51 protein-coding genes and 3 tRNA genes (2 of these 54 running past the window's edge) are annotated in these 56,985 nt (G+C 63.8%); 32 read left to right on the top strand and 22 right to left on the bottom strand.

From position 1 onward, the window contains the following. On the top strand, positions 1-577 hold the 3' portion of the coding sequence (locus tag U9J33_RS10490) for an energy transducer TonB (protein WP_324695045.1). The gene continues 131 nt to the left of window position 1, outside the view; the window shows 577 of its 708 coding nt (coding positions 132-708); the start codon falls outside the window, past its left edge; its stop codon occupies positions 575-577. A gap of 212 nt (positions 578-789) precedes the next feature. Here U9J33_RS10490 and U9J33_RS10485 read toward each other — a convergent pair whose 3' ends face one another. Then, positions 790-1,536, bottom strand: a complete 747-nt coding sequence (locus tag U9J33_RS10485) for an SDR family NAD(P)-dependent oxidoreductase (protein ID WP_292636457.1) — start codon at positions 1,534-1,536, stop codon at positions 790-792. After that, entirely contained in the window at positions 1,536-1,922 is a 387-nt protein-coding gene (locus tag U9J33_RS10480; protein ID WP_324695041.1) for a DoxX family protein, read from the bottom strand. Before U9J33_RS10480 ends, U9J33_RS10485 begins: the two co-directional genes overlap by 1 nt. A 218-nt stretch (positions 1,923-2,140) precedes the next feature. On the opposite strand from U9J33_RS10480, the gene U9J33_RS10475 reads away from it, so the two are divergent. Further along, a complete protein-coding gene (locus U9J33_RS10475) occupies positions 2,141-2,503 on the top strand; it encodes a helix-turn-helix domain-containing protein (RefSeq protein WP_324695039.1) in 363 nt (120 codons plus the stop codon). Positions 2,504-2,558: 55 nt separating this feature from the next. On the opposite strand, the gene U9J33_RS10470 is transcribed toward U9J33_RS10475, so the two are convergent. Next, on the bottom strand, positions 2,559-3,644 hold the full coding sequence (locus tag U9J33_RS10470; RefSeq protein WP_324695037.1) for an alpha/beta hydrolase: 1,086 nt from the start codon (positions 3,642-3,644) through the stop codon (positions 2,559-2,561). 58 nt (positions 3,645-3,702) lie between these two features. Then, positions 3,703-4,896, bottom strand: a complete 1,194-nt coding sequence (locus U9J33_RS10465; RefSeq protein WP_324695035.1) for an MFS transporter — start codon at positions 4,894-4,896, stop codon at positions 3,703-3,705. Between the two features lie 130 nt (positions 4,897-5,026). Here U9J33_RS10465 and U9J33_RS10460 point away from each other — a divergent pair, with 130 nt between their 5' ends. The 4 genes from U9J33_RS10460 (at position 5,027) to U9J33_RS10445 (ending at position 8,394) form a co-directional block, all read left to right on the top strand. Beyond that, positions 5,027-5,914 (top strand): LysR family transcriptional regulator, encoded by an 888-nt coding sequence (locus U9J33_RS10460; protein ID WP_054438862.1) that lies wholly within the window; start codon positions 5,027-5,029, stop codon positions 5,912-5,914. A gap of 305 nt (positions 5,915-6,219) precedes the next feature. After that, the gene (locus U9J33_RS10455; RefSeq protein ID WP_324699037.1) at positions 6,220-7,065 is read left to right on the top strand and encodes a MoxR family ATPase; all 846 of its coding nucleotides are present in this window, start codon (positions 6,220-6,222) and stop codon (positions 7,063-7,065) included. Positions 7,066-7,075: 10 nt separating this feature from the next. Beyond that, entirely contained in the window at positions 7,076-7,516 is a 441-nt protein-coding gene (locus U9J33_RS10450) for a GFA family protein (protein ID WP_132468787.1), read from the top strand. A 29-nt stretch (positions 7,517-7,545) separates the two neighbouring features. Further along, positions 7,546-8,394 (top strand): DUF817 domain-containing protein, encoded by an 849-nt coding sequence (locus U9J33_RS10445; protein WP_324695031.1) that lies wholly within the window; start codon positions 7,546-7,548, stop codon positions 8,392-8,394. On the opposite strand, the gene U9J33_RS10440 is transcribed toward U9J33_RS10445, so the two are convergent. Next, positions 8,382-9,377, bottom strand: a complete 996-nt coding sequence (locus tag U9J33_RS10440) for an aspartyl/asparaginyl beta-hydroxylase domain-containing protein (RefSeq protein ID WP_324695029.1) — start codon at positions 9,375-9,377, stop codon at positions 8,382-8,384. The two genes, U9J33_RS10445 and U9J33_RS10440, sit on opposite strands and share 13 nt — an antisense overlap. A 265-nt stretch (positions 9,378-9,642) precedes the next feature. On the opposite strand from U9J33_RS10440, the gene U9J33_RS10435 reads away from it, so the two are divergent. After that, entirely contained in the window at positions 9,643-10,824 is a 1,182-nt protein-coding gene (locus U9J33_RS10435; protein WP_324695027.1) for a vWA domain-containing protein, read from the top strand. A gap of 235 nt (positions 10,825-11,059) precedes the next feature. Beyond that, the gene (locus tag U9J33_RS10430; protein ID WP_324695025.1) at positions 11,060-11,620 is read left to right on the top strand and encodes an outer membrane beta-barrel protein; all 561 of its coding nucleotides are present in this window, start codon (positions 11,060-11,062) and stop codon (positions 11,618-11,620) included. A 49-nt stretch (positions 11,621-11,669) separates the two neighbouring features. Here U9J33_RS10430 and U9J33_RS10425 read toward each other — a convergent pair whose 3' ends face one another. Then, positions 11,670-12,869: a DUF1343 domain-containing protein gene (locus U9J33_RS10425; RefSeq protein ID WP_324695023.1), complete on the bottom strand. Its 1,200-nt coding sequence runs from the start codon at positions 12,867-12,869 to the stop codon at positions 11,670-11,672. Next, on the bottom strand, positions 12,866-13,402 hold the full coding sequence (locus U9J33_RS10420) for a DOMON-like domain-containing protein (RefSeq protein ID WP_185997447.1): 537 nt from the start codon (positions 13,400-13,402) through the stop codon (positions 12,866-12,868). The genes U9J33_RS10425 and U9J33_RS10420 overlap by 4 nt, the downstream gene beginning before the upstream one ends. A 150-nt stretch (positions 13,403-13,552) precedes the next feature. Here U9J33_RS10420 and tyrS point away from each other — a divergent pair, with 150 nt between their 5' ends. From tyrS to U9J33_RS10390, 6 genes are all read left to right on the top strand, one after another. Beyond that, entirely contained in the window at positions 13,553-14,782 is a 1,230-nt protein-coding gene (gene tyrS, locus U9J33_RS10415) for a tyrosine--tRNA ligase (RefSeq protein ID WP_185997448.1), read from the top strand. 193 nt (positions 14,783-14,975) lie between these two features. Further along, positions 14,976-15,314: a PilZ domain-containing protein gene (locus U9J33_RS10410; RefSeq protein ID WP_324695020.1), complete on the top strand. Its 339-nt coding sequence runs from the start codon at positions 14,976-14,978 to the stop codon at positions 15,312-15,314. 146 nt (positions 15,315-15,460) lie between these two features. Further along, the gene (locus tag U9J33_RS10405; protein WP_324695019.1) at positions 15,461-17,581 is read left to right on the top strand and encodes a TonB-dependent receptor; all 2,121 of its coding nucleotides are present in this window, start codon (positions 15,461-15,463) and stop codon (positions 17,579-17,581) included. Between the two features lie 63 nt (positions 17,582-17,644). Next, positions 17,645-18,961, top strand: coding sequence for an MFS transporter (locus tag U9J33_RS10400; RefSeq protein ID WP_054438843.1), 1,317 nt, complete (start codon positions 17,645-17,647; stop codon positions 18,959-18,961). Beyond that, on the top strand, positions 18,958-19,875 hold the full coding sequence (gene cysK, locus U9J33_RS10395; RefSeq protein ID WP_185997451.1) for a cysteine synthase A: 918 nt from the start codon (positions 18,958-18,960) through the stop codon (positions 19,873-19,875). The genes U9J33_RS10400 and cysK overlap by 4 nt, the downstream gene beginning before the upstream one ends. A gap of 2 nt (positions 19,876-19,877) precedes the next feature. Beyond that, positions 19,878-20,597 carry a dienelactone hydrolase family protein gene (locus tag U9J33_RS10390; protein ID WP_324695016.1) on the top strand — a complete coding sequence of 240 codons (720 nt, stop codon included), beginning with the start codon at positions 19,878-19,880 and terminating at the stop codon, positions 20,595-20,597. Positions 20,598-20,653: 56 nt separating this feature from the next. On the opposite strand, the gene U9J33_RS10385 is transcribed toward U9J33_RS10390, so the two are convergent. From U9J33_RS10385 to U9J33_RS10375, 3 genes are all read right to left on the bottom strand, one after another. Further along, on the bottom strand, positions 20,654-20,929 hold the full coding sequence (locus U9J33_RS10385; RefSeq protein ID WP_324695014.1) for a hypothetical protein: 276 nt from the start codon (positions 20,927-20,929) through the stop codon (positions 20,654-20,656). Between the two features lie 411 nt (positions 20,930-21,340). Further along, complete coding sequence (gene hisI, locus U9J33_RS10380) at positions 21,341-21,718, bottom strand: phosphoribosyl-AMP cyclohydrolase (RefSeq protein ID WP_054438839.1); 378 nt, start codon at positions 21,716-21,718, stop codon at positions 21,341-21,343. A gap of 335 nt (positions 21,719-22,053) precedes the next feature. Next, complete coding sequence (locus U9J33_RS10375; RefSeq protein WP_324695010.1) at positions 22,054-22,833, bottom strand: ComF family protein; 780 nt, start codon at positions 22,831-22,833, stop codon at positions 22,054-22,056. Positions 22,834-22,939: 106 nt separating this feature from the next. Between U9J33_RS10375 and U9J33_RS10370 the strand changes: the two genes are divergently transcribed. Next, positions 22,940-23,698 (top strand): class I SAM-dependent methyltransferase, encoded by a 759-nt coding sequence (locus tag U9J33_RS10370; protein WP_185997456.1) that lies wholly within the window; start codon positions 22,940-22,942, stop codon positions 23,696-23,698. 51 nt (positions 23,699-23,749) lie between these two features. Here the strand turns inward: U9J33_RS10370 and ppdK are convergent, their stop codons facing one another. The 3 genes from ppdK to U9J33_RS10355 all read right to left on the bottom strand — a co-directional run bounded on the left by ppdK (position 23,750) and on the right by U9J33_RS10355 (position 29,584). Then, a complete protein-coding gene (gene ppdK, locus U9J33_RS10365; RefSeq protein ID WP_132468784.1) occupies positions 23,750-26,413 on the bottom strand; it encodes a pyruvate, phosphate dikinase in 2,664 nt (887 codons plus the stop codon). A gap of 60 nt (positions 26,414-26,473) precedes the next feature. Next, on the bottom strand, positions 26,474-28,558 hold the full coding sequence (gene glyS / locus U9J33_RS10360; protein WP_324695006.1) for a glycine--tRNA ligase subunit beta: 2,085 nt from the start codon (positions 28,556-28,558) through the stop codon (positions 26,474-26,476). Positions 28,559-28,678: 120 nt separating this feature from the next. Next, the gene (locus tag U9J33_RS10355; protein WP_132468782.1) at positions 28,679-29,584 is read right to left on the bottom strand and encodes a glycine--tRNA ligase subunit alpha; all 906 of its coding nucleotides are present in this window, start codon (positions 29,582-29,584) and stop codon (positions 28,679-28,681) included. Between the two features lie 179 nt (positions 29,585-29,763). Here U9J33_RS10355 and U9J33_RS10350 point away from each other — a divergent pair, with 179 nt between their 5' ends. From U9J33_RS10350 to U9J33_RS10330, 5 genes are all read left to right on the top strand, one after another. Then, on the top strand, positions 29,764-30,723 hold the full coding sequence (locus tag U9J33_RS10350; RefSeq protein ID WP_324695003.1) for a TraB/GumN family protein: 960 nt from the start codon (positions 29,764-29,766) through the stop codon (positions 30,721-30,723). Positions 30,724-30,726: 3 nt separating this feature from the next. Then, entirely contained in the window at positions 30,727-31,581 is an 855-nt protein-coding gene (locus tag U9J33_RS10345; protein ID WP_324695002.1) for a TraB/GumN family protein, read from the top strand. 151 nt (positions 31,582-31,732) lie between these two features. Continuing rightward, the gene (locus U9J33_RS10340) at positions 31,733-32,344 is read left to right on the top strand and encodes a 50S ribosomal protein L25/general stress protein Ctc (RefSeq protein ID WP_054438835.1); all 612 of its coding nucleotides are present in this window, start codon (positions 31,733-31,735) and stop codon (positions 32,342-32,344) included. A gap of 87 nt (positions 32,345-32,431) precedes the next feature. Next, complete coding sequence (gene pth / locus U9J33_RS10335; protein WP_324694998.1) at positions 32,432-33,001, top strand: aminoacyl-tRNA hydrolase; 570 nt, start codon at positions 32,432-32,434, stop codon at positions 32,999-33,001. 182 nt (positions 33,002-33,183) lie between these two features. After that, entirely contained in the window at positions 33,184-33,567 is a 384-nt protein-coding gene (locus U9J33_RS10330; RefSeq protein WP_324694995.1) for a PEP-CTERM sorting domain-containing protein, read from the top strand. A gap of 51 nt (positions 33,568-33,618) precedes the next feature. On the opposite strand, the gene U9J33_RS10325 is transcribed toward U9J33_RS10330, so the two are convergent. Then, complete coding sequence (locus tag U9J33_RS10325) at positions 33,619-35,148, bottom strand: tetratricopeptide repeat protein (protein WP_324694993.1); 1,530 nt, start codon at positions 35,146-35,148, stop codon at positions 33,619-33,621. 140 nt (positions 35,149-35,288) lie between these two features. Here U9J33_RS10325 and ychF point away from each other — a divergent pair, with 140 nt between their 5' ends. Next, complete coding sequence (gene ychF / locus U9J33_RS10320; RefSeq protein ID WP_132468778.1) at positions 35,289-36,389, top strand: redox-regulated ATPase YchF; 1,101 nt, start codon at positions 35,289-35,291, stop codon at positions 36,387-36,389. A 22-nt stretch (positions 36,390-36,411) separates the two neighbouring features. On the opposite strand, the gene U9J33_RS10315 is transcribed toward ychF, so the two are convergent. Continuing rightward, positions 36,412-36,828 carry a MerR family transcriptional regulator gene (locus tag U9J33_RS10315; protein WP_132468777.1) on the bottom strand — a complete coding sequence of 139 codons (417 nt, stop codon included), beginning with the start codon at positions 36,826-36,828 and terminating at the stop codon, positions 36,412-36,414. A 41-nt stretch (positions 36,829-36,869) separates the two neighbouring features. Here U9J33_RS10315 and U9J33_RS10310 point away from each other — a divergent pair, with 41 nt between their 5' ends. Both U9J33_RS10310 and U9J33_RS10305 read left to right on the top strand, forming a co-directional pair. Continuing rightward, positions 36,870-37,649 carry a MauE/DoxX family redox-associated membrane protein gene (locus U9J33_RS10310; RefSeq protein ID WP_054435669.1) on the top strand — a complete coding sequence of 260 codons (780 nt, stop codon included), beginning with the start codon at positions 36,870-36,872 and terminating at the stop codon, positions 37,647-37,649. A gap of 42 nt (positions 37,650-37,691) precedes the next feature. Continuing rightward, on the top strand, positions 37,692-38,942 hold the full coding sequence (locus U9J33_RS10305; RefSeq protein WP_324694988.1) for an ectonucleotide pyrophosphatase/phosphodiesterase: 1,251 nt from the start codon (positions 37,692-37,694) through the stop codon (positions 38,940-38,942). A gap of 4 nt (positions 38,943-38,946) precedes the next feature. Here the strand turns inward: U9J33_RS10305 and U9J33_RS10300 are convergent, their stop codons facing one another. Together U9J33_RS10300 and mutL are read right to left on the bottom strand one after the other, a co-directional pair. Next, complete coding sequence (locus U9J33_RS10300) at positions 38,947-39,441, bottom strand: hypothetical protein (protein WP_324694987.1); 495 nt, start codon at positions 39,439-39,441, stop codon at positions 38,947-38,949. Then, the gene (mutL, locus tag U9J33_RS10295; RefSeq protein WP_324694985.1) at positions 39,438-41,264 is read right to left on the bottom strand and encodes a DNA mismatch repair endonuclease MutL; all 1,827 of its coding nucleotides are present in this window, start codon (positions 41,262-41,264) and stop codon (positions 39,438-39,440) included. The genes U9J33_RS10300 and mutL overlap by 4 nt, the downstream gene beginning before the upstream one ends. Positions 41,265-41,525: 261 nt before the next feature. Here mutL and U9J33_RS10290 point away from each other — a divergent pair, with 261 nt between their 5' ends. The 8 genes from U9J33_RS10290 to U9J33_RS10255 all read left to right on the top strand — a co-directional run bounded on the left by U9J33_RS10290 (position 41,526) and on the right by U9J33_RS10255 (position 47,752). After that, positions 41,526-42,572 (top strand): rod shape-determining protein, encoded by a 1,047-nt coding sequence (locus U9J33_RS10290; RefSeq protein ID WP_132468775.1) that lies wholly within the window; start codon positions 41,526-41,528, stop codon positions 42,570-42,572. Between the two features lie 135 nt (positions 42,573-42,707). After that, complete coding sequence (gene mreC, locus U9J33_RS10285; RefSeq protein ID WP_324694982.1) at positions 42,708-43,595, top strand: rod shape-determining protein MreC; 888 nt, start codon at positions 42,708-42,710, stop codon at positions 43,593-43,595. Beyond that, on the top strand, positions 43,595-44,137 hold the full coding sequence (locus U9J33_RS10280; protein ID WP_054435676.1) for a hypothetical protein: 543 nt from the start codon (positions 43,595-43,597) through the stop codon (positions 44,135-44,137). The genes mreC and U9J33_RS10280 overlap by 1 nt, the downstream gene beginning before the upstream one ends. Further along, entirely contained in the window at positions 44,134-46,248 is a 2,115-nt protein-coding gene (gene mrdA, locus U9J33_RS10275) for a penicillin-binding protein 2 (protein WP_054435678.1), read from the top strand. The genes U9J33_RS10280 and mrdA overlap by 4 nt, the downstream gene beginning before the upstream one ends. After that, positions 46,248-47,360: a rod shape-determining protein RodA gene (gene rodA / locus U9J33_RS10270; protein WP_185998785.1), complete on the top strand. Its 1,113-nt coding sequence runs from the start codon at positions 46,248-46,250 to the stop codon at positions 47,358-47,360. The genes mrdA and rodA overlap by 1 nt, the downstream gene beginning before the upstream one ends. Before the next feature lie 111 nt (positions 47,361-47,471). Next, positions 47,472-47,547 (top strand) — tRNA-Lys (locus U9J33_RS10265). Positions 47,548-47,572: 25 nt separating this feature from the next. Beyond that, a tRNA-Lys gene (locus U9J33_RS10260) sits at positions 47,573-47,648 on the top strand. Positions 47,649-47,676: 28 nt separating this feature from the next. Continuing rightward, a tRNA-Lys gene (locus U9J33_RS10255) sits at positions 47,677-47,752 on the top strand. Positions 47,753-47,840: 88 nt separating this feature from the next. On the opposite strand, the gene U9J33_RS10250 is transcribed toward U9J33_RS10255, so the two are convergent. The 4 genes from U9J33_RS10250 to U9J33_RS10235 form a co-directional block, all read right to left on the bottom strand. Further along, positions 47,841-48,095 (bottom strand): hypothetical protein, encoded by a 255-nt coding sequence (locus U9J33_RS10250; protein ID WP_324694980.1) that lies wholly within the window; start codon positions 48,093-48,095, stop codon positions 47,841-47,843. Positions 48,096-48,372: 277 nt separating this feature from the next. Continuing rightward, positions 48,373-48,714 carry a PilZ domain-containing protein gene (locus U9J33_RS10245; protein WP_324699035.1) on the bottom strand — a complete coding sequence of 114 codons (342 nt, stop codon included), beginning with the start codon at positions 48,712-48,714 and terminating at the stop codon, positions 48,373-48,375. A 255-nt stretch (positions 48,715-48,969) separates the two neighbouring features. Then, positions 48,970-53,226 carry a translocation/assembly module TamB domain-containing protein gene (locus U9J33_RS10240; protein WP_324694978.1) on the bottom strand — a complete coding sequence of 1,419 codons (4,257 nt, stop codon included), beginning with the start codon at positions 53,224-53,226 and terminating at the stop codon, positions 48,970-48,972. Further along, positions 53,226-55,538 carry an autotransporter assembly complex protein TamA gene (locus tag U9J33_RS10235; RefSeq protein ID WP_324699034.1) on the bottom strand — a complete coding sequence of 771 codons (2,313 nt, stop codon included), beginning with the start codon at positions 55,536-55,538 and terminating at the stop codon, positions 53,226-53,228. Before U9J33_RS10235 ends, U9J33_RS10240 begins: the two co-directional genes overlap by 1 nt. Before the next feature lie 137 nt (positions 55,539-55,675). On the opposite strand from U9J33_RS10235, the gene U9J33_RS10230 reads away from it, so the two are divergent. Beyond that, positions 55,676-56,725: a YihY/virulence factor BrkB family protein gene (locus U9J33_RS10230; RefSeq protein WP_324694976.1), complete on the top strand. Its 1,050-nt coding sequence runs from the start codon at positions 55,676-55,678 to the stop codon at positions 56,723-56,725. Positions 56,726-56,737: 12 nt separating this feature from the next. Here the strand turns inward: U9J33_RS10230 and U9J33_RS10225 are convergent, their stop codons facing one another. Next, positions 56,738-56,985: the end of a kinase gene (locus tag U9J33_RS10225; RefSeq protein ID WP_324694974.1), read on the bottom strand. The gene runs 532 nt beyond the window's last position; the window shows 248 of its 780 coding nt (coding positions 533-780); its start codon lies beyond the right edge, outside the window; the stop codon is at positions 56,738-56,740.

Here is a 56,985-nt window from a genome sequence, read left to right as displayed (position 1 = left end):
CGAGCCCCCCAGGGCTTCGGCCGCGCTGATGGTCGAGCAAGTGCCGCTTGCCTCGCCCGAGGAAACCCCGCCCAAGGATAAGGAAGCGCCGCGGCCTGTCGAAAAGCAGGAGCCCGCGCCGCCACCGCCGAAGGTTGAACCGCGCGAACCCGTGGCGATCGCCCTGTCCCCGCTTCAGACTCCGGCTACGGTCACACCGCCAAAGCCCTCTGACCCGGCTCCCCCGCGGCCCGAAACTGCCGCGCCCGAGACCGTCCCGGCACCGCCCGCTCCCCAGGTCTCGAGCAATGCCGCAGATCGCTGGGAAGGACGGGTTCTTGCACGGCTCAACAAGTATCGGCGCTATCCCTCTGGAGCCCATGCCCGCCGTCAGCAGGGCGTTCCCTATATCCGTTTCACGATGGACCGGGACGGGCGTGTGCTGTCGACCAGCCTCGAGCGCTCCTGCGGTTTCCCTGAACTCGATCGCGAAGCGCTGACACTGGCGAAACGTGCCCAGCCATTGCCCCGGCCGCCGGAAGACAAACCCGGTGATACGCTGGAACTGGTCGTTCCGGTCGAATTCTTCATTCGTTGAAGGTGAAACGGCTATCCCATAAACCGGAGCGACGAGTTGCTGCCGTGGAACGGGAAGCCTACGGAAAAGCCGCCGGCATCCGCGTGGGAAGTGGAAATCCGCGCCTGAATGACCGACAAGGGTCACATCCAGCCTCGGGGCTCCCGCAAAAAGCCACCCCAACTCGTCGTGGCGGGAAGGAGCACTCATAGAAAAGTGCTCCATTTCACCGCTTAGCGCGCAGTATCGATGATCATTCCGCCGTCGGGCGTGAGGCTGTAGCCGGTCAGGAACCGGGCATCCTTGCTGGCGAGGAACAGCACCACCGGGGCAATGTCCTCTTCAGGCGAACCGAACCGCGCAAGCGCGCTATCGGGCGCAGGCGCATTCGCTTCCGCCGCACCCCAGGTGTCGGCCACGGGCAGGACATTGTTGACGGTGATGTTGTCCGGCCCCCATTCGCGCGCCGCTGTACGCGTGAGCGCCCGCGTGGCTTCCTTGGCCATGTTGTACGGTCCATAGGGCGACATCCCGAGCGTGGCCGCGGGCGATCCGAAATTGATGACCCGGCCTTCGCCGCTGGCCTTGAGATAGGGATAGCAGGCCTGCATCGCCCGCAGGCTGGCGATCGGGCCGGTATCGAAGTTGCGTTGAAGCTGCTCGACCGAAAGATCGTTGATCGGCGACATGACCACTCCGGGATCGAAGGCATTGTTCACGAGGATGTCGATCCGTCCCCAGGCGGCGACCACCGTGTCGACTGCGGCCCTGATCTGATCCGGGTCGCTGACGTCGGTCGGCACGCCCAGTGCGGTTCCACCGGCGGCCTCGATGTCCGCGACGACCGCATCGACATTCGCGGGCGTGATCGAGAGGACCGCGACTTTCGCGCCCTCTGCGGCGAATAGCCTGGCGGTAGCGCGGCCGATACCGCGGCCTGCGCCGGTGATGATGGCGACCTTTCCGTCAAGACGACCCATTATGAATTCCTTTCGATATGTGTTGACTGGTGCACGCCGAAAGCCGGCGCGTAAGGCGATGGGATGTCGCGTGCGGCGTTCTGCGTGGCGAACGACGCGGCCAGAAGCACCAGCGCCACAGCCGCAGGCATGGCGCCCTTCGGCTTGCCCACGCCGAGATGGGCCATCCCGGAGAGCACGAGGTGATAGAAGATGCCGGCATAGGCGAGGTCGCTGAGTGCCCCGCTAACGCGGGACAGGATCGCTACAGGTCCAACGATCTTCACCGCGATCATGAAAGTCAGCAAATAGGGCGCCGGATAATTCAATTCGACGAGGGCTGACCTGACCCAGTCTTTCCTGGTGGCGTAGAAGAAAGCGGACGTGAGATAGAGCAGGACAAGCAATCCCGTGCTGATCCAATATGTGTAGATTGCGGACATAACACTCCCCCCGCCGCCAATGCAGGCGACGATCCGGTTGATTGACGTTCGGCGGACTTGAGGATTCCCAACAGCGACCTGAACCTGTATCGAAATGTCATCTAGGATGAGATGCTACAAGTAGGATGAATTCGTGACACTAAGTATGGAAAATCATACTAATAGCTGACGATGGCTTCACCATGCAGGACGAGATGCGCCGCGCCTTCGCGATGCTCTCGGGCAAATGGAAACTGGAGATCATGTGGCTGCTGCATCAGCGGGTGCATCGGTTCGGGGAGTTGCGAAAGGGCATCCCGGGCATCACGCAGCACATGCTCACCGCCCAGCTTCGCGAACTGGAGGCAGATGGCCTGGTCTCGCGCACCGTCTTCGCGGAAGTGCCGCCGCGCGTCGAATATGAGATGACGACCAAGGCGCGCGGGCTTGGCCCCACCATGGAGGCGCTGACGGCGTGGTGGGAAGAGTATGGAAAGACCTTGCCGGAAAAGCCTGCCGCACGAGGACGGAAGAAGTCGCCGAACGACAGGTCGGGGTCCGCTTAGGCCAAGGCGGCCGCGCCCGACCATTCGTCGCGCGCGGCCGCGTGTCCTCATCCGGTCAGGCGCCGAGATGCTCCTGGAAGAAGCTGGTCAGCTTGTCGAACGGTATGATGTCTACCTGGTCGTAGAGGTCGGTGTGGGTGGCACCCGGAATGATCATCAGTTCTTTGGGCTCAGCCGCTGACGCAAAGGCCGTCTCGCTGAAATAGCGGGAATGAGCCTTCTCGCCATGGATAAGCAGGATCGGCCGGGGTGAGATTTCAGCAATATAAGTGAGGATCGGCAGGTTCATGAACGACAGGGGCGTAGTGAGAGACCATGCCGCGTTCGAGTTGATGGCCCGGGGATGGAACCCGCGCTTCGTCTTGTAATAAGCCGCATATTCCACGACGAACAGCGGCTCACCGCCCTTCAGTTCCAACGATACGGGGCCATAAGCAGGGCTGCCCTCTTCGGCGTCCGTCCAGCGCTGGCGGCTCAGTTGCTCAAGCGTCTCCGTGCGCTGCTGCGGGGTCACACTGTCGTTATAGCCCTTCGACATGACACGGGTCATGTCGTACATGGTGCTGGCGACGACGGCCTTGATCCGCTTGTCGATCGCCGCGGTGCTGAGCGCCATACCGCCCCAGCCGCAGATACCGATGACGCCGATCCGCTCGCGATCGATTTCCGGCCGCAGCCCGATGAAATCGACGGCCGCGCTGAAATCCTCGGTGTTGATATCCGGGGACGCGACGTTACGCGGCTCGCCGCCACTTTCGCCGGTATAGGAGGGATCGAACGCCAGCGTTGCGAACCCGCGTTCCGCCAGGGCCTGCGCATAGAGGCCCGAGGATTGCTCCTTCACGGCGCCGAACGGGCCGCTGACCACGATTGCGGCCAGTTTGGCGGTTGGATTCTTCGGCAGATACATATCGGCGGCGAGCGTAATGCCGTAGCGGTTTTTGAACGTGACCTTCTGGTGGTCAAGCTTGGCGCTTTTCGGGAAGGTCTTGTCCCATTCGTTTGTCATAGTCTGAGCCTTTGCGTTGGAGGAGGCGATGATTGAAGCCGCACCGAATGCGGCGATGCCTGCACCCGTCAGTTTCAGAAGTTCACGCCGATGAAGGCCGGGGGCTGGCGCATTCGTCTCAGGGGTACTCATGGGCATCTCCAATCGTGCGACTTGTGGAGGTTCGTTATTTGCGGGAGAGGAGCGGTAGCTACGCGCGGGCGGGCTTCAGCAGCCGCTGGCCGCTGCCGATGAGAGCAAGCGCGAGACCGGCAAGAATCACGCTGCCGGTAAAAGTCGCAACGATCGTCAGACCGTCCAGTAGCAGGCCGCCGACAACCGCGCCGAGCAGTATCGAGGCCTGGATCGCGGCGACCATCAGGCTGCCTGCAGCTTCCGGCGCATCATCCACATTCTGAGACATCCATGTCATCCAGATCACCGACATGGCGGTGTTCATGACACCCCAAAGTGCAAGGAAGATGCTGGCAGCCACTACCCAGTGGCCGAGCAGCAGCAGTCCCGCCGTGCAACCGCCCATCAGGAGAGCCGGCAACTTCAAGAGGGGGGCGACATTGCCGGTCAGGAAGCGCCCGGCCGCCCAGGTGCCGATAAACCCGGCACAGCCCAGGATCAGCAAAAGGATCGACAGGGCCGAGAGGCCCACGCCCGTCACCTGTTCCAGAAAAGGCCGAAGATAGGTGAACATCGTGAAGGCCGAACCCCAGGTCAGCATCGCCGCAATCAGGCCGCGCAGGAAGTGGGGCCGCTTGAGCAGGCCGAACATCGACCTGAAGTCCTGGGGCTGGCTCGCGGGAAGCGAGGGCAGAGCTACCAGATGCCAGAAGAGATTGACCGCGACGATGGGCGTCAGCGCCCAGAACACCGCGCGCCAGCCGAAAATGCCGCCCAGATAGCTGCCGATCGGCGCGGCAAAGGCTGCGGCTATGGCCTGTCCGCCGTACATCAGGGCCAGCGCGCGCGGCACGTCGGCCTCGGGCACCAGGCGCATGATCACGGCGGTGGCCAATGCCCAGAAGCCTCCGATACAGACGCCGAGCAGGGTGCGGCCGATCATGAGCATTGCGAAATTTGGCGCCGCCGCGACCAGGATGAGCGAAATCAGCATCAGGGCGGTCATCGCGACCAGAACCGATTTCCGGTTTACCGTACCGGCGGCAGTGGTGATGAGCATGCTGGACAACACCGCAAACAGTCCGCTGATCGAAATGGCCTGTCCGGTCTGGCCGCTGGATGCGTGAAGCCCTTCCGCCATCGGCGTAAGCAAGCTGACCGGCATGAATTCCGAAGCGATCAGCATCGCCACGCACAGCGCCATGGACAGTACTGCACCCCAGGCGCCGACGGGCCTACTCCGGGCATCGGATGTGGTCGCGACCACCATTAAACAGACTCCTGCTTCGATCTACAGAGCCAATCTAGCCATCAAGCGATCATGCGATTAGACATGCAAATTCGCATGAACTTATCGACACAGCCGAATAATCACCTGGCGCGACAGTGGAAGGGCACCTGTGGCCAAGACCGACCTCAACCAACTTGCCTGGTTTCAGGCCGTCGCCGAAGAACACAGCTTCACGCGGGCAGCGGCGAAACTGGGCATTTCACAATCGACGCTGAGCCATGCGATCAGGCAGCTCGAAGAGCGTATGGGGATAAGGCTGCTGTCGCGTACGACGCGCAGTGTCGCGACAACCATCGCCGGAGAGCGGCTGCTCCAGACCATCGCCCCGCGAATTGGCGAGATCGAGGATGAGATCGCCGCGTTGATGACGTTCCGGGACAAGCCGTCCGGCTCGATCCGGCTAACCCTGTCCGACCATGCGCTGGAGAGCGTCGTCTGGCCGAAGCTCAAACCGGTTCTCAGCGCCTATCCCGACATCAGCGTCGAACTGATCCTCGACAGCACTTTCCGCAACATCGTCGAAGAGGGTTTCGATGCAGGCGTCCGGCTTGGAGAGGCGGTTGAAAAGGACATGATCGCCGTCCGCATCGGTCCGGACTGGCGTCTGGTTGCGGTGGCGTCACCCTCTTATCTTGACGCGCATGGTGCACCGGAACATCCGCACGAACTTGTGGGGCATGTCTGCATCAATATGCGGCATGAAAGCGCCGGGGGGCTTTATGCCTGGGAATTCGAAAAAGACGGTCAGGCGCTACGCGTCAGGGTGAGCGGGCAAGTGACCTTCAACAATTCCTACGCGATGATCGACGCGGCGGTAAGCGGCTACGGCATCGCCTACGTCCCGGAGAACATCGTGGAGCAGCATGTCGCGTCAGGCGCGCTGGTTCAGATCCTGGACGATTGGTCGCCCCTGTTCGACGGTTACTTCCTCTACTATCCGAGCCGGCGTCAGAACCTGCCCGCATTCAAGATCGTCGTCGATGCCTTACGAATATAAGGGTTTCCCTGTAAGCCACGCCAACGCACCAACCAAACGCCCCCGCGCTTCCCGCGCCGGTATCCTAAATGCTCTTGCGCATTTACGCCCCGCCAGTGCACACCCTCGGCAAGTTTCGCCCGCGCGGCGCGGGTTGCAAGCGGGGCCTTTTTGAGCGCTTTTTTGCCATATTGTCCACGTCAAGTCGTCAAAGATGCGTCAAACATGCGCATCTGCACAGGCTCAGACAGCAGTGGACGAACTTGGCGGAAAAGCAGGGTTTTTGCGGATAAGGACGGATAGGCGTGGACGATAATTCCGGCAGTTTGCAGCGTTTTGAAGGCACCAGCAGCTACGTCGCGACCGATGACCTGAAAGTCGCGGTGAACGCCGCCGTCCTGCTGCGCCGTCCCCTTCTGGTGAAGGGCGAACCGGGCACCGGCAAGACGGTGCTGGCGGAGCAGATCGCCGCCTCCCTCGATGCCCCGCTCATCACCTGGAACGTCAAGTCCACCACCAAGGCCCATCAGGGCCTCTACGAGTACGACGCCGTGGCCCGCCTGCGCGACGGTCAGCTCGGCGATGCGCGCGTCCATGACATCAACAATTATATCCGCAAGGGCAAGCTGTGGGAGGCGTTCACCTCGCCGCGCCTGCCTGTCCTCCTGATCGACGAGATCGACAAGGCCGATATCGAGTTTCCGAACGATCTCCTCGCCGAACTCGATCGAATGGCTTTCGACGTTTACGAGACCGGCGAACGCGTGGCGGCAAAGGACCGCCCCATCGTGGTCATCACCTCGAACAACGAGAAGGACCTGCCCGACGCGTTCCTGCGCCGCTGTTTCTTCTACTACATCCGCTTTCCCGACCGCGAGACGATGCAGGCCATCGTCGATGTCCACTTCCCCGGCATTCAGAAGACCCTCGTCACCCGCGCGATGGAAATCTTCTACGAACTGCGCGAGGTTCCCGGCCTCAAGAAGAAGCCTTCCACCAGCGAGCTGCTGGACTGGCTGAAGCTCCTGCTCAGCGAGGACATGCCGCTCGACGTCCTTCAGAACCAGGACCCGACGAAGGCGATCCCGCCTCTGCACGGAGCCTTGCTCAAGAACGAACAGGACGTCATGCTCTTCGAACGGCTCGCTTTCATGGCGCGCCGGGGAAATTGAGAAGAACGCCATGACCGCCCCCTATCCCGGCCGCTGCGCATGTGGCGCCGTCACGCTCGAAGTAACAGGCGAACCGATCGGCACGCGCCAGTGCTGGTGCCGCCAGTGCCAGCAGATCGCCTCCGGTGGGCCGACCAACAACGCCATCTTCAAGGTCGAGGATGTCGCGATCGAAGGCGAACTCGCCCACTCGGCGTGGACGGCGGCAAGCGGCAATACCCTTGCCTTTCACTTCTGTCCGAAGTGCGGCACGCAGGTCTATGCGCAAAGCTCGGCGCGCCCGCACCTCGCAACCGTGCGCCTCGGCGCTCTCGATGCGGGCCATGGCCTGCACCCGGAAACCGTGATCTGGACGGAAGACGCGCCCGAATGGGCCAGCTTCGACAAGGCTCTGGAAAGCTGGCCCCGCCAGCCGCCCGCTCCCGCGTCTCCGGCGCCGACAGGCTCCTGATCGAGCTGCCGGGCCGAACATATCCTGTCATGCAGACCCGTTTTGCCGCCATCCGGCAGCAACTAGAGGATTTTACACCCGCAGCCGGATGGCAGTCTTGGCTGTATGAATTCCTGCTGTTCGGGTTCAAGCAAGGCTGGGCCTGCCTCTATGGCGGCGTCTTGCTGGCGCTGCTGGTAGCCACTCACCTGTTCTACCCAGCCGATGCAGCGCTGGCCCGCTACGACTTCCTGACGCTGGCCGCACTGGCAATCCAGGTGGCCATGCTCGCCTTGCGGCTGGAGACCTACGACGAGGCGAAAGTGATCCTCGCCTTCCACGTCGTGGGCACGGTGATGGAGCTGTTCAAGACCGCTTACGGATCCTGGCAATATCCTGAGGCAAGCCTGCTGCGGATCGGCGGCGTGCCGCTGTTTTCCGGCTTCATGTATGCCGCCGTGGGCAGCTATATCGCCCGCGTCTGGCGGATCTTCGACTTTCGCTTCACCCGCTACCCGCCCATCCCCGCCACATGGCTCCTGGCGATCGCCGTCTATGTGAACTTCTTCGCCCACCACTGGCTGCGCGACATCCGGATCGGACTGTTCGCGGCGCTGGCCGTCCTTTTCGCGCGCACTCGCATCCGCTTCCGGGTCTGGCGTGCGGACCGCTGGATGCCGCTCTTGCTGGGATGGCTGCTGGTCAGCCTGTTCATCTGGTTCGCCGAAAACCTCGGCACGTTCTCGCGCGCCTGGATCTACCCGGACCAGCAGTCCGGCTGGACACTGGTGCATCCGGCGAAGCTGGGGGCATGGTATCTCCTGATGTACATCTCGTTCGTACTGGTGGCCGCCGTCCACGGTATCCGCCGCCGAACCGAAGCGGCTTACGCGTCGTAAGCGGAAATGTACTCGAACATCACGGTAAGCGCGGCGCGATCTTCCGCGCTGATCTCGGGCCGCCAGACTTCGAACAGAAGGACGACGCGGTCCTGCGAACCATCGTTCCAGGCCTCATGCTCCATGCTGTCATCGAAGATGAGCAACTTTCCCTCTTCCCACTGACGCGTCTCGTTACCCACGCGGAACCGGCACCCCGCCGGAACGACGAGCGGCAAGTGACAGATCAGTCGCGTGTTCAGGAAGCCGGTATGGGCCGGAATATGCATGCCGGGCTGAAGGCGGGAAAACAGCGCCATCGGCGAGCGCCCCGTGACACGCGGGATGGGCGCATGTTCCAGCGCCGCCATCGTCCGGGGGCAACGTTCTGCTCGCCCGGCAACTGCTTCGCCGCCCCGCCACAGGTACCAGGCCCCCCACCGCGGATCTCCAACCATGGAATTCTGCTTGGCGGGCCGTCCCGGTTCGGATTCCACGTAGGGACGAAATGCACCGTCCTGCGCGAGTACGGCGAGCAGCTCTTCCCGGATCGCTTCCGTTTCCGCCTCTACGGCAGAAACCCAATCGAACTGCTCGCGTTCGTAATACTGGATTTGCGGCAGGCCCGGAAAATAGAAGCTTTGCGGCTGCTGGACGAAAACTTCCCGCTTGCCGGTCAGAATGTCCAGCGCCTCGGCGATCCGCGGACTTATCGAGACGCCGCCGATATCGTTGGCAAGGCGAGCGCGCAGTTCGTCTTCGTAGCGCGCGGAAAACGCCGCGATCTGTCGCTGCGCCTGCCCCAGTGCCGCTTGCAATGCAGGCGGCACCGACGAGAGACGCGAAGCGGCGTCCAGTGCGGCCTTGTAGAACGCGATCGCGGCGCGGCTGTCTCCGAGCCGGGTCCGCGAATCGCCCTTCAGGAGCAACGCGCCGATGTTGCGGGGATCGGCGGCGAGAACTCTTTCAAGCACCGCCTCGGCACCAGCCGGGTCCGAGGCCATGAGATGTGCCTGCGCAATCGAGAGCAACGGTGGGTCGGGTAGCGTGGCCAATGGTTCCAGAGCGGCCAGGGCGGCCCTGCCATCCCCGCGTTGCAAGGCCCTGACGGCGTCTTCGCGATATCGAGCGACCTGATTCGATGTAAGCTGCACCCCGCGTTTATAGCCGCCCGTTCGAACGTCACAATCGCACTGCCGGTTCTTCGAGCGCGAAGATTGACGAGGCGGGAGGGCGCGACCAGAAGTCACGGGGAATGGAGATGCTGCCGTGCTGCTGAATTTCGTCGACGAGCTGCGCGCCGCCGGTATTCCGGCCTCGCTCAAGGAGCATCTCGTGCTTCTCGAAGCGCTCGACCGCGGGGTGATCGAACAGACGCCGGAAGCCTTCTACTACCTCAGTCGCGCCATTTTCGTGAAGGACGAAGGCCTGCTCGACCGGTTCGACCAGGTGTTCCAGAAGGTCTTCAAGGGCGTTCTCACCGATTACGGCCAGCAGCCGGTCGAAATGCCCGAGGACTGGCTGAAAAAAGTCGCCGAGCGCTATTTCTCGCAGGAGGAAATGCAGCAGATCAGGTCGCTCGGTTCCTGGGACGAGATCATGGAGACGCTGAAGAAGCGTCTGGCTGAGCAGGAAAAACGTCACTCGGGCGGGAACAAGTGGGTGGGAACCAACGGCACTTCGCCCTTCGGCCATGCCGGCTACAACCCCGAGGGCATCCGCGTCGGCGGCGAAGGCGCGCACGGCCGTGCCATCAAGGTCTGGGAAAAGCGCGAGTTCGCCAATCTCGACAACACCCGCGATCTCGGCACCCGCAACATCAAGGTTGCCCTGCGGCGCCTGCGCCGTTTTGCACGCGAAGGTGCGGCCGAGGAACTCGACCTCGAAGGCACCATCCGGGGCACGGCGAAGCAGGGCTGGCTTGACGTGGTCATGCGGCCGGAACGGCACAATGCCGTGAAAGTGCTGCTGTTCCTCGATGTCGGCGGATCGATGGACCCGTACATCCAGCTCATGGAGGAACTGTTCAGCGCGGCCAGCGCCGAGTTCAAGAACATGGAGTTCTTCTACTTCCACAACTGCATCTACGAAGGCCTGTGGAAGGACAATCGCCGCCGCTGGTCCCAGCGCACGCCCACCTGGGACGTGCTTCACAAGTACGGGCACGACTACAAGGTGATCTTCGTGGGCGACGCCGCGATGAGCCCTTACGAGATCAGCCACCCTGGCGGTTCGGTGGAGCACATGAACGACGAAGCGGGGGCGGTGTGGCTGGGCCGTATCGCCCGGACCTATCCGGCAACGGTCTGGCTCAACCCCACGCCCGAGCAGCAGTGGGCCTACTCCAGTTCGACCCGGATGATCCGCGAACTGGTTGGCGGGGCCATGTTCCCGCTGACGCTCGACGGTCTGGACGGCGCCATGCGCGAACTCAGCCGAAAGAAAGCCTGACGCGGCATTGCCCGCATGAATAGAACGGGCAGAGGCAAATATCGCTGCGATTGTTGCACGACTGCATCACCATCCCAAAAACAACATGCCCGTCGCAATTCATGAAATTGTCGATTGAAAGCCGCCACGAGAGCCGCTAGCTGCGCGCTCGCTTCGGGCGCATAAAAATAAAGGTATTACAGTTCTTTAATCGGTAATTTGGCGAAGCGGGTGCGCTTCTCCAAAGGGGGAAATTATGAATTTTTATAAGTACGGCCTCGTGGCCGCAGCTCTGCTTGCCCAGCCCGCTCTGGCCGACGAGACCAAGCTCTCCGGTCTTCGCGCGGAAGCGCGCGTCGGTTGGGAAACGCCCACCGTCAGCGACGGCGACGTTTACAAGCTGGGCCAGTCTGTCTCGTTTGGCGGCGAGATCGGCTACGACCTTCCGGTCAGCACGAAAGTCACCGTGGGGCCTTACGTCAATTACGAATACGCCCGCTCGAAGGAATGCGACAGCGGCCTCTGCCTCGGTTCGGCCGGCAACTTCGCAGCCGGCGGCCGCATCGGCCTGAACCTGGGCACCCGTTCGCAGCTTTACGCCAAGGTCGGCTACGACCGCATGAAGCTCAAGGCGACCTTCGACGGTGACTCCGACTCCGAAACGCTTGACGGCATCCAGGGCGCGATCGGCTTCGACTACAATCTTTCCGCCGCCACTTATGTCGGCGTCGAATTCAACTATGCCGATCTCGGCAGCTTTGAAGGCGTGAACTTCCAGCGCCGCCAGGTCGCCCTGACCGGTGGCATGCGCTTCTAAGCAGCGCACCAATGGAGAGGGCTCCCGCTCGGGAGCCCTCGATCCTGTTTCAGCGATAGATCAGCAGGTCGGCGATCTCTTGGCGCCATGCCGCCTCGTCCGCTCCCGCGATCGCTTCGAGATCGGCCGGAACCGAGGCCGGATCCTCCACCCATTCACGCAGTGCCGGGCCGCCGTTGATAACGTCGATGGCCAGGCGATCGAATTCGTATTCGTAAGGAAAGTCGCGCCAGATCGCGTAGTCCGGATAGAGGTTCCGGATCGCCTTGAAGGCCAGCGCCTGCAGGCGCCAGGGCCGGAAGGCATGGTGATCGTAGAACGTGCCCTCGGCATGGATCATCAGTCCGCTGCACAGGGTTCCGGCATGTTTGTGGAACGTCGGTTCGAACCAGCATTCCCGCAGCGCGCAGCCGGCCAGCCATTCGGGCGCGATACGCTCCATTTCGGCAAGAACGGCCCTGGCATCGACGTCCGGCGCGCCGAACAGCACTTCGAGCGGGCGCGTGGTCCCGCGTCCCTCCGAGAGCAGTGCGCCTTCCAGCATTACCGTGCCCGCATAGGCGCGCGCCATGTTGAGATTGGCCGCGTTCGGGCTCGGGTTGATCCAGATCCGGTCCTGCGGCCAGCCGAAGCCCGGACCTTCCGGTTCCCAGCCATCCATGGCGATCACGCGGTAGTCCACGTCGAGACCGAAGCGGCGCACGAACCAGTGCCCCATCTCGCCCAGCGTCAATCCGTGACGCATCGGCATAGGACCGGCGCCGACGAAGCTCTCCTGCCCAGCTAGCAGGATCGTGCCCTCCACCGGGCGCCCCGCCGGGTTGGGCCGGTCAAGCACCCAGACGGCCTTGCCCTGCTCCTGCGCCGCTTCGAGCAGATAGAGCAGTGTCGTCACGAAAGTGTAGATGCGGCAGCCGAGGTCCTGGAGGTCGAACAGGAACACGTCCGCACTCGCCATCATCTCCTCGGTCGGCCGGCGTACTTCACCGTAGAGGCTGTAGACCGGGATACCGTAAGTCGGGTCGAGCTCGTTCGCCGTCTCGACCATGTTGTCCTGCTTGTCGCCCTTGAGCCCGTGCTGCGGCCCGAACGCGCTCGTCACGTTGACGCCGGCGGCGATCAGCGCGTCGAGCGAATGAACCAGATCCTCGGTTACCGAGGCGGGATGGGCCACGAGGGCGACACGGCGTCCTTCGAGAGCAGCGCGCAGTTCAGGGTCCGCCAGCAGGCGATCGATGCCGAATTTCATGAGGCGGTGGGTGCCGCAAGCTCAAGCGTGAAGCAAGACGGATCGTGGAAGTCGGGCGCATCTGCCTTGTGGGCAAGTGCCCAGTAGCTTTTCACGCCGCCCTCCTCCTCGATCACCGCCGTGAAGCCGCAGCGCAGCGGGCCTTCCGGAAGGCCGCCCGCCGGAATGGCGGCGTCGAACACGGCGATGTCGGAACCCTTGCGCATCGCGCATTCCGGCTCGCGGGGCATCGGCCTTTCGGCCATCCCCTCGCGGCGACCCGAGAAATCGTAAACGTTCCAGCGCTCCGACGGCGAAAGATTGAACTCGGTATAGCCCGCGGCTTGCGCGGGTTGCAGGAACAGTTCGAAGCAGGTGGTGCGCCAGAGTTCGTCCGCCCTGCCCTTGCCCGCGAAGGAGGGCACCACGAGCTTGCCGGCGCCGAGGATGCGCCAGCGAACCCGCAGCCAGGCGGTGTCGAAGCCGATTACGCGGGTTTCGATGGAACGGACGAGGGTGGAGGGGTGCGCCGGGTGGCGGGTCAGGTCGGCCATGCCTGTTCGGGTAGAAGGTGAGCCGGGGGGCTGGCAATGCGGATTCGGCCGGATGCCCGCGGCAGGGCGACCAACCGCTTCATCTTGGGCGCCGTGCGTGCTACGCGCGCCGCTCTAGATCCATCCAAGCCAAAGAAGCACTGGGCCATCATGACCTACAATTCCTCCCTGCTCCGCCTCCTCGACGAGCGCGGCTACATCCACCAGATGACGGACGCGGAGGGCCTCGATGCCCTGGCGGCGAAGCAGGTCGTGCCCGGATATATCGGCTTCGACGCCACCGCCGCGTCGCTCCACATCGGCAGCCTCGTGCAGATCATGATGCTGCGCCGCCTCCAGCAGGCCGGCCACAAGCCGATCGTGCTCATGGGCGGCGGCACCACCCGTATCGGCGATCCCACCGGCCGCGACGAAAGCCGCAAGATGCTGAGCGACGAGGCGATCGAGACCAATATCAAGGGCATCTTCTCGATCTTCTCGCGCCTGCTGAAGTTCGGAGACGGGCCGACCGACGCGGTCATGGTCAACAACCACGACTGGCTCGGGCAGCTCGGCTATATCCAGCTGCTTCAGGAAGTCGGCACGCATTTCACCGTAAATCGCATGCTTTCGTTCGACTCGGTGCGCCTGCGCCTTGAACGCGAGCAGCCTATGACTTTTCTCGAATTCAACTACATGATCCTGCAGGGTTACGATTTCCGCCACCTTTCCAGGGAAATGGGGGTGGCGTTGCAGATGGGCGGCTCCGATCAGTGGGGCAACATCATCAACGGCATCGAACTGACCCGCCGAATGGATTCCAGGGAAGTCTTCGGGATCACCACGCCGCTGCTCACCACAGCCGACGGCGCCAAGATGGGCAAGTCGGCGGCCGGTGCGGTCTGGCTCAACGAGGACATGCTGCCCTCCTACGACTTCTGGCAATACTGGCGTAACTGCGACGACCGCGACGTCGGCAAGTTCCTGCGCCTGTTCACCGACCTGCCGCTGGACGAGATTGCACGCCTCGAAACGCTCGAAGGCGCCGCGATCAACGATGCCAAGGTCGTCCTCGCCAACGAAGTGACCAGGCTGTGCCGCGGCGAGGACGCAGCCGTCACCGCCGAAGCGACCGCCAAGGCCACTTTCGCGGGCGGCGGGCTCGGACAGGATCTCCCCACGCTCGAAGTGACGGGCGAGGGCGTGCGCCTTGGTTCGGCGCTGACCGACCTCGGCTTCACCGCCTCCAACGGCGAGGCCAAGCGCAAGATCGGCGAAGGCGCGGTGAAGCTGGACGACGTGACGATGGACGATCCGGGATATCTGATCGCGATCCCCGCCGGCGAAACCCGCAAACTCAGCCTCGGCAAGAAGAAGCACGCCGTGCTCAAGGGCGCCTGAACCACCGTTCCACAGCCCTTACGCAGTTCTACTCACAAGAATGCCCCGGTTCCCCTAACCGGGGCATTTTAACGTATATGCGGCACGTTCGACCGCCGCATACCGCGCAAAAGTGAACAGGTTTACCGTTTCTTTGCCATTTCGATGCACCGTTGTCGCTCACAGTCACAACACCATCATGAGGCATTTAGAGATGACTGCAGGAGCGCAGCTCACTGTAACCGACAAGCGTCGCGCGGCACGGCACCCCGTCGATTACAAGGTGATTGCTGAACATCGCCAGCTCGGCGACCTCCATCTGCACATCGTCAATCTCTCTGCGCAGGGCTTCATGGCGCAAGGCGAACAACCGCTCGAACGCGGCGAACGCCTGGTCATGCGCCTCCCGGTGATCGGCCGGATCGAGGCCCATCTGATCTGGGCTCACGAAGGCCGCGCCGGCTTCCAGTTCGAGCGCATCATCCGCATCGACGACTTCCTGAAGCTCGTTGATACGGTTCAGCCGAACCCGCGCCTGCGCCCGCGCCGCTAAGGCTTGGCTGCCGGCGCCGCGATCAAGGGCGCCATTTATCCGGGAATTTCAGAACGAAACTCCATTCATCGCGCGTATGAAACGCCTTGTCGTCGCGAAACATTTCAGCATTGATATGTTATATCCTCGCAATTAGCCGGTTGAGCATGACGCTCCCAACCGCCCGAATCGCCCTGCTGGTGACTGCCAGCGCCCTCTCCTCGACGCTCGCCGTCATGCCCGGCACCGCTGCGGCACAGACCGGCTCACCCGCGCCGAGCGCGGCGGCCGACACGGACGGGCATCCGCAGGAAAACGGCCCGGAAATCATCGTCACCGGCCGCCTGATCTCCGGCAATGCCGATCCCATCGCCGCGCCGGTCGTGCTCTCGGGCGAGGCGCTGACCCGTGACCTCAAGCCGCAGATCGGCGAAATGCTTGCCAGCCTTCCGGGCGTTTCCAGCACCGGCTTCGCGCCCGGCGTGTCGCGCCCGGTCTTGCGCGGCTTTGACGGCCCGCGCGTGCAGGTGCTGCTGGACGGCATCGGCTCGCTCGACGCATCTTCCGTCTCGGCAGACCACGCCGTGTCACTCGACACGCTCAACGTGGACCGGATCGAGGTCCTGCACGGCCCGCGCGTGCTGCTCTATGCCAGCGATCCTTCGGGCGGCGTCGTCAATGCCGTGGACAATCGCATCCCGCGCAAAGTGCCGGACAAGGCCTTCAGCCTCGATGCTCTGGGCTCGTTCGGAACGGCCGCGAACATGGTCAACGGCGGCGTTGCCACCGATATCCGGCTCGCCAGCCGCCTCGTGGCGCACTTCGACGCTTCCTATTACCACAGCGACGACCTCCACGTCGGCGGCTACGTCCTGTCGCCGGAACTGCGCGCGCAGGCCCTGACGCAGGCTGGCGATCTTGCCGATGCAGGCGATCTCACCGGCGCGGCCACGCTGACCCAGCAGGCCAACCAGCGCGGCAAGATCGCCAACAGCGGCACCGAAGGCTGGACGCTGGGCGGCGGTCTCGCATTCATCGACGACGGCGGCGACATCGGCATCTCGGTGCAGCGCCTCGCCAACGACTACGGCATTCCCCCGCGTCCCTCGGCCGATCCCGAAGCAACCAGTATCTCGCTGCGCCAGACCCGCGTGGACCTTCGCGCCGGGCTGAACCTCGAAGGCTTCCTCAAGCGCCTCGAACTGCGCGGCGCCTATGGCGACTACGAGCACGCCGAGATCGAGGATGGCAACATCGGCACCCAGTTCCACAACAAGGCTGTGGAAGTGCGCGTCCAGGCGGACCAGGCAAAGCGCGGCATCTGGAGCGGCTCCAGCGGCATCCAGTATTCGTCCGCCCGGCTCGACATCAGCGGCGACGAGATGCTGCTGCCCGACAACAACACCGACCGCTTCGCCGTCTTCACGCTGCAGCACCTCGAAGTGGGCCAGTTCGACCTCGAAGGCGCGCTGCGTTACGAAAACACGCGCATCCGCACGATCCCGGCCGACGAGAAGCGCAATTTCGACCAGTATTCGGGCGTCGCCGGTATCGCCTGGCACCCGATCGACCATGTCACCCTTTCGGTGAACTATTCGCACGGCGAACGCGCGCCCTCGGCCGAAGAACTCTTCGTCGACGGCCTGCACGACGCCACCCAGTCCTACGAACGCGGCAATCCTGACTTCAAGGTCGAGCGCAGCAACGGCATCGAGGCTGGCATGCGCTATAACGGCGGCGACGTGGCGGGATCGGTTACCGTGTTCGGCACCAACTTCTCGAACTTCATCACTGCCGTGCCAACCGGCGAAGTGATCGAGGACTTCCCGGTCTACCAGTATCTTCAGGCCAGCGCCCGCTTCCGCGGTATCGAGGCCGAGGGCGGTGTAACGTTCGCGCACTGGGGCGGCGACAAGTCGATCAAGGCCGATGGCGGCGTCGATTATACCCGCGCGCGCCTGGTCGACATGGGCCCCGTGCCGCGCATCCCGCCGCTGCGCGCGCGCGGCGGCCTTGAGTTCGACTCCTCCGCCTTCACCCTTCGCGGCGAAGTCGAATGGAACGCGAAGCAGGACCGCGTGACCGAAAACGAAAACCCGACGAACGCCTTCACGCTGGTGAACGCCAGCGCGACCTGGCGTCCGTTCGGCGAACAGGGCCCGCTCTCGCTCATCCTCGCCGCGGACAACCTGCTCGACGTCACCGGGCGCCTCGCCGCTTCCGAAACGCGCGACTTCGTGCCCATCGCCGGACGCGACGTGCGTATCACCGCGCGCTTTACTTATTGATCCAAAACATAACCTATCGTTCCGCATGAGCGGCATGTCTTGGCAATGCTTTGACATGCTGCCATGCAGCGATCCGTGAGCACGATCCAGCCCCCCAGCCCGTCCGCCCCGAGTTCCGGGCCGGAACCTTCCTCGCCCCTGCGCATCGCCGATTATCGCAAATTCTGGCTCGCCCGCTTTGCGGTCGTCTTCGCCTCTACCGGCATGGTCGTCATCATCGGCTACCAGCTCTACGACGTGGCCCGCACCGACTACGGCATGTCGATCGCGGAAGCCTCGTTCCAGCTCGGCCTGCTGGGCTTTGCACAGTTCCTTCCGATCTTCCTGCTGACCCCGGTGGCAGGCGTCATTGCCGACCGATTCGACCGGCGGAAGGTTGCGGGTCTCGCCATGGCGGTCGACATCCTCGTCGCCATCGGCCTGGCCCTCGTCACCGAACTCGATCTGCGCAGCCTGCCGGTCCTTTACGTCTTCGCCGCGCTCCACGGCATTGCGCGTGTCTTCGTCAGCCCGTCGATGACCGCGATCGCGCCGAACATCGTTCCCACCAGCCTCATTCCCCGCGCGATCGCCTTCAACTCGATCGCCATCGAGGCCGGAACGATCATCGGCCCGGCCGCCTTCGGCTTCCTCTTCGCGCGCCACCACGCAACGCCGTACTGGATCGCTGCCGCGCTCATGGCGGTGGCCGCCTTCAGCATCACCAGCATCCGCAATCTGCCGCCGGTTCCCAAGGATGCGCGCCGGGATCATCCGATCCGCCAGATCGTGGACGGCTTCCACTTCATCTGGCGCGAGCGCTTCCTGCTGGGCTGCATCACGCTCGACCTTTTCGCAGTGCTGCTCGGCGGGGCGACCGCCCTGATGCCCGTCTTCGCACGCGATATTCTCCATGTCGGCCCGGAGGGCCTTGGCCAGATGCGCGCTGCAACCGCTGCCGGTGCCGCCATTGTTGCGCTCTGGCTCTCGTTCAGGCCGCTGGCCAAAAACGTCGGCGTGAAGATGCTGCTGTCGGTTGCGGCTTACGGTGCGATGACGGTGGGCTTCGGTCTTTCGCGCAGCTTCGTGGTGTCGCTGGGCTTCCTCGCCATGCTCGGCGCGGCCGACATGATTTCGGTGTTCATCCGCAGCTCACTGGTCCAGCTGCGCACGCCGGACGACAAGCGCGGCCGCGTTTCGGCCATCTCCGGCCTTGCCATTTCTGCATCGAACGAGCTGGGCGAGATGCAATCCGGAGTGGCCGCAGCCCTGCTTGGCGCCACCGGGGCTGTTGTCTTCGGCGGCGGCGCTGCCATAGTCATTACCGCAATCTGGGCCTGGAGCTTTCCGGAGATCCGCCGTGCCCGTACCTTCGCACCACGATGGGAGCATGAGACATGAAGGCCGACAGCATCCTCGCCACGATCGGCAATACCCCGCATATCCGCCTATCACGGCTGTTCCCCGACCATGAAGTCTGGGTAAAGGCCGAACGCACCAATCCCGGCGGATCGATCAAGGACCGCATCGCGCTGGCCATGATCGAGACTGCGGAAGCCGAAGGCACGCTCAAACCCGGCGGCACGATCATCGAGCCGACTTCCGGCAATACCGGCATCGGCCTTGCCATGGTTGCTGCGGTCAAGGGCTACAAGCTCGTGCTGGTCATGCCCGAATCGATGTCGATCGAGCGCCGCCGCCTCATGCTCGCCTATGGTGCGACCTTCGATCTCACCCCGCGTGAAAAGGGCATGAAGGGCGCCATCGAGCGCGCCAGGGAACTCATCGAGACCACGCCCGGCTCGTGGATGCCGCAGCAGTTCGAGAATCCGGCCAACATCGCAGTCCACGTGAAGACGACCGCGCAGGAAATCCTTGCCGATTTCGCCGAAACGCCGATCGACGTGCTGATCACCGGCGTGGGCACCGGCGGCCACCTGACCGGCTGCGCGGAAACGCTCAAGCTGACCTGGCCCACGCTCAAGGCCTATGCCGTCGAACCTACCCTCTCCCCGGTCATCTCGGGAGGCCAGCCTGGGCCGCACCCGATCCAGGGCATCGGTGCCGGCTTCGTGCCTGCCAACCTGCACACCCAGTCGATCGACGGTGCGCTTCAGGTCGATCCGGCGGATGCCAAGGAATGGGCACGCCGCTGCGCCACCGAGGAAGGCATGCTCGTCGGCATCAGCTCGGGCGCAACGCTTGCCGCCATCGCGCAGAAGCTGAAAGAATTGCCTGCTGGCAGCCGCGTACTCGGCTTCAATTACGACACCGGCGAACGCTACCTGTCGGTGCCGGACTTCCTGCCGGAGTGACCATGCTCGAAACGATTGCCTACAGCCACGCCGGTCAGGATCTGACCGGCCACCTGGCGCGTCCCGAACAAGACGCGCGCGCTGCCGTGGTCCTGTTTCCGACGATAGCGAACGTCAACGCGGCCATGGAACGGCGAGCGGCGATGCTGGCCGATCTCGGCTACCTCGTCCTGATCGCGGACTTCTATGGCGAGCATGTCGCCAGCTTCGAGGCATCGTTCCCGATGGCCGAGAAGCTGCGCGCCGACAACGGGCATTACCGCGCCCGGATCGCGGCGGCCATCGCTGCGCTGCGGGCCGTTCCCGAGGCCGCCGGGCTGCCGCTGATCGGCATCGGTTACTGCATGGGCGGTCAGGCCGTGCTCGAAGCTGCGCGGGATGGGCAGGACCTGCTCGGTGCCGTGAGCTTCCACGGAACGCTCTCCACGATCAACCCAGCCGAACCGGGTGCGATCAAGCCCCGTATCCTCGTCTGTCACGGCGATGCCGACCCCCTTGTCCCGCGCGAGCAGGTGATCGGCTTCTGGGAAGAAATGGATCGCGCCGGCGCCAATTGGCATTTCCATGCCTATTCCGGTGTCCGTCACGGCTTCACCGATCCCGGCAGCGACGAACGCGGCATGGCCGCGATCGGCTACGATGCCAGTGCCGACCGGCAGAGCTGGGCAGCAATGCTCGCGTTCTTCGCCGAGATCCTGGGCTTCGACGAAGCGCGGGGATGATCCTCGATGCCGTGGCCGCCCCTCGGGACGGCCACGGCATCGGTTTCAGCGCGTCATCAGCCGCGTGACTTGCCGTCCTCCGGGTGATGGCCACCCCAGTCTCCGTGGCCCTTTCCGGGCCTGCCGCCGCCCCACTTGTCGCCATGCGGGTTACCGCGCCCGAAGAGCCGCGCGAAATGGTCCCGGAACGCGTGGTTTCCACCGAAGCGGTAGGATTTCGCCGAGGCGCGCGGGTTGACGATGGATGCGGATGACTTGGTATCCGCCATTGCAGCGGTCGGCACGGCCATAAGGCCGGCCGTCACGGCAGCTGTCAAAGCTCTGTGCTTCATTTGCTTCCCTTCCATTTCCATACGCCCCGAACGCCTCGCAGGCGCCCTGCTCCCTTTGCACACCCCTTCAGGTCCGGCATTCATCGCGAATGACGGAAGTAGGGGCGAGGCCAGGCGACAGCCATCGGCCGGGGCACGAAACGCCGGCTGAAGCCTATAACAATGTTCGTTTTTTATGGGACGGGTGCGGCCGGAAACGGCCCTTGCACCCTGTCACCCTGGATAGTCGCTTGGCCGTTCGCGTGTTGCGAGCCGATTGCGACGACTTGTCCGTTCCATCCGCTCAGCCGAAGATGCTGAAAACTCGGCTTAATACGGTTAATCCTGGACGAATGGCCAGCAAGTGCATGTTCTTACGGAAAAACACGCGTCCCTGCATTTAAAGGATTTTCCGGGTTAATCCTGAAACAGTTAACCATCCACGGGCGAAAGCGAATCGCCTTCCAATGCACGGTAAAAGCAACTGCGGGCGCCGGTGTGGCAGGCCGGGCCCTGCGGAGTGACCCTCAGCTCGATCGCATCCTGATCGCAATCCACCCGAATCTCGTCGATCCGAAGGAAATGGCCCGATGTTTCACCCTTGAGCCAGAGCTTCCCGCGCGAACGCGAATGGAAATGGGCAAGGCCGGTTTCGCGGGTCTTCCGAAGCGCTTCCTCGTTCATGTACGCTACCATCAATATCTCGCGAGTCTGCGAGTCGACGGCGATGGCGATCAGCAAACCTTGCGCGTCGAATCGCGGAAGAAACGCTTTTCCGTGTTCCCGTTCAGCCTTGGTTACTTCGGACATGCCGGAAATTTCCCTGAATTGAATACATTGAACGTGGTTGTTGCACGATAACCACAGCCGTTGACCAAAATCCTCGTAGCCCCGCGACGCCTCTTTTCAACCCCCGGGTTTCGTAGGATTGTCGGCCTGCAGCTGGGGGGCTGCTTCTGACCCACAGGTCGCTGAGATACAAGCGCCACGGTTCAGGGAAAGACTGGAATACACTACGGGTGGTCTGGTTCAGTTGAATGAGGGATCGGGCCAGGCGGCCGACAGGGGGACCGCCGAACTGCGAAAGCAGGGTCCAACAGTTTCGTCACGAGGACGCCCGGAGCCACCAGCTCCGGGCGTTTTCGTTAGAGCCCTTCCTCAAATGGTACTTCGCGATCTCCTCCGCGCGTATGCTCCAGTGCTTCGTCCAGAACGCGTGCGAAACAAGCGATCACAACTTTGGCGGCACCGCCCCGCTTGAGCGCGGAAACGCAGGCATCGCTCGTCGCGCCACTGGTGAGCACATCATCCACAAGCAAGACCTTCGCGCCCTTCAGCCGATCCTTCCTCTTGCGGTGAACCCCGATCGCCCCCGAAAGCGCTCTCCGCCGAGCCTTCTTTCCCAGTCCACCAAGCGATGGAGTCGCCTTGCGGCGCTCAAGCAGATCGATGACAAGCACGCCGCCGGCCACTGCCGATATTTCCCGCGCCAGTTCGGCCGCCTGATTGTAACCTCGCCTCCAAATCCGCCAGCGATGCAGGGGAACCGGGACGACCAGCCAATCCTCTTCGACGAAGGGCAACTTGGCGCTCATCAACCTGCTCATCAGTTTCGCATGCGAGAGGCGATTGCCATGCTTCAAGGCCAGTACCAACTTGCGCGATGCCTCATTGTACAATGTCGCCGCGGCGATCCCGTCATGTCGGGGCGGATCGCCAAGACACGGCGCGCAGGTTGCCCCCTGTGGCACCCCGCCGCCAAACGGGCGTGAACACGCAGCACAGCTCGGCTCTCCGGGAATCGCCAGCTCCATCCAGCACGGCGGGCACAGGCCGCCATGCGCGATCAGTCCGTCGCCGCACAAAGGACAGCGCGGCGGAAATACAAGGTCGACGACCGGCATCACGGCCTGAGCGAAGGACATGCGCCGATGCTTACCCGCCGGAACCAGGGCGGCAAGCTACAAGGTGTTAACCCACTTGCACGAAGCGCAGTTGCGCCGAAGCGCGAGACGCGGCAGTTGGGCGGCCATGGCCAGCAAAGCTCCCCCCCGCATCTTCTCGCCCGACCGCCGCCTCGCCGCCCGCCGTCGCGCCCTCGTCCTCCAGCGGTCGCCAGACGCCCCCCGCTACCTGCTTGAGGACATGGTAGAGGATGTTCCCGAACGCCTTTCGTTCCTCCGCTTCGAACCCCGGCGCGCCCTCGTCGTGGGGGACTGGACGGGCAACCTTGCGCGCAACCTTCGCGCCAGCGGCGCGGAAGTCACGGAAGTGGATCCGGTCCACGGCTTCGACGAGGAAGCGCCCTACCCCTTCGACGGTTTCGATCTGATCGTCAGCCTTGGCACGCTCGATACCGTGAACGACCTTCCCGGCGCGCTTATCCATATCCGCAAGGCCCTGGCGCCGGGTGGACTGATGATCGCGAGCTTCCTGTCGCTGGGAAGCCTGCCGGTCCTGCGCGAAATCATGCTCGCAGCCGATGGGGATCGCCCCGCCGGACGCGTTCACCCGATGGTCGACGTGCGGGCGGGCGGGCAATTGCTCCAGCGCACCCTGTTCGCCGATCCGGTGATAGACCACCGCCCGCTCCAGGTTGGCTTCCGCAGCTTCGACCGGCTGATCGCCGATATCCGGGCCCAGGCCGCGGGCAGCGTGCTGGCCGACCCGGGGCCGGCTCTGGGCAAGGCGGCGCGGGCGCGGGCGCTGGAGGCGTTCGAAGCAGCCGGCAAAGATGGCCGGACTGTCGAACGCTTCGAGATATTGACCCTATCGGGCTGGAAAAAATAAGAAAAAGGCCGGGGCTTCCACCCCGGCCTTTTCTCTTTCGCGCGAGCCGCTTCAGGCCAGAGCGGCCTGGGCCGCTGCGAGACGTGCAATCGGCACGCGGTACGGCGAGGCACTGACGTAGTCGAGCCCGACCTTCTCGCAGAACGCGATCGAAGCGGGATCGCCGCCATGCTCGCCGCAGATGCCGAGCTTGAGATCAGCATAAGTCGCACGGCCACGCTCGGCACCGAGCTGCACCAGCTGGCCGACACCCTCGATATCGAGGCTGACGAACGGATCGCGCGGGTAGATACCCTTTTCGACATAGGGGCTGAGGAAGCGCGCGGCATCGTCGCGCGATACGCCCAGCGTGGTCTGCGTCAGGTCATTGGTGCCGAACGAGAAGAACTTGGCCTCCTCGGCGATCTCACCGGCCATGAGCGCTGCGCGCGGCAGTTCGATCATGGTGCCCACGAGATAGTCGAGCGTGCGGCCCTTCTCGGCGAAGACCTTCGCCGCAGCCTCGTCTACCACCTTCTTGAGGATCTGCAGCTCACGCTTGGTCGCGACGAGCGGGATCATCACTTCCGGCACGATCGCCTCACCCGAAGCCGCTGCGACTTCGCAGGCGGCCTCGAAAATGGCGCGCGCCTGCATCTCGTAGATTTCGGGGAAAGTGATGCCAAGGCGGCAACCGCGATGGCCGAGCATCGGGTTGAACTCGTGCAGTTCGTCCGCACGGCGCTTCAGCGTGTCCACACCGATGCCGATCGTTTCCGAAAGCTCCGCGAACTCGGCATCGCCGTGGGGCAGGAACTCGTGAAGCGGCGGATCGAGCAGGCGGATGGTGACCGGCAGGCCGGCCATCACCTCGAAAATCGCGATGAAGTCCGCGCGCTGTTCGGGCAGCAGTTTCTCCAGCGCCGCGCGGCGACCGGCCTCGTCCTCGGCCAGGATCATCTGGCGCACGGCCGAAATCCGGCCCGCGTCGAAGAACATGTGCTCGGTACGGCAAAGACCGATGCCTTCGGCGCCGAACTGACGGGCCATCCTGCAGTCGGCCGGCGTCTCGGCGTTGGTGCGCACCTTCATGCGGCGGTGCTTGTCGGCCCAGACCATCAGCGTGGCGAAATCGCCCGCCAGTTCCGGCTCGATGGTCGGTACTTCGCCGGCCATGATGTCGCCGGTGGCGCCGTCGAGCGTGATCACGTCGCCTTCCTTGAACTCGCGCGAGCCCATGCGCAGGGTGCGGGTCTTCATGTCGATCGAAAGGCCCGAAGCGCCGGAAACGCAGGGACGGCCCATGCCGCGCGCCACCACAGCCGCGTGGCTGGTCATGCCGCCGCGCGCGGTGAGGATGCCCTTCGCGGCATGCATGCCGTGAATGTCTTCAGGCGAAGTCTCGACACGGACGAGGATCACCGCATCGCCGCGCTCGGCGCGTTTTTCAGCGGTATCGGCATCGAGCACAATCGCACCCGAAGCCGCGCCCGGCGAGGCCGGAAGGCCCTTGCCGAGGATGTCGCGCGGCGCCTTGGGGTCGAGCGTGGGGTGCAGGAGCTGATCGAGCGCCATGGGATCGACCCGCAGGATCGCGGTGGATTCGTCGATCAGGCCTTCTTCCACCATGTCCACCGCCATCTTCAGCGCGGCCTTGGCGGTGCGCTTGCCCGAGCGGGTCTGGAGCATCCAAAGCTTCGTGCGTTCGACGGTGAACTCGATGTCCTGCATGTCGCGGTAGTGCTTTTCGAGCAGCTCGAACACCGCGGCCAGTTCGCCATAGGCGTCCGGCATCGCTTCTTCCATCGACAGCGGCTTTGCCCCTGCCCGCTCGCGCGCAGCCTTGGTCAGGTACTGCGGGGTGCGGATGCCGGCGACGACGTCCTCGCCCTGCGCATTGACCAGCCATTCGCCATAATAGGCCTTTTCGCCGGTAGCCGGATCACGCGTGAAGGCAACGCCCGTGGCCGATGTATCACCCATATTGCCGAAGACCATGGCCTGCACGTTTACCGCAGTTCCCCAGTCGCCGGGAATGTCGTTCAGGCGGCGATAGACCTTCGCGCGGTCCGAATCCCAGGAATCGAACACGGCCTGGATCGCGCCCCAGAGCTGCTCATGGACGTCCTGCGGGAACGGGCGGCCGAGTTCTTCCTCGACGATGCCCTTGTATTCCTTGACGATGGCGCGCCAGTTGTCGGCGGTCATCTCGACATCGTTCATGTAGCCGTTGTCTTCCTTGGCGATCTCGAGCGCTTCCTCGAAGCGATCGTGATCGAGGCCGAGAACGACGTCGGAGTACATCTGAACGAAACGGCGATAGCTGTCCCAGGCGAAACGATCGTCGCCCGAGGTCTTGCACAGGCCTTCGACGGTATCGTCATTGAGGCCGAGGTTGAGGACGGTATCCATCATGCCCGGCATCGAAACGCGCGCGCCCGAGCGGACCGAGACCAGCAGGGGATCTGCGGCATCGCCGAAGTTCTTGCCCACGGTCTTTTCGATGTGGGTGAGCGCTTCGGCTACATCGGCGCGCAGCAGGTCCGAGAAGTCACCGCCCTCGGCGAGATACTTCACGCACTCTTCAGTGGTGATGGTAAAGCCGGGGGGCACCGGAAGGCCGATACCCGCCATTTCAGCGAGGTTCGCACCTTTGCCGCCGACGACGACCTTGTCACGGGCGCGGGCATCTTCATGCTTAACACCGCCGCCGAACGTGTAGACCTGTCTGCTCATCTATCCCCTGACTTTCCTGTCCTGGTTGATAAAAGTTTCACGAGTTTCAGGGAAAGCTCCCTAGCCCTCGATCCTCGAAAAATCCGCAACATTGTGCACTGCAGCACGGAACCGATCAAGCAAGGCCAGCCTTGCATGGCGCTTTACCGGGTCGCTGTCGTTGACGATGACCTGATCGAAGAAAGCATCGATCGGCGCGCGGAGCGTGGCCAGCGCGGACATGGCCGAAGCGAAGTCCTCTGCCTCCACCGCCCGTGCGGCCTGAGGTTCAGCCGCCGCCACCGCGCCGAGAAGCGCCTGTTCGGCAGCCTCGGGCGCGTAGGTCACGTCCTGCTGCGCGGCGTAGACGCCCTTCATGTCGGGATGGTCGACGTTTTCCATGGGATCTTCGTCACCCGAGGGATCGACCTTATCCTTCCAATCTTCCTTGCGCAGGATATTGGCCGCGCGCTTGTAGCCGGCAAGCAGGTTCACGCCGTCGTCCGTGGCGACGAAAGCCTGAAGCGCATGAACGCGGGCCAGCAGGCGGACGAGATCATCCTCGCCGCCCAGCGCGATCACCGCGTCGATAAGGTCGTGCCGAACGCCCGCTTCCTTCTGCTGCACCTTGAGGCGGTCCACGAAGAAATCGAGCAGATCGCTCTCGGCAACGCCGAAGCGCAAGCGGTTGTCCGTGATGAGCCGTATGATGCCCAGCGCCGCCCGGCGGAGCGCGAACGGGTCTTTCGAGCCGGTCGGCTTCTCGTCGATCGCAAAGAAGCTGCGGAGCGTATCCAGCTTGTCCGCCAATGCCACAGCTACCGTTACCGGCGCGCTGGGAACTTCGTCGCCCTGCCCGACCGGCTTGTAGTGATCGCGGATAGCATCGGCCACGGCGTTGGGAAGACCTTCAGCACGGGCATAATAACCACCCATAAGCCCTTGAAGTTCAGGAAATTCCCCCACCATTTCGGTGACCAGATCGGCCTTGCAAAGTTCCGCCGCCTGGCGCGCGAGCGCCGGATCGCAGTTCGGGACGATGCCTTCGGCTGCCAGCCATTCCGCCAGCTTGGCCACCCGCTCGACCTTGTCGGCGACAGTGCCCAGCTTCTCGTGGAAGGTGATCCGCTCGAGCTTCTTCGCCTGCTCCGACAGCAGCGTCTTGCGGTCCTGCTGCCAGAAGAAACGAGCATCCGACAGACGCGCGGCCAGCACCTTGCGGTTACCGTCGACGATGGCTGCACCGCCATCGGTGGCGACGATATTTGCCGTACAAATGAAGGCGTTGGCCAGAGAACCTGCAGCATCTTCGCAAACGAAATACTTCTGGTTCACGCGCGCGGTCAGCTGGATAGTCTCGGGGGGAACCTCGAGAAAATCTTCCTCGAACCGGCCGAGCAGCGGCACCGGCCATTCGGTCAGGCCCGCGTTCTCGATCACCAGTCCTTCATCCTCGACCAGCACGAGCCCCGCAGCCTCGGCCGCCTCACGCGCCTTGGTGCGGACGATGTCCTGCCGTTCCTCTTGGTTCACAAGGACATGGGCGAGGTGCAGCTTGTCGGCATAGTCATGCGCGCCGCCGATGGTGATCTCGCCGGGGGCGTGGAAACGGTGTCCAAGCGTTACGTAGCCGGACGCGATGCCGCCCACTTCGCACGCCACGAGCTGTTCACCGAAGATCGCGACGATGCCGGAAAGCGGACGCACCCAGCGCAGCGATTCGGTGGAGATCGAGGCGGCGCCCCAGCGCTGCGACTTGGGCCACGGGAAGTTGCGAATGATCGCGGGGATCACTTCGGCAAGCACCTCGGCCACGGCGCGGCCGGGCTTCTCGACGACGGCAAAGTAGGTATCCTTGCCTTTGAGATCGCGAACTTCGAGCTGGTCCTTGCTCAGCCCGGTCTTGCGCAGGAAGCCTTCCAGAGCCTGTTCGGGCGCACTGGTGGCCGGCCCCTTGGTCTCTTCGCGGACCGCTTCGGTGGCAAGCGGCAACCCGTGCGCGATCAGCGCCAGGCGGCGCGGGGTGGACCAGACGGTCACTTCACCCACGGTGACGCCGGCCGCCGCCATGTCCTTGCGGAACAGCTTTTCGAGATCGGCGCGGGCGCCAGCCTGCATGCGGGCCGGGATTTCCTGCGAGCGGAGTTCGAGAAGGAAGTCGGTCATGTCAGTACGCCGTTTGACGGGTTGATGGGGCAGCTGCGGCGTCGTTCGACGAGCTCAGGACGAGCGGGGCCGGAAATGCGGCATTTGCCTCATTCCGCTCAGTGCGGGGCTGCCGAGGCCTCATACCGTCCACCCCGGGAACCTGGCTTCCCATTCGGCCTTGTTCTTCTCGATCCACGCCTCGCACGAACCTTTCGCCAGATCACGCACGCGGCCGATATAGCTGGCCCGTTCCTGCACGGAGATCACGCCGCGTGCCTGAAGCAGGTTGAAGAGATGGCTGGCCTCGATCGCCTGATCGTAGGCGGCGAGCGGGATTTCCGCCTCGATGCAGCGCATGCATTCAGCCTCGGCGGCCTTGAAGCCGGCGAAGAGTGCTTCGGTGTCGGCGATCTCGAAGTTGTACTTCGACATCTGCTGTTCGTTGGCAAGGAAGACGTCGCCGTAGCTCACGCCCTCGTTGTTGAAGCGCAGGTCGTAAACGCGGTCCACGCCCTGGATGTACATGGCGAGGCGTTCGAGCCCGTAGGTCAGTTCCCCGGCTACCGGCTTGCAGTCAAACCCGCCGACCTGCTGGAAATACGTGAACTGCGTCACTTCCATGCCGTCGCACCAGACTTCCCAGCCAAGGCCCCAGGCGCCCAGGGTCGGGCTTTCCCAATCGTCCTCGACGAAGCGGATGTCATGCGCCAGCGGATCAACGCCGATCTCGGCGAGGCTGGCGAGGTAGAGTTCCTGGAGATTCTCCGGGTTCGGCTTCAGGATCACCTGATACTGGTAATAGTGCTGAAGCCTGTTCGGATTCTCGCCGTAGCGGCCGTCGGTCGGACGGCGCGAAGGCTGGACATAGGCAGCTTTCCAAGGCTCAGGCCCAAGCGCGCGAAGCGTCGTGGCCGGATGGAAAGTACCTGCTCCCATGCGCATGTCATAGGGCTGAAGAATAAGGCAGCCTTGCGCGCTCCAGAAATTGTGGAGCGTCAGGATCATGTCCTGGAAGCTGAGCGGCTGTTTGGCGGCGGTCGACATCGAAATCCCGTCAAATCTCTTGGCTGCGCGGCCTTTGGCGGATCGAACCGGGCAAATCAACCGCGCAAGCCGCACTAAAATGACAGTTACCGCTACCTCAAACGACGACCTGCCGTTATCTCCCGGCCAGTCGAAGTCCGTTAAGGCCCTGTTTGCCCCTCTCCTTCCATGGAAACGCGATGATCTTTTCCAGCAAGACCCGGCCCGGCATGGGTGCAAAAACATCATGGGGCATCGCCGCCACCGCGTCGTTTTTCCTGTTCGCCGCGCCTCCCGCGCTGGCGCAGACCGCCACTCCGGCAGTCTCCGCTCCCGTGTCGGAAACCGCAGTTCCCGTTCCGGCACGGCCGGCGATGTGGAAGATCGCCGACAAGGACACCACGATCTACCTTTTCGGCACGATCCACATCCTCCCGCAGAACGCCGCATGGTTTCAGGGCCCCGTGCAGCAGGCATTCGAGTCGGCAGACCTGCTGGTGACGGAGACCATGCTCGATTCGCCCGCAACGCTTGAGAAGGTCTTCGTGGACCGGGGAATGCGGCATGACGGCAAGACCCTGCGTGAGAGCCTGGCACCTTTGGAGCGCACCAATTTGGAAAAAGGGCTTTCCAATCTTGGACTTCCGGCAGAAACCTTCGATGCATTCCAGCCTTGGTATGCGGGTCTTCTCCTGTCCCTGCTGCCGCTGAAGGCAGCGGGATACGATCAGGCGAACGGCGTGGAAACGCAGATCGAAGCCAAAGCCGCGTCCAGCGGGATCGCCCGGCACCCGCTCGAAACGGCGGACTACCAGATCGGTCTTTTCGCCGACCTGCCCGAAAAGAGCCAGCAACGCTATCTGGCCGAAGTGCTCGAGCAGCTTCCCACCCTGCGCGAGGATATCGCCAAGGTTGTGGAGGCATGGAAACTGGGCCGGGCGGACGAACTGGCCAAGCTGCTCAATGAAGACGAATCGGACGAACTGATGCGCAAGGCGCTCATCACCAACCGTAACAGGAGCTGGGCCAAGTGGCTGAAGACCCGGCTCTCGCAGCCTGGGGTGGTCTTCGTGGCGGTGGGTGCGGGACATCTTGCAGGCAAGGGCAGCGTGCAGGACCAGCTTGCCAAAGCCGGCATCCGTTCGGTGCGGGTACAATAACCGATGAGGCGCGCCGCCCTCCCCGCGCTTGCGGCTCTGGCGCTGTTCGCATGCAGTCCGGCGCCCGAGGCCGCCAATCCGGCGCTCTGGCGCGTGGAAGGGCCGCACGGCGAGGTAGCCTGGCTCTTCGGCACGATCCACAGCGCCGAGCGCCCATTGCAATGGCAGACCCCGAAAGTACGCGAAGCAATGGACGCAGCCGACACCGTCATGGTGGAAGTTGCCAATCTCGCGAATGAGGCTGAAGTGGCGGCCACATTCGCGCGGCTTGCCCGGAGCGAGGGAGAGCCGCCCTTGTCCAGCCGGGTCGCGCCGGACAAGCGCCCTGCGCTTGCCGCACTGCTCAAGCGAGGCGGCTATTCCGATGGCGATTTCGCCGCGATCGATACCTGGGCCGCGGCCCTCACCATCGCTCAGGCGGGGGCCGACAAGGATCAGGCCCGCAACGGCGTGGACCGCGCCGTCATGGTGGCCGCAGGCAACCGGCCCGTGATCGAACTCGAAGGTGCCGCCCGGCAACTGGGCCTGTTCGACGCATTGCCCGAACGGGAACAACGCGAACTGCTCGCCGCCGTCGTCACCGAAGCGCAGAGTTCGGACAGCGACATCGCTGCAAGCTGGCGCGAAGGCGACATGGCGCGGATCGAGGCGGAAACCCGCAAGGGCCTGCTTGCCGACCCGGAACTGCGTACGGTTCTTTTCGTCGGCCGGAACCGGGACTGGACAGGCAAGGTCTCCGCCGCCATGCGGCAGGGCAAGCGCCCGTTCGTGGCGGTCGGCGCCGCGCACATGGCAGGCCCGGAAGGACTGCCGGCGATGCTGGCCGGGCAAGGGTACAAGGTGACCCGGATCGAGTGATGCCCATGCGCCGGGCGCTTGCATTTCCGCCCATTTCACATTAAGGGCGCGCGCTTCCCGTCATGGTCATCCCTGGAGGCGTGGCGGGACGGTATGGATCGGCAAGCGGTCCCTATCCGATTTTTATCCAGTTTTCGAAAGGCAAGTCCACATGAGCGATACGCTTAACCTGCCGGCCGAGACGCGTGATCGGGCTGGCAAGGGAGCCTCCCGTGCTCTGCGTCGCGATGGCCGCGTCCCCGCCGTTGTCTATGGTGGCAACGAAGAACCCCTCGCGATCCACGTCGAGGAAAAGGAGCTGACCCGTCAGCTCATGACCGGTCACTTCTTCAACTCGATCATCGAAGTCGAAGTGGGCGGCAAGACCTACCGGACGCAGCCCAAGGACGTTGCCTTCCACCCCGTTTCGGATCGTCCGCTCCACGCTGACTTCCTGCGCGTCGTCAAGGGCGCGACTGTGCACGTCAACGTGCCGGTCGTCTTCGCCAACGAAGACGCCTCGCCGGGCCTGAAGCGCGGCGGCGTGCTCAACATCGTTCGCCACGACCTCGAACTGGTCTGCGACGCCGAGAAGATCCCGCACGAGATCGTTATCGACGTGACCGGCTTCGAAGTGGGTGAATCGATCCACATCAGCCACGTCAAGCTTCCGGCCGGTGCCGAGAGCGCGATCACCGACCGCGATTTCACCATCGCGACGATCGCTGCTCCCTCGGCTCTGAAGAGCTCGGAAGGCGACACGGCCACGACCGAAGCCGAGTAATCGGACGGTCAATCAATCGGCCCCTCCCGCCCCGGCCAGCCCGGCGCGCGGGAGGGGCCTTTTGTCATTCTGGGGACCAGGAAAATCATGCAGCTTTGGGTCGGCCTCGGTAATCCCGGACCGCAATACGTCTTCAATCGCCATAACGTCGGCTTCATGGCCGTCGATGCGATCGCCGAAATCCATGGCTTTGGTGCTGTCCAGAAGAAGTTCCTGGGCTGGTCGCAGGAAGGCCGCATCGGCACACAGAAGATCCTCCTGCTCAAGCCCGCCACTTTCATGAACGAGAGCGGCCGCGCCGTTGGCGAAGCCATGCGCTTCTACAAGCTGGCTCTTTCCGACCTGACCGTATTCCACGACGAACTCGATCTGCCGCCGTTCAAGGTGAAAGTGAAGCACGGCGGAGGCCATGCGGGACACAACGGCCTGCGCTCGATCGACCAACATCTCGGCGCCGATTTCCGCCGTGTTCGGCTCGGGATCGGGCACCCCGGACACAAGGACCGCGTAAGCGGCTACGTCCTCGGCAACTATGCCAAGGCCGAGATGGACCCGCTCGCAGACATGCTGGGCGCCATTGCCGGCGAAGCGGACCGGCTTTCGGCGGGCGACGATACCCGCTTCATGAACGACGTGGCACTGCGCCAGCAGGATTGAAACTGGTGAGTCTGATTAACTGATTTTCATGCGGGATGCGCGTCGGGTTAGTTTACACAATCGTTATCAGCTCTGACGCGTTAACCAACGAACTCCGTATAAAAACGTATCTGGCACGTGCCTTGCGTATTCCTTGGCAACCCAATCGGGGGCAACCCATTCGGGCAACAAGGGGAATACGAATGCTCCGCAAGACCATGCTCGTCCTGGCGCTTACCGCCGGCAGCACCCTCGCCTTCAGCACGCCGGCACTGGCCACCTGGGGCAAGGACAAGAACCATACGCACTACTGCAACTGCGGTCACTCTGCCGGAAACAAGCAGTGCGGCTCCAGCAGCACTTCTGGCGGCACCACCTCCACTTCGGGTGGCACGACCACGACTTCCGGCGGCACGACCAGCGGCGGAACCACGACGTCAGGCGGTACGACGACGACGTCGGGCGGCAGTTCGGGCGGCTCAACTTCGGGCGGCAGCACCGATGTTCCCGAGCCCGGCATGCTTGGCATGATGGGCATGGGCCTCCTCGGCCTCGCCTACGCGCGCCGTCGCAAGGCTCGCGCCTGATCACGCGGGCCGGCCCCGCTCATCCGCGCATGACATAGCCGCTGCCGGCGCTCAGCCGGCGGCGGCTTTCGCCTTTGCAAGGTCGCGCGCTATGTCCTGGTTGCGCGGATCGGCTGCGGCCGCAGCCTCAAGAAGCCTTCGCGCAGCTGGAATGTCGCGGCCTGCTTCCAGACGAACGACCCCCGCCGTACGCAGGCAGTCCGGATTGTCGGGATCGGCGGCCAGCGCCCGGTCGGCATAGGCGAGCGCCTCCTTCGCCCGGCCCAGTCGCAACGAGGCAAATGCCAGTCGCTTGAGCACTTCGGGGTCTTCGCCCTGCCCGAGCAACGGAAGATATATAGCCACGGCACCGGACCAGTCCTGCGCAGCCAGCGCCGCCTGCCCTTTGTCGGCCTGCGCCATCGCAGCCTTGAGCCTCACCGGATCGAGCCGCGCCTTCAATACCTCCGCCTGGGGATCGCCCACCGATCTGGCAGCCTCCTGCGCCGCATCGAGGATTTCCGGCCGCGCCAGCGCGCTCGCCGCAAGGGGGCGCAGCGTCTCCCACGCCCCACCCGCATCGCCCGTCGCCAGTTGCGCCTCGCCCAGTCGCAGCCGCGAATAGGGGTTTCCGGGCTGGAGCAGCAGGGCGCGGCTGAACATGACGCGCGCCTGTTCGGCCTGGCCAAGATGAAGCAAGGCCTCCGCGTAAGTCATGCCGAGCCCGGAGGACGGATCGAGCTGCGTATCGCGCCCTTGCAGCGCGAGGCGTATTTCCTCCCACTTCCCCTTCTCGGAAAGCAGCTGGATGTAAAGATCATCGACAGCGGGATCGCCTGCCGCGATCTTCTGCGCCTTCAGGACAACGGCCATGGCCTCATCGACCCTGCCTTGCGCGTCGTAGGCATTGGCGAGCGCCAGCATCGGCACGACACGGGCGGGAAAGGCGGAGACCGCCTTTTCATAAGCCGCAATCGCAGCGTCGGTCCGGCCGCGCTCATTCGCAAGATCACCGGCCAGAACCAGCGTGTTGTACGCGCCGGGAGCGAACGATTGCATACGGGCAAGAATGCGCTCCACACCGCCAAGATCGCCGGTTTCCAGCCGATAGCGGGCATAGGCCACGGCCAGGGCAATATCCTTTCCCGCCGCCATGCCCTTGTCGAAGGAAGAAACTGCGCCGCGCTCATCACCCAGCGCAAGGCATGCCTGAGCGCGCATGTTCCACGCCTCCGTGCTGCCGTCGCCCGCAAGCAGGCGCGTGGCTTCGCCCGGGCGACCTTGCAACAGGGCGATCCCCGCCTTGAGCCGAAGCACGGAAGCGCCCCCGCCACCACCACCGGCCCGCAAGAGACGTCCGAGCGCGCGCTCGGCGGACGCGGGATCTCCAAGCGCAATCTGCGTGCGCACCAACAACGCCAGAGCCGCGCGATTTCCCGGCTCATCCTCCAGCGCGGAAATCAGCGCGGCACGGGCGCCCTGATAGTCCTGCTCCGCATAGCGCACCTGCGCCGTGTCGAGCTGGCCAGCGGCATCGTCACCACATGCGGTCAGCGAGACCGCGACCAGAACGGCAAGCGACAGGCGAACGAGCGGCTTCATACCCTGCCCCTTAAAGCCAAGCCCTGAAGTTTCCGTGAAGCCTCTCGTGCAAACACTCTTGCAAACAGGCGTCACGGTAACTGGTAAAGCGGGCAGACAGGCGCTAAGGCGCGGCCCATACATTTATTCCGGAGTAAAAGATGGGTTTCCGTTGCGGAATCGTGGGTCTGCCCAATGTCGGCAAGTCGACCTTGTTCAATGCGCTGACCGAGACGCAGGCGGCGCAGGCGGCCAACTATCCGTTCTGCACCATCGAGCCGAACGTCGGCCAGGTCGGCGTACCCGACCCGCGCCTCGATCAGCTCGCCTCGATCGCGGGATCGGCGAAGATCATCCCGACGCAGCTTTCCTTCGTCGACATCGCCGGCCTTGTGCGCGGCGCGTCGAAGGGGGAAGGCCTCGGCAACCAGTTCCTCGGCAACATTCGCGAAGTGGATGCCGTCATCCACGTCCTGCGCTGCTTCGAAAACGACGACATCCAGCACGTCGACAACAAGGTCGATCCCATCGCGGATGCCGAAACGGTCGAGACCGAGCTGCTGCTTTCCGATCTCGAAAGCCTCGAAAAGCGCGTCCCCGCCGCCCAGAAGAAGGCGACGCAGGGCGACAAGGAATCGAAGATCATCGCCTCCGTCCTCGGGCAGGCGCTGGAACTGCTTCGCGAAGGCAAGCCCGCGCGCCTGACCCAGCCCAAGGACGAGGACGAGGAACGCGTGTTCCGCCAGGCCCAGCTCCTCACCGCGAAGCCGGTGCTCTACGTCTGCAACGTGGAAGAAGAAGCCGCTGCCGAAGGCAACGAATTCTCCGCCCGCGTCTTCGAGAAGGCCAAGGCGGACGGCGCCACCGCCGTGATCGTCTCGGCTGCGATCGAATCGGAACTCGTCGGCATGGAAGCAGAGGAGCGCATGGTCTTCCTCGAAGAGATGGGCCTGCACGAAACCGGGCTCGCACGGATCATCCGCGCCGGCTACGAACTGCTCAACCTGCTGACCTTCTTCACCGTCGGCCCGAAGGAAGCGCGTGCATGGACCGTGCACAAGGGCGCGAAAGCTCCCGAAGCCGCAGGCGAAATCCACTCCGACATGCAGCGCGGTTTCATCCGCGCCGAAACCATCGCCTATGACGACTACGTTGCGCTGAACGGCGAAGCGGGCGCCAAGGAAGGCGGCAAGCTGCGCCAGGAAGGCAAGGAATACGTCGTCCACGACGGCGACGTGATGCACTTCCGGTTCAACGTCTGATCGATACCATCGTCGTCCCGGATCAGGTCCGGGACGACGAATTGTCCTCGAACGCCTCGAGGATCGGGCAAGGTCCGATGTCCGACCCCGCACATTCCCGCGCCAGCTTTCGCAGCGACTGGCGGGCCCCCTCCAGTTGAGCGATCTCCTGATCCAGGTGAACCAGCCGCGCCTGCGCCATCTCCCGCGCTCTTGGCCGGTCGCCGGTGTGATCGAGACTGATGAGCTCGGCGATCTCGTCGAGGATAAACCCCGCCGCCTTGGCTGAACGGATGAAGCGCAGACGCTTCACGTCCTCCTCGCCGTAGTGCCTCTGCCCACTGACACCTCCCGTTGCAGCCGGACGAGGGTCGAACAGCAGCCCCTTGCGCTGGTAGAAGCGCACGGTTTCAACGCCGACGCCGCTAGACCGGGCAAGTTCAGAAATCGTCAAAGCCATGCTTGACTCCGTACCATGGTACGGGAGCTATAAGCCGTCCCATGATACATGACCAGACGCTCGACCAGGCCACCGAAAGTTCAAAAGCCAAGAAGGCCGTGCTCTACCGCATGGTCATGGACAAGCACACCTGCCCCTGGGGCCTCAAGTCGAAGTACCTGCTCGAAAGGCTCGGCTACGAGGTCGAGGACCACTGGTTGACGACCCGCGAGCAAGTGGACGCCTTCAAGGCCCGGCATGGGGTGACCACTACACCCCAGACCTTCATCGGCGGTAAGCGGATCGGCGGCCATTCCGACCTTCGCGCCCATTTCGGCCTGAGGCTCCAGGACCCGAAAGCGACGAGCTATCGCCCCGTGCTTGCGGTATTTGCCACCGGGGCCGGACTTGCGCTTGCAGCAAGCTGGGCGGCATTCGGCACGCCGTTCACGCTGCGGGCGGCGGAATGGTTCGTTTCCATGACGATGATGCTGCTCGCCATGCTGAAGCTGCAGGACGTCGAACAATTCTCGACCATGTTCCTGGGCTATGACCTGCTGGCCAAACGCTTCGTGCCCTATGCCTATGCCTATCCGGTGCTGGAATGGACGGCGGGCGCGCTCATGACCGCCCATGCCCTGCCCTGGCTCTCGATCCCGATCGGCCTCGCGATCGGCGGTATCGGCGGCATTTCGGTTTTCTACGCTGTCTATATCCAGAAGCGGGAACTCAAGTGCGCCTGCGTCGGCGGTTCCGGCGCGGTTCCACTCGGCTTCGTCTCGCTTACCGAGAACCTGTTCATGGTGGCCATGGGGCTGTGGATGCTGGCGCGGATGATATAACACGACATCGACCTGTCACGGAACGCGGGTTAGAGGGCAGGCATGAAAAGACTCGTCGCACTGCTGCTGGGCACTTTTGCCGTACTTGCCTCACCCGCGTCCGCCAGACCGGCGAAAGACCGCCGCGATCCGGTCGTCATTCTCGTCTCGATCGATGGATTCCGTGCAGACTATCTCGACCGCGGCATAACCCCGAGCCTCTCGAAGCTTGCGGCCAGCGGCATCAGTGCCGCCATGCGCCCCTCGTTTCCTAGCAAGACCTTCCCCAATCACTGGGCCCTGGTGACAGGCAAGGTGCCGGACCACAACGGCATCATCGCCAACAGCTTCGAAGATCCGGCACATCCCGGCCAGAAGTTCACGATGTCGAGCGACGAGCCTTATTGGTGGGATGAGGCCGAGCCGATCTGGGTCACTGCCGAAAAGGCCGGAATCCGCACCGCAACGATGTTCTGGCCCGGCTCGAACGTAGCCTGGGGCGGAACCCTTGTTACGGAACCCTGGAAACAGATCACCGGCGGCACCCGGCCAAGCGACTGGCAGCAGTTCAACCAGGCGGCGAGCCCGGTCCAGCGGGTTAACGCGGTGCTGGACTGGTTGCGGCGTCCCGCCGCCATCCGGCCCCGACTGGTGACGCTCTATTTCGACGATGTAGACACGGCCGGGCATCGCTTCGGCCCCGACGATCCCCGCACGAATGCCGCGATAGCGGAAATCGACCGCGATATCGGCGCGCTCGTCGCTGGCCTGCGCGAACTCGGGCAGCGGGCGAACCTCATCGTTGTGGCCGATCACGGCATGGCCTCGGTTTCCAGCGAACGTACCATCCCGCTGGACGCCGTTGCCGATCCCGCGCTTTACAAGCTGGGAGAAACCGGGCCGTTCGCCGCGCTTGCGCCAACGCCGGGCAACGAAGCCGCGCTTGCCGCAGCGCTGCTGAAAGCACATGACCACATGCAGTGCTGGCGCAAGCAGGACATTCCGGCTCGGCTGCGATATGGCACAAATCCTCGGATCGCGCCGTTCTTCTGCCTAGCCGAAACCGGCTGGCAGATCAGCGCGAAGCTGCCTGCGAAAGCCTCCACCGGCGGCACTCACGGTTATGACAATGCCGCACCGGAAATGGCCGCGCTGTTCATTGCCAGCGGGCCGGACTTCGCGAAGCGCGGCAAATTGGCGCCGTTCGACAATGTCGACGTTGCCCCGCTGCTGCGTGACCTCCTCAAATTGCCGCAGGCGAGCGACGGCGACGGCAACGATGCACCGTTCCGCAATATCGTGAAGCAGCGTTAGGTACTCAGCCCCGGCAGGAAACCTCGCCCTCGGCCATGAAGGCAACGCGTTCCTGTGCGTCATGAAGAATGAGCTTTGCCGGCCAGTGCATCGTGTCCGATCCGCTGCCCTTGCCGGGCAGGCTCACGAGATCGACCCAACTGGCCAGACCGACGTAAGTGGAGCGTGCATTGCCCGGAAGCTGCGCGCTCTCGACCTTGGCAGCGTAGCGCTTGAGGTCTCCTGCGATGCGCATGAAGCCCTCTTCCTCGTTGGCGATGAAGATCGGGTCCTTCTGGTCCGGCTTGCGGAAAGCGCAGCCGGGTTTGTCTAGACCGTAGCGGGCCACGTCGATCTCGGTGATCGGCCGGGGAATGATCGGCTTGAACGGCTCCTTGCTCATCCGTTCGACCTTCGCGATATCCTGCGCATCCTCCGCCGTCTGCCCCCCCGGATCTTCCTGCCCGCAGGCGGAGAGAAGAGTGACGACGGCCAGCCCAAGGATCGCATTTTTCATCATTTTCGCCCGAAGAGTTTCTCAATGTCCTGATGGGCAAGTTTAACCCACGTGGGGCGGCCATGGTTGCATTGGCCCGAACGCGGGGTGCGCTCCATTTCGCGCAGCAGCGCGTTCATTTCGGCGACAGAAAGCGAACGGCCCGCGCGGACCGATCCGTGGCAGGCCATCGTCGCGAGCACGAGATCCAGCTTCTCGCCAAGCAGCAACGCATCGCCGTTCTTGGCAAGATCGTCGGCAATATCGCGCACGAGCGCGAAGACATCGGACTTGCCCAGCACCGAGGGCACCGCGCGCACCAGCATCGCGCAAGGGCCGAAACGCTCGAGCACGAGTCCGAACCGGGCGAGATCGGCGATCTTGTCGTCCAGCGCATCGCACGCCGCTTCCTCAAGCTCGACCACTTCGGGCAGCAGCAGGGCCTGAGACCGCACCATCGCGTCCTCCGCACCGGCGGCCTTGAGCCGTTCGAGCACGAGGCGCTCGTGCGCGGCGTGCTGATCGACGATGACGAGGCCGTCGTCCGCTTCGGCCACGATATAAGTGCCGGCCACCTGCCCCCGGGCCACACCCAGCGGATAGCGCAGCGCATCCTCCGGTTCGTCGGGCACGGGTTCTGCGCGTCCGGACGGCTGGGCCATCACTTCAGCCTCATAGGAACGCCAGACTTCCCCTGCTTCACCGACGCGCGAAGGCGCCGGGCGGAAATCGGAGCGGGATTGCGGCGTCGAATACTCGCGGGCGAAGAGAGAACCCAGCGCCGGCGCAGGTGCAGGCGCTACAGGTTCGACCTGCCACATCCCCATCGCCGCGACCGAGGCGGGCTGCGCACTCTTCTGACCCGAAGATTCCAGCGCATGGCGCAACGCGCCGACCAGGAAACCGCGCACAAAGGCGGGATCGCGAAAACGAACCTCGGTCTTCGCGGGATGGACGTTGACGTCCACGTCCTCGGGCGGAATCTCCAGGAACAGCGCGAGCACCGCATGGCGATCGCGCGCCAGCATGTCGGAATAGGCGCCGCGCACCGCCCCTACCAGAAGGCGGTCCTTCACCGGGCGGCCGTTGACGAAAAGGTACTGGTGATCGGCAACGCCGCGATTGTAGGTCGGCAAGCCCGCCACCCCGGTGAGCCGGGCAGTGCCGCGCTCGGCTTCGATCAGGACACCGTCTTCCGCCAGTTCACGCGCAACGAGACGGGCCACGCGCGCCGCCAGTTCCTCGCGCGGCTGCACCGCGATAACGCGGCGGCCGTCATGTTCCAGCACGAACCCGATGTCAGGTCGCGCCATGGCCAGGCGCCGCACGACATCCTGGCATGCCGCATATTCGGAACGCGGCGAGCGCAGGAACTTGCGCCGGGCGGGCACTTTGCCGAACAGATCCTCAACGCGGATTCGCGTGCCGGGCGGCAATGCAGCGGGACCGTCGGCGGCGACCAGTCCGTGGTCAACCACACGCTTCCAGCCTTCCGCCGCCTCATGCGGGCGACTTTCGATGGTCAGCCGCGCAACCGATCCGATCGAGGGCAATGCCTCGCCGCGAAAGCCGAGCGTGGCGACCAGTTCGATATGCTCGTCAGGCAGCTTGGAGGTCGCGTGGCGCTCCAGCGCCAGGGCGATCTGTTCCGGCTCCATGCCGCAGCCGTCGTCGGTCACCTCGATCAGGTCGAGGCCGCCCGAGGAGATCCTAACGGTGATTTGCGTGGAGCCCGCATCCACCGCATTCTCGACAAGCTCCTTGAGCGCGGAAGCCGGACGCTCCACCACTTCTCCCGCAGCGATGCGGTTTACGAGGTGTTCGGGAAGGCGACGGATGGTTGGCATGCAGGGTCTCTTGTCCGGTTGCGCGCAAAGCGTCAAACCGCCGGCGGACGGGCGATCTCGCCACAATCTCGATTTGTTCGAAAGACTAGCGACGAAACGCGTGGAATTCGAGACAGGCTCCGTACGATTCCCCCATGAAATCGACACAAATTTTTGGCGTTTCCCGAATCGATGGGCTAAGGGGACCGCTCCCATGCCAACCTGCCTGTCGCTCCACGGGAAATTCCTGTGGCAAGCAACCGGAAAGACAACGGATTACTGATGGCCTCGCCCTTCTCGCGATTCTTCAAACTCGGCTCACAGAACATGGCGATCGATCTTGGGACCGCCAATACGCTCGTCTACGTTCAGGACCGCGGAATCGTGCTGAACGAACCTTCGGTGGTGGCGATCGAAACGCTTAACGGCGTCAAGAAGGTCAAGGCCGTCGGTGACGACGCCAAGATGATGATGGGCAAGACCCCCGACAACATCGAGGCCATCCGCCCGCTGCGCGACGGCGTCATCGCCGACATCGAAATCGCGGAAGAAATGATCAAGCATTTCATCCGCAAGGTGCACGGCAAGAAGAACCTGTTCCGCTATCCGGAAATCGTGATCTGCGTTCCCTCGGGCTCGACCTCGGTCGAACGCCGCGCCATCCGCGATGCTGCCTCGAACGCCGGCGCCAGCCAGGTCTACCTGATCCTCGAACCGATGGCCGCGGCGATCGGCGCCGACATGCCGGTTACCGAACCGGTGGGTTCGATGGTGGTCGACATCGGCGGCGGCACCACCGAAGTCGCCGTGCTTTCGCTGCGCGGTCTCGCCTACACCACCTCGGTCCGTGTCGGCGGTGACAAGATGGACGAATCGATCGTCTCCTACGTCCGCCGCCACCACAATCTCCTGATCGGGGATGCCACGGCCGAACGCATCAAGAAGGACTACGGCATCGCCGTCATGCCTGCGGACGGCATCGGCGAAACGATCCACATCAAAGGCCGCGACCTTGTGAACGGCGTCCCGAAGGAGATCACCATCTCCCAGGCAAACGTCGCTGAGGCACTGGCCGAACCGATCGGCGCCATCGTCGAAGGCGTCCGCATCGCACTTGAAAACACCGCGCCGGAACTCGCCGCTGACATCGTTGACCAGGGCATTGTGCTCACCGGCGGCGGCGCGCTGATCCAGGGCCTCGATGATTACCTGCGCGAAGAAACCGGCCTGCCGGTCAGCGTCGCCGAAGATCCGCTGTCCTGCGTCGCACTCGGCACCGGCCGTGCGATGGAAGATCCGATCTATCGCGGCGTGTTGATGTCCGCCTGATCGAGTTCGGGGTGGCAGCGGCCCTACGGTCCGCCACCCCGCTGATGTCCCGGCGGTATTGCCGCCGGTCTTGAGGTTCGAGCGGCCCTTGCACGTGAAGTGGCAGGGCCGCCACTACGAAGGAGTGCATGGCGCATGGCGCCGCCAGCAAACAGGCGCTCCAGCTATTCGCGCAGAGCGCAATACACCACCTTCCTGAGCTACACCGCAGGCGTCCTGGGCGCCGTGGTCGGGCTGGGACTCGTGGTCGTCTCACTCGTCAACCCCGATGCCTTTTCAGCGCTGCGCGGCCTTGCCGACGATGCGTCGGAGCCGGCTGCGCAGGTTTCCGCGCAAGGGCGCGACATGGGTCGGGACGCCTGGGCCACGGCCACGGGCTTCCTCCATTCGGGGAACGAACACGCACGCCTCAAGCGCGAACTTGCCGAAGCCAAGGTCCGCCTGTTCGAGGCAGCGGCCACGAAAGCCGAGAACCAGCGCCTCAAGGATCTGATGAATCTGTCCGAGAAGGACGGCGGCGCCGTGACCTTTTCTCGGCTGACCTCGTCCACCAGCGCCAGTTCGCGCCGCTACGCCACACTCGGCGCCGGGGCGGACCGCAATGTGGCCAAGGGCATGCCCGTAAGATCGCAGATGGGTCTCGTCGGCCGGGTTCTCGAAGTGGGCACCTCCAGTGCCCGCGTCCTGCTGGTGACGGATAGCGAAAGCGTCGTGCCGGTGCGCCGGGCGACCGACGGCGTTGCCGCCTTCGCTCAGGGCAACGGCGACGGCACACTGCGCATCCGGCTCATCAACCTTGGCATCAATCCGCTCAGGAAGGGTGATGTCCTCGTGACCTCGGGCTCGGGCGGACTTTACCGTCCCGGAACGCCGATCGCCATCGTGACGGAACTGATCCGCGACGGCGCCACTGCCCGCGTGCTCAGCAATCCTTCCGACACCGATTACGTCATGGTCGAGAAGAGTTGGTCTCCCCCGCCGCCCCCACCCCCTGCAAACGACGGTACGGTCAAGAAGCCCTGATGTTTTCCCGCAACGGCCCCCGCTCCCGCCAGCGCATAAATCACGCGCCATCGCGGCTGCTGGCTCGCGGCTTTCCCTGGCTGACGATCATGCTCGGATCGCTGGTCCCCGGCTGGTTCATGATCGCCTCCGCGCCGGTCATGCCCCCGCTGGGGTTCCTCGTCTATCTCGGCTGGCGTCAACTTCGCCCGGGCCTGCTGCCGATCTGGGCCGGGCTGCCGCTGGGCCTGTTCGATGATCTGTTCTCCGGACAACCGTTCGGCTGCGCAGTCCTGCTATGGTCGCTCACCGCCATCGCGCTGGAAATCGTCGAAGCGCGCCTGCCTTGGCGAAACTTCGTCACGGAATGGCTCATGGCCATGGGCCTCATCGTCGCCTATATTCTGCTGAGCCTCGCCCTTGCCAACATCGCAGGCGCTGCTTCCCCTCTTCAAGTCATCGTGCCGCAGGTCGTCATCTCCGTGCTTTCCTATCCCCTCGTCGGCCGTATCGTGGCCATGTTGGACCGGCTCCGGCTTACGCCGATCGTACTCCTGCGATGAAGATCAGCTTCAAGCGGTTCTTTCCGCAACGCCATGTCAGTGCGGGCACGCTGCGAAACAGCTTCGACCGGCGCAGCATCGTGCTGGGCACCATGCAGGGCGGAATCGGCGTGCTGCTGGCCACCCGCCTCGGTTATCTCGCGGTCGCGCAGAACGCCAAGTACGAGCTCGAAGCGGAAAGCAACCGGGTCAACCTCTCGCTGATCCCACCGCGTCGCGGCTGGATTCTCGATCGTGCCGGCACGCCGCTCGCCTCCAACCGGGCCGACTTCCGGGTCGACCTGATTCCCGAGCGCCTGCAGGATATCCCGCATACTATCCAGACCCTGGGCAAGTTGCTGAACCTGTCCCCGATCGCGCTTCAGGATCTTGAGGACAAGCTCGACAAGGCACGGGGCTTCGCCCCGGTCGAAGTCGCCAGCGGGCTGGACTGGGAGCGTTTTGCCGCCGTCAGCGTGCGGCTGCCCGATCTGCCGGGCGTCGTCACCCAGCGCGGCTTTTCCCGCTTTTACCCTCTGGGGCCATCGGTCGGCCACCTCATCGGCTATGTCGGTCCGGCCTCCGCCGAGGAGTACGAGAAAGACCACGATCCGGTCCTCATCACGCCCGGCTACAAGGTGGGCAAGGACGCGCTCGAGAAATTCTACGAGAAGGACCTGCGCGGCAAGCCCGGCGCCCGGCGTGTGGAGGTCACTGCCTCGGGCCGGATCGTCCGCGACCTCGATACCCGCGAGGACGTTCCCGGAAAGACGCTGAAGCTCACGATCGACGCCGGTATCCAGGAATATGCCTCGCGCCGGATCGGCCCCGAATCGGCGGCAGTGGTGGTGATGGATTGCCAGACGGGCGATATTCTCGCGATGTGCTCGATGCCCAGCTTCGATCCCAACAGCTTCTCGGACGGCATCGGCCGCCTCGAATGGAAGATGCTGTCCGACGACGACCATGTGCCGCTGCGCAACAAGGTTCTGCGCGGGCTCTATCCGCCCGGTTCGACGGTAAAGCCGATGGTAGCGCTGTCCTTCATGGAAGCCGGGCTCGATCCCAAGGAATCGGTATTCTGCGGCGGCGGCCTGCGGGTGGGCAACCGCGTGTTCCACTGCTGGAACCGGCGCGGGCATGGCCAGGTCAACATGGCCAAGGGCATCTACCAGAGCTGCGACGTCTACTTCTACCATTTCGCCCAGCGCATGGGGATGGACCCGATCGCGGCGATGGCGAGCCGGCTGGGCCTTGGCCACGATTTCCCGCTGCCGGTATCCGGCCAGTCGTACGGCACCGTGCCCAATCCGGCGTGGAAACTGAAGAAATACGGCAAGGAATGGCAGACCTTCGACACGGTCAACGCCACGATCGGCCAAGGCTACTTCCTGGTGAACCCGCTGCAGCAGGCCATTCAGGCAGCCCGCATCGCCACGGGCCGCGTCATCATGCCGCGCCTCGTTCACGGGCATGAGCACGAAGTCGCCCCATCACTGGGCATTCCCGACGACCACCTCGCCTATGTCCGGCAGGCCATGTCGGATGTCGCCAACGGCCCCGGCTCCGCCCGCCACGCGGCCCTGCCCTTCCCCGATATCAAGCTCGCCGGCAAGACCGGCACGGCGCAAGTCGTCGGCCTCAACATCGGCAACGGCAAGGGCGGCTTGTGGAAGCACCGCGACCACGGCCATTTCATCTGCTTCGCGCCGGTCGACAATCCGCGCTATGCCTGCTCCGTCGTGGTCGAACATGGCGGCGGCTCAGGCGCGGCCTATCCGATCGCGCGCGACGTGCTGACTTACGTCTTCGACAAGCAGAAGGGCATGGATATCCTGACCGAGCTTGAGAAGAAGTGGGGCGGAACCCCTACAGAACGCCTGGATGCGCGCTACCGCACCTATTCCGCGCAATATGGCGTCGGCGCCCCGGCTGTTTCGGCCGAGGAGGAGAATCGCAAGCTCCAGGGCGCCGAATCGGGTCAGGACCCGGCGCAGCCTATCGTCAACGAAGCCCAGGCCCCGGCACCGGAGCCCGGCTCCAACGATCCGCCTCCTGCCGCACCGCCTGCAAGCGCGCCGTCGCCGGCTACCACGACCGCCCCGCAAACCGGACCGGGAGGCACGCAGTGATCAGCCGCTCCATCGTACCGGAAGCCATCGCGCGCCAGCCCTGGCACATGCTGATCCCCCTGATGGGACTGGTATCGCTGGGCGCTGCAGTGCTTTATTCGGCGGCAGGCGGCAGCCTCCAGCCTTATGCGCTCAGCCATGTGATGCGCTTCCTGATCTTCCTGGTCATGGCAATCGTCATTTCCCGGTTCAGCCGCGATTTCTTCAGAACGGTGGCCTATCCGGTCTACGGCGCGATCGTCCTGCTGCTCGTGCTGGTCGAGGCTATCGGCGCCGTGGGCGGCGGCAGCCAGCGCTGGCTCAACCTGGGCTTCATGACCCTTCAGCCTTCCGAACTCATGAAGCCCGCCATCGTGCTCGTGCTTGCGCGTTTCTACGAAACGCTTCCGCATGCAATGACGGCAAGCTGGCGCGGACTGGTTCCGGCGGGTGTCCTGATCGGAATTCCAGCGCTTTTCGTGATGATCCAGCCAGATCTCGGCACGGCCCTGGCGATCTGCTTCGGCGGCGTGGTGACAATGTTCCTTGCGGGACTGCCGATCTCCTGGTTCCTCGGGGCCGGCCTGACCGGCGCCATCGCCGCGCCGATCGCATTCTTCACCCTGCTCCACGACTATCAGCGCAACCGCGTGCTCGTGTTCCTCGACCCCGAAAGCGATCCGCTCGGCACCGGCTATCACATCACCCAGTCCAAGATCGCCATCGGCTCGGGCGGCCTGTTCGGCAAGGGGTTCGGCAATGGCACGCAGAGCCATCTGCAATACCTCCCCGAATCGCATACCGACTTCGTCTTCGCCACGATGGCCGAGGAATGGGGCATGGCCGGAGGGCTGTTCGTGCTCTTCGTCTTCGCCGTGGTGCTGTCATGGGGTCTGCGCGTCGCGCGAAGTGCACCGGATCGCTTCTCCAGCCTGCTGGCGGCGGGGATGTCGGCCACGATCTTCTTCTATGTGGCGATCAACCTGATGATGGTCATGGGGCTGGCCCCGGTCGTCGGAATCCCGCTTCCCTTCATGAGCCACGGCGGCACCTCCATGCTTACCAACATGATCTGCCTCGGCACACTTATGGCGGTGAACCGCTGGAATCGGCGCCCCGGTTCAATCTTGTAAAATTCTTGAATTTTCCCCTTCCCATCCTGAAAACACACGCTATAGGGGCCTCTCCGCCGCCGGATGGTCGGGCTCGCAAGGCCTGACACGGCAGCCCAGGTCAGGGTATGTGGACGCATAGCTCAGTTGGTAGAGCAGCTGACTCTTAATCAGCGGGTCCTTGGTTCGAGCCCAAGTGCGTCCACCATCCCTGTCCAAGCACGGAAACGTGTGGACGCATAGCTCAGTTGGTAGAGCAGCTGACTCTTAATCAGCGGGTCCTTGGTTCGAGCCCAAGTGCGTCCACCATTTCCATTACCTTGCGCGGAAAACGCGTGGACGCATAGCTCAGTTGGTAGAGCAGCTGACTCTTAATCAGCGGGTCCTTGGTTCGAGCCCAAGTGCGTCCACCATTTCCTTACCCTGCAGTCCTGACACAGCCCCCGCTTCAACGCGCGGTGCCTTCCAGGCCCCTCTCCCCGAATTATTCAGTCAGCCGGATCAGCACCCGCGAGACTTGTCGTGGTCATTGTGGCTGTTCCCGTTTCCATGGCCCTTGTCCGGGCGGCCATTACCCCAATGGTATTTATCTCTGCCCTTGAGCGGGCCGGGACGGAACGGGGATTTCCCGAATCGCTCCTGCGCATAGGACGATTTCCCGAAGGTGCTCCCATAAGCCTTGGTGCCGGCATTGGCCTGGGCCGATGCCGACAGCGCAAGGCCCAGGGCCATTGCAGCGATCACTGTTTTCTTCATTGCGGTCCCTATCGAAAGATGATGGACACCGGCCAGGCGGGGGCATCCCACGAGGCCGGCATACCATTATCGGCAGGGCATGGTTTCATCGCGCTTTCGGAAGAACCCTTAGAAGACCGCATAACGCCGGCTTAACGATACCCGGAACCCGCGCGCGAATCAGCGCCACTGAGCTGCCTTTACGGCAAGCTTCCTGGTGAATGGCCGCCTTTCCGGCCGGGATGTAAACAGGGACATCAGCCTTCACCGCCCTTTCGCGAAGCGATGCTTCCCCGGATCAGAACCCTTCCGACAGGGTATCCTTGCGCGCACCGCGGATACCGTATGCCTTGTCGAGATCCCCGATCACGCGGCTGCCCAGAGGCGAAAGGAACTCGATGCCGACACGGCTCTCGCGAATCCAGCGGACATGCGCAGGGATCGCCTTGAGGTGCGCGATGCGCAGCGCCACGCTCTGGCCCGGCTCGAAATCATCCGCGTTGCCGACAATGCAGCACCCGCCCTCGGAAATGTCGGACAGTTCCACAGCGAAGACATGCCAGCTCGACTTGCGGCACCTCGCGCGCAGCAGCACTTCATGACGCTCGCTGAGCCTGTCGCAAAAACCTTCCGTCCGCATCACCGCCCCTGATCCTGCCGATGGAGCGGATCACTAGCAGCGACAGGTAAATCTACGGTTGCGATACAGGAACTGGCCGAGGCGAAGCGCCGGCTTCTCCGGGCGGAGTTCCGGTACCCGCTATCTGGGCATCGATATCCTTCGCGGTCTCGCCGATCTTCTTGCTGGCGGTCTCATACCGCTCATCGAAACTCGGCTCCCGGTGGCAGGCGGAAAGCGCCAGGATCGCCACCAGGAGAAGGCTGCAACGGCGCATCAATAATCCTTCTTGATGCGCACGTTGAGGCTGTTGACGCCCGATCCGCCGGCCTGGCTGAGAACCGACAGCCACTTGGTCACGCTGACTTCGAGCTGCGTGGCGGTGAAGCCGCGCGCGTCAGTGATAAGCTCCACGTAGATGTCATCGGTGAGGTACTGGCCTGCCGCCAGCGCCGTCCCGCGTCCGCTCGCCTCGTCGGGGCTGAGAATCCGCAGCCGGTCGATCCCCGCCGCAGACCGCAACTTGCCGAGCGGGTTGATCCCGCCGCCGGTGGCCCGCAACGAATTGAGCGACGATGCAAGCTGCACCGCCTGGATCGCGGAGAGGTTCGCGATCGAACTGCCGAACAGGATGCGCGAAAGAACCTCGTCATCAGGCAGGCTGGGATCGGAACTGAAATCGATCTGCGGATTGTAAGCCCGGCCGCTGACTGAAACGGTCACGTCGATATCGTCGATCGTCTCTGTGGCGGTGATGGCAACGGTGGGGTCGATCGTCTGACCGCCGTTGAACGAGATGAGACCGTCGGAAAGTTCGAAGGAACGACCCGCGAAACCCAGAGTACCGCGCACGAGCTTGACCTCGCCCGCCATGCTCGGCGCCGAACTGGTTCCGCTCAGGCGGAAATCTGCGCTCCACTCGGATTCCAGCCCCATGCCCGAGACATAAAGCTTTTCGGGCGCCTTGAGATGAAGATCCAGCCGGACCGAGGAAAACGCGCTCGACATCGGCACGGCGGGCTCGTCGCCGGTAACGCGCATCGGACCGGAACGCGGCTTGAAGCGCACCCCGGTGAGATGCGGCACTTCGACAGCGCCCTGGCGGACGATCTCGTAACGGGTTTCGGGAAGCCGCAAGTCACCGCTCAGAAGCGGTGTCTCGCCCGCACGCTTGGTGAGGTTGAGCGTGCCCGTCGCACTGGCGGAAAGAGAATCGCTGCGCGCCAACCTTGCCCGGTCGAGCTTGACGTCGAGATCCATCGGATAGCCGGCATCAGCCGCCAGGCTGAGACGACCGCTCGCGCTGACCGTGCCGCTGCCGGCATTGGCGTTGAGCGAGGTCAGTTCGAAGGAGTTGCCGTTGAACTTGCCGTCCAGCGTCATGTTGCTGAGCCGGGTTCCATAGGCCTGATATTCGTAAGTAAGGTCCTTGCCCTTCACCAGGCCGGTTATGCAAGGATCGGTAAGGCGGCAGGAGAAATCCGCCGCCACGCCAACCGAACCGGTGAGCGTCTGCCCCGGCTGTCCCGCGAAAGAAAACAGCGTGTCGGCAGGACCGTTGTAGCGGATGCCACCACCCAGCGGCGCCTGGAACAGGCGTGTGCTCCACGCCCCCTCGCCCGGCGGCAACGGTCGCAGGCTGGCGACCATACGGCCGATCACGCTGCCCTGCTTGCGGAACACCGCCCTCGCCTCGCCGCCATCGGGCAAGAGCTTGCCAACGAAGTTGATGTCGACCGGCTGGCTTACCGTGCTCGAACTGGTGCGGGTGAAATTCACAAGGCTCATGCGTGCGTCGGCGCGCGGGAAGGCCGTGGAACTGGCCTGTTCGAAATCGAAGCTGCCGCTGGCCTTGCCGCCCAGGCCATAGCCGGGAACGAATGCATTGATTAGCCCGACATCGACGTTCTCAAGCCGGCTCTGGATTTTCATGCCGGCGCCGTAAGTACCGGCGACCTTTGCCGTGCCCTGTCCGAAACCGATCGTGGTGGGCAGGAGTTCGTAGCCGCCGTCCTTGGGCAGAATCCGTGCCGGAGACTGCGTCTTGAGGGTAAGGCCGCGTACCTTGCCCTCCAGCGCCACGCGCCAGAGTTCAGGGGCAAGATCGGCGTTAAGCGCGACCCGGAACGGAACGCCGCTGACGCCTTCTACAAGACCCTTCGCCTTGCCGCGCCCATCGCGATAATCCACGAGGACACGCGCCGCAGCGAGATTGAAGGCGCCGATGGTCGTGCCCGCAATCTGCGCATCGGCGACGACTGCAGGCTGGTCATACAGCACGGCGCGGCCGTCGATGATCGCTGAACCGATCGTGAGATTGGCGGGTCCAGCGAAGACCGCATCCTTGGCGCGCAAGTTGAAGTCGACAGCCTGGTACTTGCCCTCGGCGTCCAGCCTCAGCGCACCGCCGATGCCGTTGCCCTTGGCGGTCAATTCGCCCGCGAACGGGCCGGAGGCGGTCTGCACCATGCGTCCGGCGAAATCGACGCCCGAAAGGTTGGCGCTGTTGATGTCTACCGCCATCTGCTTGCCGAGCCCCAGCGAGACATCGGCCTTGAGCGGGCCGTAATCGGTGTCCCCGGTCATGTCGAAGCGATAGCCGCCACGAATGCCGTTGATCCGTGCATCGAGGTTGGCAAGACCGATCCCGAGGCCCGGACGTTCCGCCGTGACATGCGCATCGGGGTTTGCGATCGTGCCCGTCACGCGCACGCCGATGGCGCCGTAACGGGTGGAACTGCCACGCGCGGCCAGCGATATGCGGCCATTGGGCGACCAGCTTCCCTGCCCGCCCTGGACCTTGAGTTCGGGCGCGTTGAGCTGCAGCGAGGAAAAGCGCACGACGCCGTCCGGCCCATAATGAACGCGTGAGGATGCCGCGAAATTGCCGCCCAGATAGGTCTGGAGGCTCTCGTTCAGAAGCTTGGTCGAACGCGCACGCACGGTCCCGTCCAGCGCGAAGCCACTGCCTTCGCTCTTCAGGTCCATGTTGGTGCGGATGTTGAAGATGCCGACGCTGTCCAGCCGGTAATTGTCGATCTTGCCGTCAATGGCGCCGGTGTAGAAACCCTTGGCGACGTCCGCCACCAGGATCAGCCCGGCATCGATACGATCGGATTTCAGCCGCATGTTGTCCGACAGCACGCGCGTCCCGTCGATGGCGAGATCGCCGTTCAGCGTGACGTTGGCTAGCGAACCGCCTGCAACCGTGTCCAGCCCCGTCACCCGCTGCACGCGTGCGGACACCGGGATCAGAATCTTGTCGGCATCCACGCGCGCCGCGCCGCTGGCGGACAGGCGCTCGAGCCCCATGTCGTTCATGACCACGCGGGCGGCATTGATGCGATAGGCAACCTTCGGCGTGGTGAACGCACCGTCAAGCGCGAGGGCCGCGGTCAGGCCCGAACCGCTGAGGTTCGGCGCCAGCGCTGCCGGCTTGAGCAGGGCGAAGTTCAGCTTCAGGTCCTGAAAACTGTTGTTGGAAAGGTCGATCACCCCGTCCGGGGTCAGCGTAAAAGCATCGCTCCAGACCCTACCGGTCAGCGTCGCGCGCCGTTCGGCCAATGCCGCCGTTACATCGAGGTTGGTGATCGGGCCAAGCAGGCTTGCGGTCGGCCCCGTGAGCAGCCGCGCGACACGCGTTGGCCCCTTGATCGCGAATGTCCCGTTCCGCGCGGTCAGCGCCAGCCGGGCCAGTTCGCCATCACCGAGATCAGCATCGAATTGGCCGTTCCACGCCTTCCAGTCGCCCTTGCCGCCCAGCTTGAGCCGCAGCGGCTGCTTGAGCCCGCCGAGAGCGGCGATGACCCCACCGGTCGGGGCATCGAGGTCAACGTCGATTGCCAGCCGGTTCTTGGCAGGCACCGCGTCTAGCAGCAGGTTGAAGCGGTCCCCGCCTTCCTTGCCCTCGATCGCAATCGTGCCGCCCTTGGCCGACACTTGCGCGCGGCCATCGGAAATGTGCGCCTTCCCATCGATGGTGACGATACGGCGATTGCCGGAAACCGGCGGCTCCGAAATGAAGCGGTCGATCCGCAACACGCCCACGTCCACGTCAAGGTCGGGCAGCAGCGGTTCGTTGCTGGGCGGGGTCGGCTTGAACTTGGGGACACGCCGCAGGATCATCCGCTGCGCCGTGGCGCTGCGCACGTCCACATGGTTTTCGAGATAGGCGAAGGGGCGCCAGTCCACATCGATTTCGGGCGAAAACAGGAATTCGCCCTGCGGATCGCTGACGGAAAGATCGTGCAAGGTCATGCGCTTGTAGAGCGAACCCTCGATCCGGCCGACCTTGATCCTCATGCCGTTCTGGAACTGCAGCCCCGCGATCTGTTCTGCCACGAAACGGTGACCCGGCCCGGTATCGATGCCAAAGATGACCGCCGCGACCAACACGATCACGCCGAGCACCAGCCCGACCACCGTCTTGAGCACGCGAATGCGCAGGCGGCGTCCGAGCGTGGGACGCGGCTTGCCGTTTTCGACCGGCGCTTCGGGCTCGTCGGCCGGGATCATGGTGTCTTCTTCCGACATCAGAATGCCTGCCCAATCGAAACGTAGAGGTTGAAGCGCGATTCACCCGGTTGCCGGGCAATCGGCGTCGCGATGTCGAGGCGCACGGGGCCGAAGTTGGTGTAGAAACGGCCGCCAAGACCCACGCCGTAGCGCAAGTTGTTGAACTGCGGCATCGTCTCCCGATAGGCCTGCCCCGCGTCGACGAATGCCACCACGCCGTAATTGCCGAAGCGATAGCGCGCCTCGACCGAACCTTCGTTGAGGCTGCGTCCGCCCACGGCGGTACCGTCTGCCGCCTGTTCGCCAAGCGCCTGGTAGGCATAGCCGCGAACGGAGCCACCGCCGCCTGCATAAAGCCTGCGTGACGGCGCAATGTCGAACAGGCCAGCGCCCTGGATCGTACCGAAGCGCACACGGCCGGCGAGAACGAGGCTGTCAGTCACCGGGTAATAGGCCGAAGCATCTACCCGCGCGCGAACATAGGGGTCAAAGCCGTTGCGCACGGTGGCTTCGGGCTGGATCAGCGTGGTCAGGCGGTAACCCTTGGTCGGATCGAGCAGGCTGTCCGTCTGGTCGAGCCCGATCTGGCCGTTCACGCCTGCGACGTAATAGAGCTTGCGGTCGCGGTTGCCGGTCGTGCGGTTATAGTCGGTTTCCGCCGTTCCCAGCATTTCGATGCCGAATGCGTAAGTATACTTCTTTTGCCAGATCGGCGTGGAATCGCGCGCGATACGCGCTGCGATGCGGCCGGTGTAGGCACTGTAGGCGTCGTAGTCGTTGTGGAAGGCCTCGGCCACCAGTTCGAACGTCCGGTCTCGCTTGCCCGAATTGGAACGACGGAAGGTCACGCCCGCGCCCTGCTGCCGGGTACCGGCTATGGCCTTGGCGATCAGCGCGCCTTCCGGCGGGAACATGTTGCGATGTGTCCAGGTCGCCTGAGCGGTGATGCCCTCGCCCGTGGCATAGCCCAGAGAACCGGCGATCGTGCGTGGCGGCCCGGCATCCTGCTGGACGTTCAGCGTCACGTATTCCGTACCGTCGCCAACTGCCTCGCCGGTCTTGCGCGGCTCGACCGAAACGGTGGAGAACAGGCTCGTCGCCACCAGCGCCTTGCGCAGGTCGTCCACCTTTCGGCTGTCATAAAGTTCGCCGCGCTTGAAACGGGCGAGTACGCCAACATGTTCGGCATCAAAGGCCAGGTCGCCCGAAGTGGTGAAACCGCCGAACCGACCGCGCGGGCCGACGTCGACAGGCAGCGTGTAGACGCCGTCGGCGCTTTCCTGATCGAGCAGGATGTCACGGTCACCCACCTTGGCGAAGGCATAGCCGTTTTCAGGCAGCGCCAACGCGACTTGCGCTTCGGCACCCTGAACGCGCTGGGCGACGATCGGCTCACCGACCTTGATGGAAAGGTTCCGGGCGATCAGGTCCGCCGGCACTGTCGGATCGGCCTTCACCACGATATCGGAGAAAGTATAGCGCTTACCCGGTGCCACCGAAACGACCGCGACCAGCCCGCCTTCGGCCGCCGGTTCGATGCGGGTGTTCACCACGGGCGAATACCAGCCCTCGGACGCCAGCACGGTCTGCATCAGCGCGCTGTCTTCGGTGAGCCGGGCATTGAGCATCGCCACGTTCGCCGCCTTGCCGCCGCCCTTCTTCAGGGCGGAAAGCGACCGGAACTCGCTGCGCATGTCCGTTTCGGTCTCGTCGTCAGCGGTCGCCAGCCCGTCGATCCGGGTTTCGTAAGCGACTTCGACGTCCTTGGTATCTTCTTTCTTTTCCGCGAACTGGACTGGCGTCACCTCGAACTGGTCGATCGCGGGCAGCGGCGCGTTCAGTTCAGCATCGCGAACCGGCGCATCGCCGATCTCCTCGGTCGTATCGCCATCCGACAGGGCCGGATTGCCGAGCGGAGCAGACTGGCCTTCCTGTGGCTTGGCACCGGTCTGTTCGCTCGCCATCCGGCGCTCGAACGCCTCGATCGATTCCAGCGGCTTGTCGAGTTCCGAATCGTCCTGCGGATCCAGCCTGGGGATCGCCTTGTTGAATTCGTCATCGGGGATGATCGTCTTCACTTCCGGCAGCGGCAGGTTTGCAGGCGGAGCCGGCACGACGATCTTGCCGGCCTGAACCCCGTCATCCTCGATCGCCGGGGACGCAGCAGGCGAGGCCGGAGCGGGCGCTGCAGCTTGCGGCTGCACGGCGCTACTTTCCTGCGCATGCACAGGCGCTGCCGACAGGGCCAGCAGGATGGAAATGGTGGCAAGTCCCGCACCGTCGCGCAGCGAAAGGGAACAAGCCGGCTTCTGAGAGATTAGCCAAGGCATGAGCAGCGCGATGTAACACCCCCTGTCGAGTATGGGCAACAGGCCCCCTCGTGGATTACCCTATCGCATTGCAACAGCGAAAGTTCCCTGTCGCAAGTGGGTTTGTAATGAAATCTGATGAAGGATCACCGACGTCAATGCCGGAGACCACCGGAGACACTCTTCACATCGGATCCCTGGCAGGAACCGACGCCAACGCACCGTGGCAAATCCCCGGTTCCGCCTGGCTGAAAATCGTCAAGCGGGTCTACCGCATGAGCGGCTTTCACGAACTGGGCCTGCTTTCCGCAGGCCTTGCCTTCTACTGCTTTCTCGCATTGACGCCGCTGATCGGCGCCACGGTGATGATCTACGGCCTAATCGGCGATGTCGCCACCGTGCACGATCAGATGCAGAGCATTGTCGAAGTCGTTCCTCCCGAAGTGGCCCGGATGCTGGAGGAACAGTTGCTCCAGATCGTCACCACCAGCCGAGGCGTAACCGGGTTCGCGCTGTTGATCGCGCTGTTCTTTGCGATATTCGGCGGCATGCGCGCGGCGAACGGTATGATCAGTGCGCTGAATGTCATCAACGAGGAGCGAGAGACCCGCGGAATGATCTCGCTGACCGTGAGGGCTCTCGGCCTCACTGTTTCGGCGATCCTTATCGCGCTGACCGGGGTGCTGTCCGGCGGCGTCTTCGCATGGCTGCAGACGCAGACCAGCGTCTACCTCGGTGATGCGACGGCGATCCTGTTCAAGTGGCTGACCTGGATTTCCGCTGTCGCCCTCGGCAGCGCGGGTTTTGCCCTCATCATGCGATATGGCCCCGACAGACGTCCCGCGAAGTGGCGCTGGCTGGCTCCCGGGTCGCTGCTGGCGACCTTGCTGTGGATCGGGGTATCGTTCGGCTTCTCGCTCTATGTCGCCTATATCAGCGACTACAATGCCACTTACGGGTCGCTGTCGGCCATTGTGGTGTTCCTGATGTGGCTGTTCCTCTCCGCATACGGCGTCCTTCTCGGCGCGCTGGTGAATGCCGAGATCGAGCGCCAGACCTACTGCGATACGACCGTCGGCCCTACCCTCCCGGCCGGGGAACGCGGCGCCGTCCTGGCCGACCTCGTGGACAACCGCGTGCCTTCGATAGGGGATCTTGAGCGCCGCAAGCGCCGCCGTGCGGAGCAGGCGCGCCAGGAAACCGAATAGGGAATCGTCGGGTCAGGCAATCCTGAGCGGGCGCCGCCGGGCGTCGAGTTGGATGACCAGATTGGCGCGAGCCGGCATCTCCGAGAGTATCCAGCGCGTGAGCCGCTCGTAATGGGCGATGAAGCGCGCAATCCGGTCCTCGTCCATGACATGCACGCCCTTGTGCTCCTCTCCGGCAAGGTCGCGCTCCTGTTCCAGTCGCCAGTCGTGGACCACCTCGAATCCCGGCGCGGCAAGCAGGACCAAACGGTCGATCCGCG

The sequence above is a fragment of the Novosphingobium sp. RL4 genome, assembly GCF_035658495.1.
Taxonomy (GTDB): Bacteria; Pseudomonadota; Alphaproteobacteria; order Sphingomonadales; family Sphingomonadaceae; genus Novosphingobium.
This window is presented reverse-complemented; position numbering and strand designations above follow the sequence as displayed.

Coding starts and splice junctions, on each gene's coding strand:
- U9J33_RS10485 (WP_292636457.1), bottom strand. CDS start 1,536: ATGGGTCGTCTTGACGGAAAGGTCGCCATCATCACCGGCGCAGGCCGC.
- U9J33_RS10475 (WP_324695039.1), top strand. CDS start 2,141: ATGCAGGACGAGATGCGCCGCGCCTTCGCGATGCTCTCGGGCAAATGG.
- U9J33_RS10470 (WP_324695037.1), bottom strand. CDS start 3,644: ATGAGTACCCCTGAGACGAATGCGCCAGCCCCCGGCCTTCATCGGCGT.
- U9J33_RS10465 (WP_324695035.1), bottom strand. CDS start 4,896: ATGGTGGTCGCGACCACATCCGATGCCCGGAGTAGGCCCGTCGGCGCC.
- U9J33_RS10450 (WP_132468787.1), top strand. CDS start 7,076: ATGACCGCCCCCTATCCCGGCCGCTGCGCATGTGGCGCCGTCACGCTC.
- U9J33_RS10445 (WP_324695031.1), top strand. CDS start 7,546: ATGCAGACCCGTTTTGCCGCCATCCGGCAGCAACTAGAGGATTTTACA.
- U9J33_RS10440 (WP_324695029.1), bottom strand. CDS start 9,377: ATGGCCTCGGACCCGGCTGGTGCCGAGGCGGTGCTTGAAAGAGTTCTC.
- U9J33_RS10430 (WP_324695025.1), top strand. CDS start 11,060: ATGAATTTTTATAAGTACGGCCTCGTGGCCGCAGCTCTGCTTGCCCAG.
- U9J33_RS10425 (WP_324695023.1), bottom strand. CDS start 12,869: ATGAAATTCGGCATCGATCGCCTGCTGGCGGACCCTGAACTGCGCGCT.
- U9J33_RS10420 (WP_185997447.1), bottom strand. CDS start 13,402: ATGGCCGACCTGACCCGCCACCCGGCGCACCCCTCCACCCTCGTCCGT.
- tyrS (WP_185997448.1), top strand. CDS start 13,553: ATGACCTACAATTCCTCCCTGCTCCGCCTCCTCGACGAGCGCGGCTAC.
- U9J33_RS10410 (WP_324695020.1), top strand. CDS start 14,976: ATGACTGCAGGAGCGCAGCTCACTGTAACCGACAAGCGTCGCGCGGCA.
- U9J33_RS10405 (WP_324695019.1), top strand. CDS start 15,461: ATGACGCTCCCAACCGCCCGAATCGCCCTGCTGGTGACTGCCAGCGCC.
- U9J33_RS10400 (WP_054438843.1), top strand. CDS start 17,645: ATGCAGCGATCCGTGAGCACGATCCAGCCCCCCAGCCCGTCCGCCCCG.
- cysK (WP_185997451.1), top strand. CDS start 18,958: ATGAAGGCCGACAGCATCCTCGCCACGATCGGCAATACCCCGCATATC.
- U9J33_RS10390 (WP_324695016.1), top strand. CDS start 19,878: ATGCTCGAAACGATTGCCTACAGCCACGCCGGTCAGGATCTGACCGGC.
- U9J33_RS10385 (WP_324695014.1), bottom strand. CDS start 20,929: ATGAAGCACAGAGCTTTGACAGCTGCCGTGACGGCCGGCCTTATGGCC.
- hisI (WP_054438839.1), bottom strand. CDS start 21,718: ATGTCCGAAGTAACCAAGGCTGAACGGGAACACGGAAAAGCGTTTCTT.
- U9J33_RS10375 (WP_324695010.1), bottom strand. CDS start 22,833: ATGTCCTTCGCTCAGGCCGTGATGCCGGTCGTCGACCTTGTATTTCCG.
- U9J33_RS10370 (WP_185997456.1), top strand. CDS start 22,940: ATGGCCAGCAAAGCTCCCCCCCGCATCTTCTCGCCCGACCGCCGCCTC.
- ppdK (WP_132468784.1), bottom strand. CDS start 26,413: ATGAGCAGACAGGTCTACACGTTCGGCGGCGGTGTTAAGCATGAAGAT.
- glyS (WP_324695006.1), bottom strand. CDS start 28,558: ATGACCGACTTCCTTCTCGAACTCCGCTCGCAGGAAATCCCGGCCCGC.
- U9J33_RS10355 (WP_132468782.1), bottom strand. CDS start 29,584: ATGTCGACCGCCGCCAAACAGCCGCTCAGCTTCCAGGACATGATCCTG.
- U9J33_RS10350 (WP_324695003.1), top strand. CDS start 29,764: ATGATCTTTTCCAGCAAGACCCGGCCCGGCATGGGTGCAAAAACATCA.
- U9J33_RS10345 (WP_324695002.1), top strand. CDS start 30,727: ATGAGGCGCGCCGCCCTCCCCGCGCTTGCGGCTCTGGCGCTGTTCGCA.
- U9J33_RS10340 (WP_054438835.1), top strand. CDS start 31,733: ATGAGCGATACGCTTAACCTGCCGGCCGAGACGCGTGATCGGGCTGGC.
- pth (WP_324694998.1), top strand. CDS start 32,432: ATGCAGCTTTGGGTCGGCCTCGGTAATCCCGGACCGCAATACGTCTTC.
- U9J33_RS10330 (WP_324694995.1), top strand. CDS start 33,184: ATGCTCCGCAAGACCATGCTCGTCCTGGCGCTTACCGCCGGCAGCACC.
- U9J33_RS10325 (WP_324694993.1), bottom strand. CDS start 35,148: ATGAAGCCGCTCGTTCGCCTGTCGCTTGCCGTTCTGGTCGCGGTCTCG.
- ychF (WP_132468778.1), top strand. CDS start 35,289: ATGGGTTTCCGTTGCGGAATCGTGGGTCTGCCCAATGTCGGCAAGTCG.
- U9J33_RS10315 (WP_132468777.1), bottom strand. CDS start 36,828: ATGGCTTTGACGATTTCTGAACTTGCCCGGTCTAGCGGCGTCGGCGTT.
- U9J33_RS10310 (WP_054435669.1), top strand. CDS start 36,870: ATGATACATGACCAGACGCTCGACCAGGCCACCGAAAGTTCAAAAGCC.
- U9J33_RS10305 (WP_324694988.1), top strand. CDS start 37,692: ATGAAAAGACTCGTCGCACTGCTGCTGGGCACTTTTGCCGTACTTGCC.
- U9J33_RS10300 (WP_324694987.1), bottom strand. CDS start 39,441: ATGATGAAAAATGCGATCCTTGGGCTGGCCGTCGTCACTCTTCTCTCC.
- mutL (WP_324694985.1), bottom strand. CDS start 41,264: ATGCCAACCATCCGTCGCCTTCCCGAACACCTCGTAAACCGCATCGCT.
- U9J33_RS10290 (WP_132468775.1), top strand. CDS start 41,526: ATGGCCTCGCCCTTCTCGCGATTCTTCAAACTCGGCTCACAGAACATG.
- mreC (WP_324694982.1), top strand. CDS start 42,708: ATGGCGCCGCCAGCAAACAGGCGCTCCAGCTATTCGCGCAGAGCGCAA.
- U9J33_RS10280 (WP_054435676.1), top strand. CDS start 43,595: ATGTTTTCCCGCAACGGCCCCCGCTCCCGCCAGCGCATAAATCACGCG.
- mrdA (WP_054435678.1), top strand. CDS start 44,134: ATGAAGATCAGCTTCAAGCGGTTCTTTCCGCAACGCCATGTCAGTGCG.
- U9J33_RS10250 (WP_324694980.1), bottom strand. CDS start 48,095: ATGAAGAAAACAGTGATCGCTGCAATGGCCCTGGGCCTTGCGCTGTCG.
- U9J33_RS10245 (WP_324699035.1), bottom strand. CDS start 48,714: ATGCGGACGGAAGGTTTTTGCGACAGGCTCAGCGAGCGTCATGAAGTG.
- U9J33_RS10240 (WP_324694978.1), bottom strand. CDS start 53,226: ATGTCGGAAGAAGACACCATGATCCCGGCCGACGAGCCCGAAGCGCCG.
- U9J33_RS10235 (WP_324699034.1), bottom strand. CDS start 55,538: ATGCCTTGGCTAATCTCTCAGAAGCCGGCTTGTTCCCTTTCGCTGCGC.
- U9J33_RS10230 (WP_324694976.1), top strand. CDS start 55,676: ATGCCGGAGACCACCGGAGACACTCTTCACATCGGATCCCTGGCAGGA.